The organism is Nocardia sp. NPDC004711, from assembly GCF_053601595.1.
In genome coordinates this window covers 1-57021 of the sequence record NZ_JBSGCB010000054.1, presented here as the reverse complement: position 1 = coordinate 57021, position 57021 = coordinate 1, and the positions used below count along the sequence as shown (strand labels likewise).

Below are 57021 nucleotides of genomic sequence, written 5' to 3'. Positions count from 1 at the left end.
TTGCTGACGGTGGCGTGATCGGGCAGCAGCACCCCGACCCCCAACGCCGCCAAGAACGCGGCGGGCTGTTGATTCCAGGCCGGGCGCAGATTGATCCGCGCCGCGGTGCCCATCTCCTTGGCGAGATCGCTGGCCTCTTCGAGCTCACGCAGCGAATCGGCCGTCACCGTGACCATCAACCCGTAGTCGGTCACCCCCGCGCCCATGGCCTGCTCACCGCGGGCCTGATTGGTCGCGGCCACTTTCAGCTCCGCGCCCGCGCTGGCCAGTGCCCGCGTCGTTGTCACCTCCGCGCGCGCCGACAGCAGATCGGCGTGCACGCTCTCGGCTGCCTCCGCCGGAGGCAACGGCCGGTGAATCAGCGCGATCCGTTTGCGCGGCACATCACTGCGCCCCACGAGCAGGGGCTCGAGGACGCGATCGGTGAAGAACCCTGACGGCGCGCCGCTCATCACCCAGGTCCGCGAGAACGCGCCATCGTGGACATAGGTTTGCCGGTCCGGCAGCGCGTCCGCATCCAGCGGCCCGGCATCGACCCAGTCGATGTACTGGCCGTCCGGCGGATTGCCCCGGTAGCGCATCAATTCTTCGACCCCGGTCTCTACCGACACCCGAGGGTCATAGCAGCGGCGCACTGTCGCGGCGATTTCGTAATCGCTCATCGGCTCGGCTACGACCTGACAGCCGGCCAGCAAGCCACACAGCTCCGGCAACCGGTTGGCCAGATCGCCCACCATCACCATCGGATCCTTGCGTTTGGCTTCGGTCCGCGCGTTCCAGGTCATCGCCATCCGCACATGCACCTGATAGCCGCTGCGATCAGCCGCACGCCCCGCGCCCGCTTGGGACACGAACTGTTTGGCCGCGTCCGGCGCATCGGGGTGGGTGATGCGGGCCATTTCCATCCGCAACCGTGCCCCGGTCTCGGGAATGGTCTCCACCACCGTCACCACCGCGGCCACGTCGCCCGGCTCGCCGACGCGCTTCAAGAAGTTGCCCCAGTGGGCGACCATCATGTTCACCACGTCCTGCTCCATACCCGCGACCCCACGTGGCGAGCACCGCAGAACCGCGGTGTACTGGCCTGTTTCGTGCATGCGGATCATGCCGAAACGCCTGCCGTATTTATCGGTGCCCCACCACATTTCGGTACCGGCCGCGATGCCCGGCAGCCGGGTCCGCCCGCCCGGCGCGTGTGAGAGCGGGCCCGCGCGCAGCACGTTGCGGCCCGACTTCTTCTCGCGCTGCCACGCCCATTCCAGCAACGCCAACTCATAGCCGGTCTTGCCAGCGATCCGCACACTCATCGGAATGCCCGCCAGCACCGACACCGTCGCCCACACCAGCCCGAGCACCTTGAACCCGAGCATGGTCATCACCAGACCGGCAACCACCGAAATCGCCAGCGTGACAAAGATTTTGCGCGGCAGTCCGAACGCATAGACACGCCGAACCTCATGACCGGCCCCGTATGTCCGCTGCGCATCCGGGCGCATCTGCTGCTCGACCATCAGCTACTCCTGTCTCTAGTTGCCATCCGAGCGGCCACCCGACGGCGCACCCGTCGGGCCCGCGGGCGGCGGCTCAGCCGAACCGACGCTGTTGCGCGCACCGTCGGCGACCTTCTGCGCTCCCTGGACCACCCCCGCCACCGCGAGCCCGACAGGGCCCCCGGCCGCCGCTGCCGCGCCGCTCGCACCGGCAGCCGCGCCGCCGCTTGCACCAGCGGCCGTACTGCCGCCGGTCGTGGCGCCGGACGCGCCCACCGTCGACGGCGCGCGGCCGCCTCCACTGCCTCCGCCGCTCGGCTGCGCGCCCGACGGTGTCGGCACTGCACCCGAGGGCTTGTCTCCATCCGAGCGGCCACCACTCGACGACGGGCGATCTCCCCCGCCGCCGGATCCGCTGATTGCCTGCCGCGCCAAGGGAATTGCGCCCGTAGCCAGCACCGCGCCGCCGAGGGCGGCCGCGCCGCTGCCACCGGCGACCTGCCCGGCCATCGGCACCAGCAGCCGCACCAGAGATGGCAGGGTCAACGCCGACAGCGTCAGCAGGATCATCCCGGCCAGCGCGCCTTGTGCATCGTCGGATCCGAAAGCGAGCGCGAACGCGGTCCCGTACACGATCGCCGTGGCGGGCGGGAACAGGATGAACACCACGACCCAGGCCAGCAGCTTGCGATATGCCTGCCGCCCGGCCTCAGTCCCCGAGGCCGCGGCCGCCAGCGGTAGCACTCCCAACACGAGCTTGCTCACCGCGATCTGCACCAGGATGAACATCATCTGCGAAATCACGCCGATCAGCCCGAGCAGCGCGAACACGAACAGCAGTCCCGTGCCGAGGAATCCGCCGAGGCTGTTGACCTTCATCAGCCGCTCGACGGCCTCCGAGGGGCTCGTCTGCCCGGCCAGGCCCTCGAGGATCCACGTACTCGCCGAACGCATCGCGCCGTCACCGAGTACCGCGATGCCCGCCAGGCTCGACGACACCAGCACCGATCGCTTGGCGAGGGTGACCGCCTCCACCACCTGCTGATTGCGAGCGCCGCCCTGCGCCCACGCGATGCGCACCAGCGCCAATCCCATGCTCACGATGAAGATCGCGATCTGGAAATACCGCAGATACGAGTGGACCGTGTCGACGAAGCTCGACGTTCCATCGCTGCCGATCGACGACGTGATCGGCGTGCGGTACCACCAGCTGAACATCAGGGCGATGCCCTTCTTCCAGCCGTCGGCAAGCTCACCGGCGACTTTGCCCAGGATGCCTTTGGCCGCTTCGTTCGCCGCCCCAGTCGGATCCGTCGCCGCCGTCGTGCCGTCGCACAACCATTCCGCGGCCTTGTCGAGCCCGGGAATAGGGATGTTGTCGCCGAGGTCGCGGCAATCGGAATACAGATCGGTCGGGCTGGTCGTCGTGACGGGGCTCGCCGTCGGCGAGGCCGGCGCCGTGGCGCTCGGGCCTGCCGGTGCGGTGGTGGTCGGCTGTGCCATCGCGCTGAGCGGGGCCAGGCCGATCACCGCCACGACGACCGCAGCGACCACCAGCAGACGTCTCACCACGGCGTCCACCCCACCAACGAGGCGACAGGCGTCTTGACCTGGTTCTCAGTCGGGCCCGGTGCACGCAACTTCCAGCCACCCTCAGCCCAGATGGCATCGAATTGCATGCTGAACCAGCCCCCGCCCACCTGGGGCACCGCGTACTGAATGATCGCGTGCGAGCCGTCCCAGCTCGTCATCCGAAACGCCGAGGGCCGCAGGAAGTACGCCGGTTTCTTCGACACGTCCCAGTTGTCCTTGGTCGGCTTCAGCGATTCGAGATCCTGCGCCGTCCCCGTGACCTGCGCCGGTACGACCGCGTCGTAATAGGTGCGCGACATCGCCAGACGCCAAATGATCTGCCAGGCAGCCAATGCCGCGCCCTGCGGCGTACGGGTATAGCCATCGGCAACAGGCCCGTCGATGCGCCCCGGGCCGTCCGAGGTCGAGAACGGCAACGTGAACGGCCCCACCTGCTGCCACATCATCCCCGCCGGCGCGTCGACCACAGGGCAGTTCGGAGCCGCGGGGCAACTGTAGTCACCGTGCGGTACCGGGCTCTGCGGAAGCGCCTGCCCTGCAAGGTTGTTCGGTCGAACCACGGGCCGCCCCAACTGGTCGGAGGACGGCGGAGCAAACCCGGTCGGCGCAGCGCTCGCGCTCGTCACGGGCACGGTCGACGAATTCGCGCCAGCCCGGTTCCGGTCGCTCGAATCGCCGCCGCCCAGCAGCCGCGACCCCGCAACCCCGGCGGCGGCAACGAGCACCAGGACCACAAATCCGATCGCCAGAATCAGCGCGGTGCGGTTCTGCATCCACCCGCCACCGGTGGCTTCGGACTGCGAATCCTCTTGGGTGGTGGTGTCTTTCACGGCTGTACCCCTTCTCGTCTCGATCAGCGGTGAAATGCCGTGTAGCCGTCGAGGTTGGTCAGCGCGACCGGATCGGTGGGCACCCGGCCCTGCTCGTCAGCCTTCTGCCCGGCGGGAAGCTCGAGCTTCCAGTCACCGGAGCGCCACAGCATCCGACTCGGCTGCGCCGACAGCTCGCCCGTCGGCATCCGCGTGGCCAGCCACACCGTCACCGCCTCCGCGCTCCACCCGTCGATCCGAAAACCCTGGAACTGCGCCGTCTGCGCCGGATCGGTCTCGGTGGTGATCGACGCGAACACGCGCGCGGTCGCGAATGCATCCCGGCCCGGCCCGGCCACGACCAGCGTGTTGGCCACCTTGTTCCAGGCATCATCGGGAGCCAGTGACAGCCGCGCCTGCGCCTGCATCGCCGCCACCACCGCGCCCTGCGGATTCTGCTGATACTTCACCGGCACCGGCCCACCGGTCTCCGCCGGCCCGGCCTGCGTGAACGGCACGTACACGCCCCGGTACGACTGCCATTTCGCCGTCGCGGGCGCGGCGCTGGTGTCGATATGCGCCGTGCTGTTGCTGTCCGCGTCGTGGCCGCGACTGCACCCCGCCGCGGCCGCGCTCAGCATCAGCCCGGCCAGTAATGCGGCGATCACTCGTCTACGAATGCTCATCAGTTTCTCCGCAATTCACAGGAGCAGAAACCCGCCCCACGCCGAGGCGCTGGCGGCCAGGAGGCTGCACACGCAGCCCACCAAGAAGGTGGCGCTGGCGCGGTCGAGGCCCGCGCCGGAGGTGTACAGGCGCGCGAACATCACCCCCGACCACATCGCCGAGGCGATCAGCGCGGCGAACACGAACCACAAGAACATGCCGAGCAGCGAGGTGATCGGTCCCGTCACCTCCGCAGGCGGCATCTGAATATCCGCGGCCAGCATCGGCATATCCCCTACTGGAAGAAAGTGACGTAGCTGGCTGCGGTGCCGACGATGATCGCGCCGACCCCGCACGCCAGGGGCGCGATCTTCTGCCCCGGCGACGCCGAGCCGTCAGCGAATGCGGACGCGAATTTGACGCCCGACTGCATAGTCAGGGCGATCAGGACCGCGAACGCGATCCAGGACACCACGCCCAACAGCTTCTGAATCTTGTCCGAACCCGGCGGGGTCGTTGTCGTGACCTGAATGACGTTGCCGTTCTGATCCTGTGCCAGGAACTCCAGCGCCAAGTGAGCGATCATTTCCCTCTGCCTTCCGTGTGATTGGCGGTTGAATCTGTTGTGTGTCAACGGGATCGAGTCATCCGGCGGCGGCATCGCCTGTGCCGCCGAGTCTCGGTTTCTTGCGCAGCGCCGCCGCGGCCGTGCGCGCGGTGGCGAACATCTGCTCGGCCAAGCCCTGCACCGGTGGCGGCGGGACACGGGTCGCGTCGCGCTCACCGATGCCGACCGTGGCCTGTTCGGGGTTCCACGCCGGGAGCTCGTGACGTTCGAGGCTGCGCCACGGCTCCACCCAGCCCAGCCGCCACGGCACCGCCCCCAGATCGCGGGCCAGCGACTCGACCGTGTCACGGCGCGTGGCCGCGGTCTTCGACAGCGGCCGGTCGATATCGGCCACCGTCACCACCCCGATCAGATGCACACCCGCCGGAGTCGCCCCCTGCATATGTGCCAGCAGCGCGCGATGCAGTGCGGCCAGCCCGTGCATATGGCTGCGCGCGACCAGCACCACCAGCGGGGAATCCAGACCGCGCCCGAGGCCGGTCATGCCCGGCCAGCGCTGCCCGGCGTCCCCGGCGTAAGAGATGGAGGTGGCCAGATAGCTCACCCCTGCGCCGCCGTGTGCGCCGATCAGCCACACCAGCGGCGGGCGGCCGCTCTGCCCGGGCACGGGCTGGCTCCACATCGGAACCGGCTCCAGCCCAGTCGAATCGGTCATTGTCGCCACCCCCTCACCAGCTCCGGTAGTCATCGACGCGCCAGCCAGGCGGCGCGTCAATCAGGTCCACGATCAACGTGAACGGGGCCAGGGCCTCGTTGTGCCCGTCGGGCCAGGTCACCGTTTGGGTCACCCCGACCTTGCGCGAGGCGTGCCCCGGTGCCTCGCCGGGCGGACGTTCGGCGCTGACCAGCGTCTTTGCGTCCACGCGCGCGCCGGCGGCCTTCCAGCCCGCCCACTGCGGCGGCGCGCTCTCGTGTGAGGCCACCGGCGCCGCCGGTGGGCCCAGACGATCCAGCAGAGCCGGACTCAGCCACGGGCGGATCCGGTTGAGCGCATCGCCCGCCGCTTCACTGGTGGGACGCAGCGTGTACAGCTCGCGCGTGGCCGCAGCGGCTACCGCTTCGGGGCTCTCCCCCGCCGCCGGACCGGTCGCGGTAATCGGTGTGGGTGCGGTCCACGGTGGCGGTGTCGTCGAACTCGCCGGCTGCGAGGCATTCTCATGCCCGCAGCCACCCACGGCCGCCAGCGCAACCGCCAGCAGTATCAGGCAGATTCGCCCGCCGCGACGTCGATGATGCGCGAAAAGCCCTGTCGTAGTGGTCATTTCACATCACCCGCCGTGCCTTCATGTCCGGCTGGATGTCGGCTTCGGTGACGTTCTCCCCGCTCTGGGGTGCGTGGATCATGCGACCACCGCCGATCGCGATACCCACATGCCCCGGCAGCCCGTCGTGCCAGGAACCGAACACCAGATCACCGGCCTGCACCTGGTCCATCGGCACTTCCACGCCCACGCTCCACTGCTGTTCGGACGTGCGCGGCAACGTCACCGCACCGTTGGAGGCCGCGTAGATCGCGGCGGTGGTCAAGCCGCTGCAATCGAAACCGCCGCCGGTCGGCCCGGAGGTATTGCCCCCGCCCCACACGTACGGCGTGCCCAGCCACTGCCGCGCCGCCGCCACCGTCTGCGAACCCAGCGCGGTTCCCGGTGTCGGGACGAATCGCCCGTTCGAGGTCGCCTCCCGGAATACCGGCTCGGCCGCGAGAATACGTTCCACGTAGGGACGGGTCTCGGTGAAGTGGCGCGGGATCTGATTGGGCATGCCGCCCGACTCGAGCACCGCGCCCTCACCGGCGTTGTACGCGGCCAGACTCAGCGCCACCACGTCGCCGGACACCTTGCCCTCGGACTCCCAGCCCTCGATCTTCTTGGCCAGCGCGCACATCAGTCGGCCTTGGCCCATGATTGCGTCGGCCGGGTCCATCGAGGAGGCGTAGCCCTTGCCGGTCTCATCGCGCACATACGGCAGCCCGTCGGGAGCAAGGGATTTCGCGGTGCCCGGCATGAACTGGGCTACACCTCCGGCGCCGTCGGGGGACACCGCGTCGGTGCGGAATCCCGACTCCGCTTGGCCCTGGGCCGCCAGCAGTGATGCGCTGATTTCCGGGCACAGGCTTCCCGCTCTGCGGTACCACTGCTCGAGATCCTGGGGCACCGTGCCGGTTTTCAGCTGCCCGCCCGGTGTGCCGAACCCCGAGGGGCAGGACGTCGTTGTCCCGCCGCCCCCGGAGTCCGTCCCTGTGCCGCCGCCGCTCGTGGTCGCAGCTCCGTTCAGCCACGGCATGGGGTCTACCTGCTTCCCGCCAGTCAACCGACCGCCGGGAACAAGCTCGAAATGCAAATGAGGGCCGGAAGATTCGCCGTTGCTACCGACAACGGCGATCTGCTGCCCCGCGTGGACCTGGTCGCCAACCTTCACCGGCGTGCCGTCGACGTAGACCATGCCGTTGTCGTACATGTGCCCGTACACCGTGGAAAACGCCGCGCCGGTTTCGTCGAGGGAGTCGATGACGATCCAGTCACCGAACCCCGACGCCGCTCCGGCCGCGACGATCGTCCCATCGGCGGCGGCGTAGATCGGCGTGCCCGCGTTCGCGGCGAAGTCCACGCCCTTGTGGTCCTCGCCGTCGGGCTGAATCCCGAATCCGCGCGAAATCGTGTACGTGCCCTCAGCCACCGGCATCGACCTCGCCCCGGAGCGCGACGGCGCGGCCGCCGCCGTGGTGGGATTCGGCGATGAGGACGGCGCTACCGCGGCCGCCAGCGAAGCCCCGCCGCCGGTGGGACATGCCGTCGACTGCTCGTCCTCGGCGTACCAGACCACGATCATGATCGTGGTCAGCAGCATCATCAGCACGGCCCCACCGGCGACCGCCGGTGCCGCACTCGAGCTCATCGGGTCCCGTCCTCACCGTCTCCCACCTCCCCGTTCATTGCCCCGGCACAGCCGTGGTCGGCACCGGCGTGCTCGTCGACGGCCGCACCGTCGTAGTCGTCGCCGGGGCGGAAGTCGTTGTGGCGGTAGTGGTTGTGGTGCGGGTCGTGGTGCTTGGCTTGGTAGTCGAGGACGCCTTGGCCTTGGCGTCGAGCGCGGTCGCCAGCGCTGCGAACCACGCCACCGTGAACTGCGGCGGGGTCTGCCCATCCACCCCGACCTGCCAGGAGTCGTAGGAGGCGTGCTGTGCACCGGCCTGCCAATACCGCAGATCCAGCGCCATTTGCACGAGGCCGACATTGTCGGACAACAGCGAGGTGACCTGGTTGAAGATGTACTGCACGCCGCTGAGCACGGTGGCCGGCGGAACCAGCTCGAGGGCCGCCTTACCCAGTGACACACCCAGATCCGCCAGCACCGCAGCCGGATTCGTCAACCCTGTCGTGACCAGGCTGGTGATGGTGGAGCTCGACAGCACTTTTTGACCGAAGGTGACCGCAGCGTTGAAACCCATCACGCCCACTTTGATGATGGAGCGGATGATGTCGGCCGTAGAAGACGCGGAGCTGGTCACCGGGTTGGTATTGGTCGCCAACCGGCCCAGAATGCTCGTGTTGGAGGTATTCACCGAGAACTTGCCGCCGGAGAACGACACATCGTCCTGCACAGTCTGCACCGCGGTCTTGAGGATCGAGCTCCCCAGCGCGGTCGCGATATCGGAGACAGTGCGCAGCGGATCCTGACCCGAGAAATGCGTCTGCCCAGCGATATTCGCCACGATCTTGGCCAGCTGCGAATCCGCCGGAGTCGAGCACGCGATATCGCCGGTCGCGCACCACGACGCCACCCGACCCGTCAGCGCCCCGTACCCAGTCGCCTTCGCCACCGCCGCCGTGGAAATCCCGCCCCCCGCAGTCGCATTCGCCGCCGACAGCATCAACTCCGACAGCACCGTCTGCGAGACCCCCGGCGCGGTCGCCGGAGACATCCGCTGCCCGGCACCCGGGAACGGGGTCGCCTCATTGGTGCGGATCGGCGACGAGAACAGACTCACCCCCGCCACCCGGTTCGCCGGAATCGGTGAGTTGATTTCGCTCGAGCCGATGATGTGGGCGATCTCATCGGCGATCTGCGCGCCTTGCGAATACCCGATGATCGCGATCATCGCCTTCGGACACCGGTTGGCGTACGCCGATATCGCCTTGATACCGGCAGCGATACCGCCGGTGACGCTCTCAACGTAGGTCTTGCTCTGGCCGAAGTCCGCCGCGTAGGCCACCAGCTGCCGCGAGACCGCCGAACCGTTGTCGCCGTTGACCTGCCGCAACAGCGGCCCCGTCACCGACGCGCCCAAGAACCCGGAATCCGCGGTCGGGTTGGCGTTGTCGCCGCTGTCGCCGGTCCCCTGAAAGCCCACCACATGCAAAGCGGTGCACGGGATATCGCTACTCGGATCGGCGGCCGTCGTCGTGGTGGTCGCCGGGTCTGCCGTCGCGGGCGATGTCCCGCCGGCCACCATGACCACCGCGACCGCCGCCGTGGCCAGCATTCCGCGCCCGGTGCGGGCGATCGTCGTTTTCCTCATCGCAGTTCTCCCAACAGACGCGCATAAGCGGCTCTGGTCTCGCCGGTCAGCCGATGCCACGACACCGGCCCGCCTTCGGCGAGATGTAGATCGAACGGAATCTCGGTTACTGCGCGCACCCACTTGCCCAGGTGCGCGCGCACATGCTCGGTAGCCGCGGCCACCGGCATCGAATGCTGTTGCGTCACAACCAACACCGCATCCGCCAGATGAAAATGCCCATAGTTGTCATCGAGCCACTTCAGCGCGGGCCGCAACCGGTTGACCGCGTCCGCGCGGGCCGCGACCGTGATCACCAGAGCCACCGTCGGATCCGCCAGCAGCGGCGCCAGGCCCTTGTTGCTCACCGGTGCGCCACCGTCGTAAACCGGCAGCCAGCCCGCGCCGACCAGATCGCGATGCACACTCACGAATGACTGACGACCCGGCAGCGGATCCCCGGTGCGCGGCAGCACCGCCGCACCCGAGGACGATCGGCCCGCACAGCCCGCCGCCGAGGTCCCGCGCTCGCGATACGGCGCCGGGAATTCCAGCCAGACTTGCAGCGAACTCGCCGGGGCCGCCGCGTCTGCGCCGCGCACCGCGAGGTCTCCCCCGCACGCGGTCGCGTCCACCGCGATCGGCCACACCTGCTTCTCGCTGTCCCCACCGCGGACCGCCGCAGCCAGCCCCAACGCCGTCGTCGAGGCTCCCGACCCGCCAGCCGAGCCCAACACCAGCACCGGCGGCTGCGCCACTCGCAACAGCCGACCCTTCCCGCCGTGCAGCGGCGGGGCTTCCGTTGGTGAGCCCGGCGCGGCCGGATCGTTCAACGCGATGAAATCCGGAACGGTCGCGCTGCCGGCCAGCGCCTCCATATCGATGCGCAGGTCCATGATCAACTCCCCGACTTGATGGAGGTGATCACCACTCGCCCATCACGCACGGCCGTGGTGACGACCTGATCCCACGGCACTTCCGCGCCGTCGGGATGGCGCTCGACCACACTCACCGTGAACCGGTCCGCGCCCAGGGCCGTCACCGTCACACAGTGCGCGGTCCCCGCGGGTGTGGAGGCGATAGCCTGCGCTGTCGCTTCCGGCGAGGCCGCCGCCGCATCCGGAGCCAGATGCGAGCGCACCGCGTTCGCATCCCGCATCACATACCAGGCATATTGCTGCGCGACGATCACCCCGATAGGGGTCGTTTCGTCACCAGGACCCGACGACACCACGCGCGTCGCAGTGTCGACTTCCTTGCACCACACCGGCTTTGCCGACGCGGTCGCCGCGACCGGCGTCGCCGGAACCAGCGACGGACCAGCCGCCGGAGCGTCCTTGCCGTTGTCGCCCAACGCGATTACCGCGCCGACGACCACCGCCGCGACAGCGACCAGCGCGCCGCCGCCGACACCCAGCCGGATCAGCGCCGCCTTGCGGCGCGCCTGCGATTGGGCGCGCTCGCGCATCGTGGCCACCACTGGGGCCATCGGATCCTCGGGCAACTCGCCCGGATCCAGACCGAATCCAGTGGCCGTGTCGTCGACAGGCGCCGCAGTTGCGGGGGTGTCCTCGGCAGCATCGACCCAGCCCAGCCATTCCGCATCGTCATCCTCCGCCGACGCCGACGAACCGGCCGTGACCGGCGACAGCGTCGGCCACCTCCACATCTCGCCGTCATCGTCGGGCATGCCCTGCCCATGGGTCTGATCGCTCACCGAAAACACCCCTCTTTCCGCGAATTACTGCGCCGCAGCGGCCTGAACAGCCCCGATCAGTCCGTTGATCGGGGCCGCGGCCTCGCCGAAGGTCGCCGGATCCACTAGCGGCATATCGGTGATCGCCTGCCGCAACGAGGTCACCGCCGCGTCCGCTACCGGAGAAGACTGCGCGACCTGATCGGCCACCGACTTCACTTGTGGGGCAAACGCATCGATACCCTGGGTCAGCGTGTCGGCCACCTGTGAACCCTGCTGGCCGACCTCGGCTACCGGAGTCGGCCCGGGCGCGGAGATCTCCACCAGCGGCTGCGGCGCGGCGGGCTGGGACAGATTCGTGCCACCGCCCACCGCGGCAGCAATCGCGCCACCGGCCAGACCACCCACGACCGCACCACCGACGAGCGCGGGCACCGCTGCGACCAGCACACCAGCCGTAAAGCCCACCGCGACACCGGCGGCCACACCCAGCGGAATGCCGACACCGACCGTCGGCACCGCCGCAATGGCACCACCAGCCAGACCACCGATCGCCGCGCCGACCCCACCGCCCACCAACGCCGCAGGCACAGAGAGGATCTCAGCGCCGATCGCGCCACCGGTCAGAGCACCGACCACCGTCGACGCCGCGCGCCGGTCGGACTCCTCACGGGAGAAACCCAGCTGGTCGTACCCGGCCGCGATCTGCCACTCGAACATGTCGATGTAGCCCTGGGCCTTCTCGAGCAGCTTGGAATCGGTACCCGCGGGCAGGTCGTAGACCTGATCACCGACCTGGACCTTGCCTTGCTCGGCAAGGGTTTTCACCACCGGCGCGGGAGTCGCGGGCGCGTCAGCGCCGATGCCGTCACCTGAGTCGGGCGTGGTGGCGGGCGTAACAACGGTCTGCTGTGGCTGCCGATATTGCGGTTTCGGGCGCGCCGGGGCCGGAATCACCTGCTCGGCATCCGGCACCCACGACGCCGGGCTCGACTGCTGCGGTGCAGCCGGAGGCGTGTTCGGCGCGGTCAATCCGGGATTCGAGCCGTTGGGCTCGGCCAACCCCGGCTGTCCCGGGGCCGCTTGAGCAGCCCCGGCACCGACCGCCAGCACTGTCGGCAAAGCCGCCAGCACGGTGAGCGTTCGTTTCGTGCTCATCTCACTTCCTTTCGGAAAGGGGTTACAACCCCGAACTGGACTGGAATCTAACCTACAAATTTAACCTAGAAACGATGGCCTGTGACGATCTGAGCGATCGATCGCATACCGTGAACCCAGCCATGACGACCCGAGCCCGACCGTGACCCGCCGCCCACTGCGCGGCTTTGCGCCCTCACGATTGGCCGCCGCCATCGAGGCCTCGGGCATGAGCGTCGACGAGGTCGCGCGCCTGGCCGACACCACGCCCCAGACACTGCGCAACTGGCTCAGCTCCGCCAGCTCACCCACCGTCGATGTGCTGTACCGGGTGGTCGCACAGCTCGGGATCACCATGCGCGAGGTCCTCGACATCGACCCCGACCGCTCGAACCTCACCGACCTACGGGTGCTGGCCGGGCTCACCCAACGCCAGCTCGCCGCGGCCGCCGGGCTCGGAGAAGAAACCGTCGGCCAACTCGAACGCGGCACTGCCCGCCTGCGCAACCGCCACGCCGCCGCCCTGGCCGCCGCCCTGGCCGTCCCGGCACCTGTCGTCGTCGCCGCACACGCCGCCACCCGCCAACGCGACGCGGGCGCCGCACCCTGAGCCAGCGAGGCCGCAGTCCTCGCCATGGCGATACCCTGCGGCCTCGCCGCGAAAATATTGCAGCCCCGGCCGACGTGGCCGGGGCGGTGGTGGGCTGTGGTGGACAGCCGTTTGTCGTCCTTTCGCACCGGCGATGCGTGGGAATCTCTGTCCAGGATGTCGGTCACTGAACCCTCCAGTTCGCCTATATTCGTTGGTCGCAACGGAATTCAAGAATCGCCGCGACGCTTCAAAGTCCCGCCGGGTACGCGTGGCTGTCCGTAGACCACCTCGCCGACCAGGTTCGTCCACTCGATCGCGTGCAGACTCAGCGCTCGCCAGGCCGCATGAACGACTTCTTCATCGCGCTCGGATCCCAGCACGGCAATCGCGTTCATATGGGCCAGCGCCATCCGGTCGACGGCCTCACCGAGTGACTCGTCGCAGTCCGCGACGAAAGGGGCATTCCGCAACACCCACACGTCGATCCAGCCGACGAGCGCCAGGCGCGTACCTGCAAAGCCCGGCAACGCGGGCTGGTTCCGGTGTGCCCGTTGCAGTTCGGCCAGCGCCCGCGCGCACCGCGTCACCGGGTGCGCGTCCGGCGTATCTCCGATGTGGCCGCAGACTGCCGCGAAAAGCTCATGCCAGTCCGGCAGAACCGGCCACAGAAGCGAATCGTCGCCGGATATGGTGTGCAGGTCGTTAAGGGACGCCACGAGATTCGTAAGTCCATGTGCCGCGACCATCACTCACTCCACCGGATCTCATTGCAGGAGCACCGGCAGGCGGTTGTGCCCTTGGGCAATGAAGCCATTCGCGATGCCGAGTTCGTCGGGTGACACAGCGAGTTTCATTTTCGGAAACCGCTCGAAGAGTGCGGGAAGGGCGACACGTGCTTCCATCCGGGCCAAGGGCGCGCCCACACAGCGGTGGGCGCCCCATCCGAACGCAAGATGGTCCTTGCTGGACGAGCGCGTGGGGTCGAACCGATTTGCGCTCTCGCCATGGACTTTCGGGTCCCGGCCAGCACCGGCATAGCTGACCAGGATCAGCTCGCCCTGCTTGATCGCCACACCACCGAGAACGAAATCGTGCACCGCGTAGCGCAGCGGGACGTGCACGGCCGGGGACTTGTATCGCAGGGTTTCCTCGATCACCGCATCCCAGCTCAGACTGCCGTCGAGCACATCGTTCCGATGGTCGGGATTGGTGAGCAGCAGGAATGCCGCCTGGTCGATCAGGTTCACCGACGTCTCGTGCCCGGCATTGATCGTCAGATACAGCGTCCCGACCAGTTCCTCTCTGGTGAAATCCTCTGACGGGTTGTCGGCAAAGTTGGTGATGAGGGCGCTGGTCATGTCGTCCCTGCGATCGTCCCAGCGGTACTCGACGAGGTCCTGCAGAAGTCCGATCATCTGCAGATAGTTGGCGTTCGCTGGCTGTTCGCCTGCAGTGATGTCGAAAATGCCGTCCACACATCTGCGCAGCGGAGTAGCCAGCCGCTCGGGTACTCCCATCAGCTCGTTGATCACACGCAGCGGCAGCGGGTAGGCGAAATGATCGCGGATGTCTACAGGAGTGCCCGCTGGCATCAAGTCCAGATTCGTCACCAGCTCGTGGGCGATCGCCTGGATGCGAGGCTCCAGCGCCGCAGTGCGTTTGGCAGTAAACGCCGCCGCCATGGGCTTGCGGAGCCGATGATGGTCGGGCCCGTAGGTGGTGAACATGCTGGGCGTGTCCACCCAATGCAGAAGCGGAAAGTTATTGCCGATTTCCCCGTCCCGGAACGCCGGCCAGTGCTGGCGCGGGTCCTTGGAAACTTCAGAGCCGGACAGGATTTCCTTCAGCATGGCCGCGTCGGTCACGTACCACGCCGGCAATCCTCCCGGCAGCACGACCCGAGTGACCGGGCCTTGTGCCCGGGCGCGGGCGATCGTCGCCTGAATATCCCAGCTTTCGGGATCGAGGACGATGGGGGCGGTATCCTGCATGGAAACTCCAATACTTAGCTGCGCCACTGGATTTCGGATGAACTACCGATGTCCGGTCGTGGCGCTGGGATGGAAGGTGACCGGCAGCGCGGCCAGCGCCCGGTGGAACGGACCTGGCCGCCAGACCAGCTCGGCCGCGGGTGCCGCCAAAGACATTTCCGGAATCCTGTCGAGCAGCTGGTCGATCGCGTCCTGCGCGACCAGATACCCCAATGCCCGTGCGGGGCAAGCGTGCGGGCCGGTACTGAACGCCAGATGCGACCGGTTGCCGGTGAGGTCGCCGGTCCGAATATCCGGGTCGTGGTTGCAGGCGGCCATGCTGATCACGACCGGCTGATGCGCTGGCAACCAGACATCGCCGATGAGGACCGGCAACCGTGGATAGGTGATGCAGTAGTTCGCCATCGGCGGATCGTTGAACAGCACCTCATCGAGCGCGTCCTGGGTCGAGAGCGCACCGCTGACCAGCCCGCTGCCGAATCGGCGATCGGTCAGCATCATCAACAGCGCGGTGGCAATCAGATTTTGCGGCGGACTGCTCCCGGCCGCATATAGCAACACCAGCTGGTGCAGCACCTCCTCGTCGGACAGTCCGACCGGATGCGCGATGAGCGAACTCGTGACGTCGGTGCCGGGAGAGGCGCGTTTGATCCCGATCAGTTCTTGCAGCGCCGCCACCAGAATCCCCGGTGCCATCTGCGGCGTCGGCACCGCTGTCCAACATCCGCGCTACCCCGGTCGCCGCGCGCTCGCTGATCTCGGGACCACAGCCGAGCAACGAATTGAGCACGTCGATGGTGACCGGCAGCGCGTACTGGCTCACCACATCGCAGTGCCCGTCGATGCAGAACGCATCGATCAGCGGCCCAGCGCGACCCTCGACGATCTCGTGCATCCGGTGCAGATCAACGGCATTGAGAGCAGCGGTGATCGGCAGCCGGTACCGCTGGTGGTCGGCACCGGCGCTGCGAATCGCGTTCGGCCGCGACTCCATCATCGGCCGGACCGGACACGTGGCGGGCACGCCGAGCTCCCAGATGCTCGGATCAGCCGGGAAACGGTCCTCATCGTGCAGGATCCGCACCGCCAGCCGATATCCGAGCACCAGAGTCGCCGGGACGCCCGGTGCCAGCTCCACCGGTGCCAGCACGCCATATCGCTCGCGCATGGCCCGGTAGTGGCCGTGCGGGTCGGCCGCGAACGCCTCCGTGTAGAGCGCGACGCGGGAGGCACCGTTGCTCCCCTGCGCCGCCGTCGATACTGCTGTGCTGTCGCTCAATGCTGGTTCCTTCGAGGGCCTCTCACAAACTGCATCGGCCGCCGCCACCGGTCCCCGCGGAGATGAGCGCACAACCCCCTTCGTCGTGCGCACATCTCGCCGGGTCGACGTACTGCTCCAGCCGCTGCAGCACCTCCTCGTCGGACAACCCGACCGGATGCCGATGCCGCTTCCTTGGGGCATGAACGACGCTAACCGCGAAATCCAGGACATTCCTGGCAAGTTCGCGGCGCATTTTGGCAAGGCGGATCTGCCGGTGTTGTTCTGATCCGATCAGCCGAACCCAGCCCCGAACCCTCTGATACGCACAGCGCGGTCGACGCTCCCGCGCGGCCCGAGCGAAAGCCGGTCGCGCTGCGCTGCCTCGGCGCGCACGCCGCCGCATGCGAACGTTGTGAGTCGCCAACGGTCATGATGCCGATCGGGGTCCCCGGTCACCTTGCGTCGCGGACACGAAATGGGGGAATGCTGTTGCCCAGCAACAGCATTCCCCCATCTGCGCGGTGCGGCTATCCGAGCAGCCGCTCGCGCATCTGCTGCGGGGTCAGCTCGAACTGACGCTGAAAGGCCGAGCTGAACCGGCGAACCGACGAATAGCCCGCCGCCTCGGCAATCTGGCCCATCTCGATGGCCCCAGGGTGAGACAGTCGCTCACACGCACGCCTGAGGCGGATCTCTCGCAACAGTACCGCGGGCGTGACACCGTCAGTTGTCGTCAGAGCGGTGTACAGCGTCCTCCTGGAGACGCCACACATGTGAGCAACTGCATCCGGCGTCAACTTGAGGTCGTCGGCGAGGCCTTCCATCGTTTCCCGGGCTCGTGCGGCCACCAACGCATACCTTTCCTCCGGGAGCGCCTCGGTGCGGTCGAGCAGCCCATCGAGCAGGGAGAGCGTGCTGCGATATGCGATACGGAAGTCGTGCGCGTTCCACGTCCTATGGTTGGCGTGGAGCTGACTGATCTGATTCACCAGCATCGGGACCAAAGGGCGGCTGGCATCCAGCGCGAGCGGGGCAGAATCGGCCAGGTCGCGATTGACCAAACGCCGTGGAACAGTCATGATCAGCGATTCCAGCGGTTCGTCCTGCCGCATGACCAAGGGCAAGTCCCAGCGGATGAACGCGACTTTTCCCGGCCCGAAAATCTCGGCTTGGTCACCCTGCCCGAGCTTGAACTCCCCGCGTAACGGCACCATCAGGCGATAGCCATCGTCGCCATCACCCTTGGCATCCCGGGCGGTTCGACGGTAATGCACAGAGCCAGAAGAGAACCGCACGATTTGCAGGTCGCCAGCTGCCTGGGCAAGCGTCTTCCAACTGAAGTCGCTGCCATTGTCTCGCGCGTTGAAAGCCAAGCCGAAACTCCCCTGCCGACGCAGCAGGTAGTCGTGCCAGTGCTCTCTACGTTGCGCCGCAGTCTCGAAATCCGCCGGCGATTCCTCTTCCCACCCGTAGTCCGAATTCACGGAGGTTATTCCTTTTCCCCGCCCCCAAAGCCTTCCATGTAGCACGCAGCTGCGCGCCCCCCGCACCGCTGCATTGCCTGGCCAACAATATTTCAGGTTCGTTAGATGGTCGATGGTGGCAGGCGCACCGATCCTGCGTTCAAGCCGGTTGTCAGCGCCGAGTACGAGCCGCCAGGTGCCAGACGCAGTACCAGCTGTACTCCGCTGTAAGGGTTTCGCTTCCCCAGAGCAGGCCCGAATCTCGGCGAATGGCAGTACAGATATGCCAATCCGCCCACCACGGCACCGAAGCCCTCGGGATACTCGACCGCGTCGTCGCGAGAAGCAGGAATCCGCACCGCCACAACGTGATCGATCTCCGCCTCTAGCTCGACGATCTGCGCGGCTGCCAGCTCCCAGGCCGCAATGACGTCGTCCGGGTCCGTGCGCACGGCGGCGCTGCGACTGTGGGCTGCGACAAGCCCGGCCGCACACCGGTGCAGCGTATCGGGAAAGTAGGTTTCGTCGTCGCAATGGCGGTACTCGGCAAATGCCAGATGCAGCGCATGCCCGGTCGGGAGCTCGCCACACCACAAGCTCTCACGTCCCAGGTACCTCGCTGTCTCGTCGAGCGCTGCCGCGAACGTCATAGTCCGTCCTCCCTGCACGACCAGGTGACCGATGCGAGCCCGGCCCGCAGCGGCGGGCACCATGGAGTCGCTCGAATGTTGGTGACGGACAAGATACTTGCTCACTGCCGTGGCCGGACAATCTCCTGGTTTGTCGGGCGGCGACGGCGTGGGTGCAGCGATGGAGGACTGATATGGCGACGGGCCGCAAAGACCTGCCGGTCATCGAGTGGACGTTCGGCATCCCTACCGGCCCGTCAGGGTGGACCCTGCCCGATCAGGTGCGCGCACAGCTGCGGCTCGCGCACGATCTGCGTGAGGATCTGGTCACTATCCAGCACGACCATCAGCGCGCCGTCGACGCGGTGTGGTCGTCGTATCCTGCTGTGGCTCACGTGGAACGGCTGCTCGCCCAGGCCGAGCGCGCCGTCGCCGAAACGCTTGATCAGATCCGCGCTGAACGCATCCGCCAGCGCACAAAACACATTACCGGTGACCAGCCCGTCCGCTTGAAACACCAACGGGCAGAGGTCAAACGGCTCCGCCTGAGCTGGCGCGACCAGATCGCCGCCGTCAGCAAGGACGCCAAACCCCGCCACGCCGAGTTGTTCACCCAGTTGCAGGCCCGGCAGCGACAGTTGTACGCACCCTATTGCCAGGACGGAGACCTGTACTCGGCAACGTTCAACATGATCGTCCGGCAGCACAGGACTGCGGTGAATCGGATTGCCGGCCAACGTCGCCAGGGGCTGCCGGCCGCACTGCGGCATCACCACTTCGACGGCACCGGCACCCTGGCGGTGCAGCTACCCCGCGTGACGGGGCAGCCGCCGAACACCCCCGCTGTCGTGGCCGACCCAGCGGGCACATGCCGCAATCGGTTACAACTCCCGTGGATCGACCCCGCGGTCTGGGCGACCATGTCCCGCGCCGAGCAACGCGAAGCGGGGCGCGTCACCGTGCGAATGCGCTGCGGGCAACTCGATGGCGACAGGCAATGGATCACCTTCCCGGTGCAAGCACACCGCATGCTGCCCGCCGATGCCGATCTCACTGGCGCCGAGCTGACCATCACACGCGCCGCTGACCAGTTCCGGGCACGTCTAACCGTCAGCGCCCGCATCCCTCACCCGACACCGGTCACCGATGGCCCGACCGTCGCCGTGCATATGGGATGGCAGCACACCGATCTCGGCACTCAGGTCGCCACCTGGCAAGCCACCGAACCGCTCGAGGTCCCCCACGAGTGGAGCGACGTGCTGCGCGCGGCCCCCGACCGGATGACCGGAACCATCATCATGCCCGAGCACATCATGGACCGTGCCGATCGCACCCATCTCCTGCGTGCGGTCCGTGACCGAGACCTCAACCGGCTGCGCACACGTTTGGCAGCCTGGCTCACCGAGCACGGACCGCTGCTGCATCCAACCCAGGACGGGCAGGAATTGAGCGCCACCGAGGTGCGGCAGTGGCGGTCCTGGGCCCAGTTCGCCGAACTCGCCCGCGCGTGTACCGCTTCCGCCGAGCCCCCGGCCGGTGACAAGGCCGCCGACATCGTCGCCGTCCTCACCGCGCGCAAGCGCACCGACAGATCGAGGTGGCAAGAGCAGGAGGGCCTAAGGGGACGCGCTCTGCGCCGACGCAACGACGTGTGGGCCAACATCGCCGCGATCTTGGCCGGCCAGTGCGGACGGCTGGTTCTCGACGACACGCCGATCGCCGACATCCCCGGCTGGGAGTCGGTGATCGCGCGGCGCCGCGCTCTTGCGTCACCGGGACGGCTCCGGACCGCGATCACGACCGCATGCGCTCGCGACGGTGTGCCGACCGTGACTGTGCCGGGGTCGGGACTGACCCGCGATCCGGACCGGCCCGCGACCGAGCTGATGCTGGCGCGAGCTGAGGCGAAACGCCGGTCCGCGTGATACCGTTCCGCATGCCGAGCGATCACGGTTCGTGCTGAACTATCGGTCAGCAGCGAAACGCGAGAGCAGTGGCTGTGCCTGCGTGGGGGCTTCAAACCCGCGACGCGATGTTCGACTGGTACGCACTGCGGACGGCGAACCATACGCCGAACATCGAGCTGAACCGCACCGCCCGCGCACGCGAGCAGACGTCAGGATCAGCGAGAATCGGCAACAACTGAAAACGCCTGCGCCGGGGCGGAACACCGGCGACATACCGATCACCGCGACATACGCCGGTACCGGTCTGAAAAGTGCTGGCGAAAACGTCGTCGAGCGACAATCAGTCAGCAGCACCGCGATCCGCGCAAGCCACACGTCGTTGCTGCCCGGATCCACCCGGTCACCGGAGCCCGAAGGTCAGGCACCGCGCCGAGTGCCAACCTGCCTCCTCATCTTCAGCCACAGTGACAAGCCGTCAACCGGAACGTAATTCGATCGCCCACTGTCGTCCGATATCCCGTCAGCGGCGCCGCACCGCTTGCGGGTCGATTCAGACCAGACGATCCGAGGCCGGCTGAACCCACGATAACGCCGGTTACACGGCGGGGCCGTCGAGCCTGTACCCGTGGAACAGTCGCCCGCCGAACTGATCTAGGACCTCGGTGGCGGCATCGACCAACGGCCAAATCACACCGGAGGCAGCCGGTGCCACCGCCTCCGCCAGAGTCCGTGCGTAGGCCGTGCCCGCGTCCCGATCGAAAGCAGTCAGTTCGCGATGCAGCCATTTGCCGCTACCCGTCCAGCGTCTATTCCCAGTTAGCAGCAAGTCTGCCGCTGCCTGCCACAGGCAGGCCGCGATCATCAGCTGCTCGGCAACGTCTTGCGACCCCCTGAGATCGTCGATCAAATCGGTGATTCGATACCGGCACGATCGCAACTCCTTGTCCGTCAAAGGATCCGGACCCGAGTCCAACTGTTGTGCGCAGGATTGCTGTAAGCGTGCACCGCTGCCGTCGGCGTCATGCAGAACCTGTCCGTGCCCGATCAGCCGCAGGGTGTTCGGTCGGCGTGCCGCACGTTCCAGGGTGCGAAAATGTTCCAGAGACGCTTCGGTCTGCACGAAAAACTCCACAGGCCATCGGCTCGCGTAGATCGATTCACGGTAGACGGCCGACTGATCTGCCACCAGCACGGTGATATCCAAATCGGAAGTAGCCGTTGCTATTCCGAGTGCGACACTGCCACCCAGCCAAGCCGCCCGCGCCTGCGGAAATACCCGTCGGACCACTTGCCGTGCAACATCCACCCCGTCGACCGTCACCGCGCTAGTCTGACATCGAATCAACCGCGGCGACACATTGGCTGGCTGCGCCGCTGTGTATGGAGACCCTTGACCAGGTACGGCACCGCTGGTGCGAGGGCGACAACATCGGAATCGCCTGCCGCGCTTCCCGAATCGTCGGTTTGGATCTGGACGTCGACGGCGACGGTGCGGGTAGTCTCGCCGCCCTGGCCTGCGAACTGGGCCGGGACTGGCCCGATGCCTTCGCCGCGCGCACGCCGAGCGGGCGGCACCTGTACTTCCGAGTCGGGCCCGGCTGCACCGTGGCCAGTGTCTCCGGCGGCCGCTCACGGCTCGGGTCCGGGATCGACGTGCGCGGACCGGGCCGCCGCAACGCAACCCCCAACGCGGCCTTACTCTTTGGCCCAACGGCCGGTTGGCGCATCACACGTGTAGGCTGTTGGGCGAGCGAAAACGGGGGTTGCCATGATTATGCGGCACTGAACGACATCCGCAGCCTTTGACCGGACTGCGTACCGAACTCCGCAGCTCGCGGGCATATGCCCGCGAGCGGGTACCGGCCCCCGCGAGTAATTGGCCGACATGACCGGCCACAGCTGGGACAGCCTCGATGGCTGGTGGGACGACAGGACGACGAGATGAACACCGAACACGCCGAATCCGACAACAGCGCAACCAGCGACGACGCAACGGTCACGCAGGTCCCCGAAATTCTCGACGATCCCGAGACCCAACAGAAAATCATCGAAGCTTCTGAACTCCTCCTGAGCGACGACATCGACGACATCTACAGGGCAGAGATGTTGATCCAGTCGATCACGCCAGAGGAAGCGGCCGCCGCCTGGCCCTCGCCGGACAAGCAGCCTGCGGGCTCAAGCGAGGGCGATAGCGGATCAGCGCCACAAAGATAGGCGGCCTCCCAACGGCAGGGCGAGCCAGTGGGTCGCCGGATGGGTTGCACTGCAATCACTCCGGTCGCCAGAGTGGGGTACTGCGCCCCGGGGATGGCAGGCCCTGGATGATCGGCTTCAGTTGGCCACGCCTCACTGCCTGTGTACCTCGCTGGCCCAACGAGACGCGCGGCCGCCACCCGGATGCCGCGACAACCGCGAAACGTCCCGCGGCCCCGAATCTCGCTCTGACCGAATAGGCCTTGCGGGGAACGGTCATGCGCGCCACCGAATCTCGCAGCGCCGCCACCCACGGTCGTGAGTATGATCTAGCGACATGCAGCCTAGTGGGGAGTCCGGCCCCGACATCCTCGACCGAATCCCGGTGCCGCTGTACGCACCCGAGTTCGCCGCCGACCCGCACACCTTCTACGCCGCAATGCGCGAGAAGTTCGGTGCCCTTGCCCCGGTGGAACTTTCGCCCGGCATCGCCGCCACCCTGGTGATCGGCTACCGCACCGCGGTCATGATCAACAATGATTCCGACCGCTTCCCGGCCGATCCCCGTGTCTGGGAGCGAGACATTCCCGCCGACTGCCCGATCCTGCCCATGCTGCAGTACCGGCCGAACGCGTTGCGCAGCGCGGGCCACGAGCACGCGCGGTATCGCAAGGCCAGTGTCGACAGCATCGACGCGATCAACATGTACCAGGTCGACGCCGTGATCGAAGAGATCGTGATCCCCCAGGTCAATACGTTCTGCGCCGACGGCGAGGCCGACCTGATCAGCCAGTACGCCTTCCCGGTCACCTTCGCCTACCTCAATTCCATGGTCGGGTGCCCGGCCGATATCGGCGGGCAGGTCGCGCAAGGCATGGCGATGATGTTCGAAGGCAACTCGGCCGAGGAGGGTAACGCGCTGTTCGTGACCGCGCTCGGCAACCTGGTGAGCCTCAAAAGGCAGGAGCCGGGCGACGACGTCACCACCCGGCTGCTGGTCCACGCAGCGGATCTGACCGATGAGGAGCTGGTGCACCAGCTGGTGACGATCTACGGCGCCGGCATCGAGCCGCTGACCAACCTGATCGCCAACACGCTGCTGCTGATGCTCACCGACGAACGGTTCTCCGGAATGGCAGCGCTGACCACGCGGGATGCGTTGAACGAGTTGCTGTTCACCGACCCGCCGCTCGCGAACTTCGGGATCACCTATCCGTCGCGGCCGATGATGGTCGAAAAGGCGTGGCTGCCCGCCAATCAGCCGGTGGTCACCAGCATGGCGGCCTGCAACAACGACCCCGACATCGTGGGCCGCTACACCGGCAACAACGCGCATCTCGCCTGGGGCACCGGGCCGCATGCCTGCCCGGCCCAGGACGTCGCGTTCTCGGTCGCGCAGAACGCAATCGATCAGCTCTTCGACCGGCTGCCCGAACTCCGGCTGGCCAGCCCGGTCGACGAACTCGTCTGGCGGCCAGGGCCTTTCCATCGATCGCTGGCGAGCCTGCCGGTGGTTTTCCCGCCCGTCCTCTACCCGTTCTGACCGAACCTCGGGATGCCGCACTGACCGGCATCCCGAGCGTCTCTCAGTCGTGCGCGGCCGGGCCCTCAGCCGAGCCGCAGCGCGTTGGCGCACTGCTCGATATAGCTGTCCGAGTCGTACACCGTGCGCAAGGACCCGGTTTCGAGCTCGAAGGCCGCGACCAACTCGGTTAGGTGCGGAGCCAGCATCTCGTGCAGCTGGACACGCATGTCCCGCAACGGCTCTCGTGTCTTGGGCAACGGGCCGTCCGGAAGCAGGTCCGCGCCGTGCGCCAGGCACTGACGCACCGCGAAGAGGGTGAGCATGTTCTCCATCACCTGCCGCGAATCGGACGGCAGCTCGGCGGCACGCTCGGCCAGCCGCACCGCGGCACGATGGGCGGTGTGCGCGTCGGCGGCAGCCAGCGCCAGGTCATAAACCCGGTCCCAGCGGGCTTGCCGGTCGCCGGTGGTGTTCGCGTAGGCCTCGAGCGTGCGGTGCTGAAGGAACAGCGCGCGGGCGCCCATCCACTTCACCCAGCTGTCGGGGGTGTCGATATCGCAGGGCTCGAGCTCGTCCCAGCCATCCTGGGTCCACTCGTCGGGCCCGAGCAACCGACGGTAACCCGCCAGCAGGGCGATCACGTAGCTGTCCCCTTCGGCGGTGGCTGCGGCATCGCGCAGGGCCCGGTATTCCACGATCTTGTTGTGGGCGAATACACCCTGGGCGCCGAGCCGGTCGCGGACCTCGTCACACACCCGCATCGCGGTGGAGGTGGCGAAGTACTTGGTCAGTGACACCAGGTCCGTCAGCGCCGGACCCTGCTCGTCGTCTTCGGCGTCGATGACGGCGGTGAAGCTGTCCACGGCGATCTCCACCGCGGAGGTGGCGAGATAGGTATCGACCACCGCCTCCACCAGCGGGGCGTAGTGTGCCGGCACCTGTAGCAGCGGGACACGCCCGCCCGCCATGCTTGCGATGTCGCGCTGCGCGGATTGTCGTACGGCGATCGACACCGCGGCCCGCGACACCGCCGCGGCCATGCCCGAAATGCATAGGCGACCCACACGCACCCGGCTGATGGCACGCCACACCTGGTTGTCGCGCGGGATCGGCGAGATCAGCTCACCGTTGGCATCGATGCGGGTTCCGGTGTGCGACAACAGGCATTCGCGCGACACCCGGACATTGTCGAAGCGGGTCATGGCGTTATCCATGCCCAGCCCCGGCTTGTCGGGCATGCGACGGATGGTGAGACCGGATCGCACGTGTCCGTTGGCATCGCACATCCACACCAGGAACGGGTACACGCCGTGCGCGGTCTCGCCGATGATCAACCGCGCGAACACGATTCCGAATCGTGCGACGCCCGCGACCGGCGGCGCGGCGGTCGTTGGCATGAACTTGATCGCCGCATCGGTCGGGGTGTTCAGGACGAAGCCACCACCGTCGGCGGGGTCGTACACTGCGGTCGTCTCGAGATTGTTCAGGTCGCTGCCGTGGCCGACCTCGGTGAGCACATAGGCACCGACCGCACGACCCGCCAGCAGCTCCGTCAGTGCCGTGTCCACTTCGCCGGTGCGCGAATGCTGTTCGAGCAGTGTGCCCAGCACCAGGTTTACCTGTACGGTCAGCAGGGCCCCCAGGTGGGGATCGACGACCGTGGACTGCTCGTGCAGGGTCAGGCACTCGCGCAGATCCGACACCGTCTCCACCGCCGAGAGGCTCGGCAGCAGTCGCAGGTACCGCTCGTAGGCACGGGCACCGGGGTCCTTGGTGGCAGCCCACCAATCTTGGTCGAAACCTTCTTCGCCGAACAGCTTGTTGTACCGCTGCGCTGCGGCGCGCCGGCCGCCGAACAACGAGTCCGCGAAACTATCCACATTGCTGTGAGAGACCATGACTCTGCCTTCTCTTCCACTCATTACCGATTCCAAGGGACTTATCGTGCGCCACTTGGCATTACGCATGGCCCGGTAGCCGGGGGTACCCAGTGACCGAAACCAGCGGAAGCTGTTGGTTGATCGGGAGTCAGCGGCCCGATGAAGTGGCCTGTCGAGAGTTCAACCCATCGCCCACCTTCGGGCGGCATCGCCTGTCGACCGGCCATCGAGGAAAGTCGTCCGCGCCATCACCCCAAGCTGCGACCCCGAAGGAGCCACAGTGTTGCGGTAGGACAACGTAGACACGAAACAGATTGTGACACAAAGTCCTTCAAATCGAGTTATGTAAGTTTGGATCACCGGTCGCCTCACCCTCGCGACCAGGTCCGATCAGGCCGCTGACCACCGGCCGCACGTCGACGCGCTCCGCGGGATGGGCCACATCTACCAGCAGCAGGGGTGGACGTTGCTTGGCAAATAGCCGGAGTTGTTCACCACCAAGCGAGGCGCTGCGAAGCTCGGACAGGCCTGACGCAGCGCATGCGCGGGGGCACCGCGGCCGCGACGACCGCCGGGGTCGTCGGTGTTTCGATGAGCGCAAGTGCTGCCCTGATGCTTGCCGCCTACCATCGCGACCAATTTGCCTGCGCGGCAGCACTGTCAGGATTCCTGAATTGGCACCTTGCCTGGTGGCTTCGACGCTGCTCGCTTCATGACTCCCGCGGCCGGCCTCGACCCGATCTGTCCAACACCACCAGAAGGCATCGCCCGGTGGCGCCGGACGGATCCGTGCGCCGTTGGCTCCGCACTGAGAGGATTGCCCATGTATATCCGCAACCATCGGGCCTGCCCGATGGTTGCGATGCCGACTGCGCGACAGGTGCATTGGGTACAGCGGCGATCGAGGCCCTAGCGTCTGATGCGACGAAGAGCTTTCAGCCCAGAGTCGAGCCTCTGTCTATCACTTCAGCCTTCCACTACCCCAGCACCAGAGCGCATTCGCGGAGGTCCTGGTCGAATGCGCTTGCGGCAGCGCGACCGACAGTCCTGGCCGCTTTGATCGAGAGCTGATGGGCGGCTATGTTTTTGGGTACAAGAACTTGCATGTAAGTCGGCGTGTCTGCTCGACCAAGCGACGGGTGCCCGGCAGGATCGCAGTTGTTGTCCCCAAGAACCATCGGGGCGAATTGGCAAGGAGGGGCAAGATGGCAGGCAGAGAGGCTCAGGGCCGCGCAACCCGAGGCAAAAATGCCGGTGGTCGAGTTGGTCGCAAGTCGCTCGGAGATCGCAGTGAGACCAAGCTCCGTTGGCCTGAGGAGATTGACCTCCAGCAGCTCGCGAGGGAGCACGGCTACACCAGTGCTAACCAGTTCCTGTCGGACTGGATTTGCCTCAAGGCAAACCGGCCAGAACTGGCGAGTCCGAAGGCATCCCAGCAGATCCTGGATCTGGGAGACCTTGCCGTCGTGTCATAACAGCTTGATAAAGCCAACTACATAGAACGCCAGAAACCGTGAAGCCCTGGCCGATGGCCAGAGCTTCACGGGTGGGTCGTAGATCCGGGATGCCGCCCGCTTCGACCTCCGTCCACTTCCGGCCGCATCTTCACCCTCACGGAGTCGCAACCAACGAGGTGTGAAGTTACAACCATACGAGAGGACCGTCCATGGACAGTTCTGAGGATATCGCATGTCCTCATCCCCAAGGACCACGCAACGCGCGAGTGTCGCAAACTGTCGACCAGCGCGACCCGACAGTGCGAGCCACGTCGATCTCCCCCTGCGGGGTAACCAATGAGTCATATCGCGCTTGTTGACAGCGCTGAGGGCAGTTTCTGTATGGCACCGTCGAGCCGCCACGAATTCTGCGCATCGGAGCATGGGCAGGTTTCAGTGCGTCAGATCGGCCGTCGCCAATTCGGCCGCCCATTGCGCTACGTAAGGCCCACGGCTGCCTGGCCATTGCCTCCATCGCCCGTGCGACGGACTTCGTTCGTCAACTAACCAAGGAGGCGTGAACCAGAGTGCTCTCTACCTCACCGATCGAATACGTGAGGAGATCACGCCAGAACTAACTACCGCTACGACATGGGCCAACTAAACGGAGGCATCACGGCAACCCGTCAGACTCCTCCCCGGGAAGGGAGGCTTGGACGGTTAGAAGACGAAGGCCAGAGTGCGGGAACACTCTGGGCCCCAAAACTTTGGCGGGGACGAGCGGGAACTCGTCAGCCGCGTTGCCACCATCTACCGCGGAGGCTGCATTGGGATGCAGGTCCGAGGGTAGCGCACGCCCTCATATCGATTCCACCCCTGTCGCGAACGACACGCCGTCCGTGTCGATTTCGCCTGGGATGACACTGCTCAGCGCATGTGCGCGCGAGAGCGCGGAGCAGCACACGCAAAACACCATCGGTACCTATGACGCCGCCACGACGGAGTTCCTGGCCTCGCTCGACGAGGCGATGTACACCGGCAAGTGGCTGCTGATCGATGCCGACAACCAGAAGATCCGATGGGTCAAGACACTGACCGACGCCCGCGACGCGGTCGCGGCGGGCCGGGCATGCACGCTGGCCGGCCACCTGAATCCGGGGATGCTGGGTGCCGACATCGACCCCGACCCGGACCAGGCGGTGCTGGGTGACGTGTGCGCCGAGGCACTGGTCGCCTGGTGTGTGGAGCATCGGCTGCAGTACGTCACGCGGCGTTCCGGGCGGCCGGGCGGATGGCACGTGTACGCGGCCACCCGGACACCGCTGCAGGCTGAGGCGTGGGGGCGGGTGTGTGCGAGTCTGAGCAAGAAGCTCGGCATCACTGTCGATGACCGCACCGGCCAGGTGATCCGGACACTGACCGCGCCGCATCGGCGGGGCCTGCCGAGTCCGGTGATCAGCTGCACCCTGACCCCGGCTGTCGTCGCGGCCGCGGTGCCCCCGCGCACTCGCGCGAAGTCCGTTGTCCGCGCGAGTGTCCGGAAGACGCGCAATCGGGGCGGGGACTCGAGCCGCTCGGCGGCCGAGTACGGGCGCTCGTGCGCGATAGCGCGCGCGGGCTACACCGGGGCGCAGGCGTGGAAACTGATCAGCGGTCCCGGCACGAAATCCCAACGCAGCGAACGATGGTGGCGACGCTACATCTGGCTGCCCGCGGTCACCATCGCCGCCGCCGAGAACGGCCTGTCCGAGGCCGAGGCCTGGCAGGCGGTACTCGAGGCCTGCCCCGCCCGGTTCGCGCGGGTCACATTTCGATGGTGGAAGCCGCTGTGGTGCAAGGCGCTGCAGGAGGCCGTGCAGGATCACCCGCGCCGACGGCGCATCGATGAGGTGCCGGTACAGCGGGATCCGGAGATCGAGGACCGGATCGCGCAGGTGCGCCGCGGCCTGGACGCCGCCGACCGTCTGCTCGTCGGCACGCGGATGCGCCGGGACCGTATGCAGGGCATCAAGACCGTGCTCTACCACCTGGCACCGATCCTGGTGACCCGCGACGGGTCGATCAGCATCCGGGATCTGGCCCGGGCCACCAGGCTGGACGACAAGACCGTGCGCCGCGCCCGCGACGCCGCCATCGAGGCGGGCCTGCTGGTCTTCGCACGGCGGTACGGGGGCGGAGCCAAGAGCTGCGACACCTTCGCGGTGACCCCGCTCGTCGAAACCGAGATCCAGCGCGCCCGTTCAGAAAACTCCCCCATTAGCTATAGCACCCCCTCCCCGACGGCTCCCCGCGGGCGCTGCAACGCCGCCAAACCGGACCGCCGGCACGGCTACGAACGCAAGGTGTGGGCGCTGCTGAACGACGCGCTGGCCCAGCTCGGTCCGGGAGAGCGCTTGGCCACCAGCAACACGCGGCCGGCGAAGCTGCTGCGCTCGATGTGGGCTCAGCGCCGCTGGTTCCGAGAGATGAACGTCGCCGAGCAGGAGGCGCGGCTTGCGGCACGCCGCAAGCTCCTGCGGGGTCTCGAACCCGCCGATCTCCGCGCCTGGCTGCTGTGGCTCGAACAGCGCGAACGCATCACCAACGCCTGCGACCGGATACTCGCCGGCTTCCCCGACCCCTACGACGGCCACCTGCTCGAGCACGCACCGATGACGATCTACCGGGGAATGCGTGACCCGGTCTGGCGCACAGGCGGAACCAAGATCGCAACCCAGCCGGTCCAGGTGTTTGAAAGGACGACTGCAGCCTAGCTTTTTTTACAGCAGCGCTTCAATACTGCTGTAAAAATTTGTCTGCCGTTTGTGTCGGCACGCCCTGCCATCCTGGTGTCACCACCTGGCAGCGAAGAGAGAGGCCCGGTCACCATGGCAAGCAGTGGTGTCATTGCCCGAGTCGTGCTGTGCGAGCGCGGACCGGCGGCCAACAATGAAGCGCTGAAGCGATTTTCACAGGACCTGGCACGTGGCTACATCGGCGACCGCTTGTTGTCGGAAGGTACGCGAGCCACCTACTACCGCCACGTTCGGGGGTTCCTGAACTGGCTGAGCGACAACGCATTCGAGATAGAGACCGGCTGCATCACCCATCCCGAGGCATTCGCCGATGACGAGGGTCGACGTCGGGCCGTTCGACAGTACCGTGACGCGGAGCTGGTCGAGCACGGGCTCGCCGAGTCGACCGTGAGCGGGATGCTCCGGGCGGTGGACCTGTTCTATTACTGGCTGGGCTTCACCACGCGACTGAACGTGCCACGGCCTAAGCCCGGCAAGCGTCCACTGGAGGTCCTCGACCGGCATCAGTACAGTGCGGTGCTGCGCAGCGCTGCCAGCCGTAGTGAACGCGATATCGCCTTGGCGGCACTGATTCTCGATGTCGGGCCGACTGTCGATCAACTGGTTGCCCTTGTTGCGGCCGACCTGCGCTTGGACCCGAGACACAACACCGGGCAGCTCTGCTGTCGACGTTCGGACGGCGAGCCCGTTTGGCGGCCTCTGCGGCCGGGAACGGTCACGGTACAACGACGCTGGCTGCAGCGCCGCCGCGCGCTGCTCGGAGGCCGACAGGTATCGGCGCTGTTCCTCAACCTCAACGAGCAACCCACCGCGCTCACCGGCCGCGGCCTGCATTTCGTCGTCCAAGAGATCGGTGCCCAGGAAGGCCTGGTCATCTCACCCCGCACCCTGCGAAACACCGCACGCGAGCGGATACCCGACACCGAGCTGGACTCCGACACACTGGCCGACCTGCTAGGCCCGCACCCGACCACTCCGCCGCCAGAACCCGAACCGACAGAACAGGTCCGGCGGCGCCACTGGCGCAACCCGCGGACCGCTCCCCCGCCGCCGCTGCAGCTGGATCTCGGTCGCGACCCTGGGTAGCCCGAGCCCGGGTGGCGCGGATGCAGCGACTGACCGGCCTGTATCCCCCCACGACACGGATCGACCGAGGTCCTCGGTGCGACCGCGGAACAATGAACGGGGTTCTGGACTGGTAGCGAGCTGGTTTCGTGCTCAGGGTGCGGATTTGGGCCGGTAGTGCTTGGCTTGGCGCTGATGGGGTTGGTCGGCGTGGTGGAGGTCGGGTTTCGGGGCGAACGCGGGTGTTCGCGGACGAAAGTTGACGCGGCTGCGGGAGTTCCCGGAGATCAGCCGCGAAGAGCTGTACCGGTTCTTCGGGCTCACCCGGCCGATATCGCGTTCCTCACGCCAGGTCGGGGGGCGTGGGCCGACGGAGCGGCTGGGTTTGGCAGTGGCGTTGTGCACGCTTCCGTGGTTGGGGTTCGTGCCGAACAAGGAGTCGACGGCGCCGCCGGTGGCGGTAGCCCGGTTGGCTGCTGAGCCGAATGTCGATGCGGGCGTGATCGGTTCCCACGGACATCGAGCACAGACACGGACCGATCACCTGCGTCTGGTGGCCCAGTATCTGGGCTGGCGGGGCCCAGGGACGATGGAGCTGAAGGAGCTGGACGAGTTCCTGCTGGCACGGGCGATGGAACACGATTCTCCGACGCTGCTGTTCCGGCTGGCGTGTGAGTATCTGATCTCGGCGAAGGTGATCCGGGCGGGCCCGGTGGTACTTGTTGAGCACGACGCTCACGCCCGTGAGCAGGCCCAGCGGGAAACCTATGACCGGCTGGCGCACGAGCTCACCCCGAAGTGGTGCGCGGAGCCGGACGGGTTGCTGGTCACCGATGTCTCGCTGACAATGTCGCGGTTGCGGTGGCTTGCGGCCGGGCCGGTGGAGGCGTCCGCTGCGGCGGTGAAGGCCGAGGCCGACAAGCTCCGGTTCCTGCGCACCCTGGGTGCGGACCGTTTGGACATGTCGGTGCTGCCTGCCGAGCGCGGCGCCGGTTTTTGGCCACGATGGGCCGGCGGATGACCAGCCAGGCGCAGGAGCGGCGGGATCCGCAGCGGCGGCATCCGATCCTGCTCACGGTGCTGGCGCAGTCGGCCGCCGATGTGCTCGATGAGGTGGTCGCGTTGTTCGATCAGGCGATCTCGGCGAAATTCGGCGCCGCCGAACGCCGATGAAAGACGAGCTGGCCGAACGCGGCCGTTCCGGTGAGGACCGGCAAGCCCTGCTGGACGAGTTGCTGGCGATAGTCACCGACGTACAGAGTGCCGATGAACAGATCGGCGGCCTGATCCGTGGCGACCGGATCGGGTGGGAACGGTTACGGGCGATAGCACAGGCCAAGCCCCGGCTGCCGCGTGATCACGGGCATCTGGCCGCCTTGAGTACTTCGTACTCCTATCTGCGGCAGTTCACCCCGGCTGTGCTGTCGAGCGTCGGGTTCGCCGGTGGTACTGCGGCGACCGAGCTGCTGATCGCGGTGGCGATGCTGGAGCTGAACGCCACCGGCCACCGCAAGGTGTTCGACGAAGCTCCGACCGGGTTCGTGCCGGCCAAGTGGCGTGGCTACCTCAAGCAGGCCCGCGGCTCCGGCGATCCCACCGCCTACCGGCACTATTGGGAGCCGTGTGTTGCTCGACTTGCGTGACGGGCTGTGCACCGGGGACGTGGTATGTGCGGAAGAAGACGCTGCACGCGGCCAACCTGGCGATCATCGACTACCACCAAAGGCTGCCGCTCACCGCGACTTTCGGCGGCGGCACCCTGTCCTCCAGCGACGGACAGTGGTTCCCGACCCGCGGCATCTCGACCACTGCCCGCACGGTCCCGCATTTCTTCGCCGATCAGGGCCTGTCGACCTACACCCACGTCACTGATCGGCACACCACGGCCCGTGAGGTCCATCGGCGCGAAATCCGGCGCTAGCCAACGAGGCAACGCTCTGACCAGGTGCTTTTCCAGCGGCCAGCCCAAATCTGAGAAATCCGGCGCTAGCGAGTTACGACCGCGCATAGCCGCACACTATGTGCGACAACTCGGACACCGACCTGGGCGGATGCACCGCATAGACAGTGCTGACTCGCGAAACTATCTGCGGTAGCGGGCTTACCGCCGGATCCGGCGGACTTGGCCCTCACCACCCGGTGAGATGATCTCAGCCCCTTGCGCTTCAGAGCGCTCGCGCTGGCCGGTTCGGTCAGCGCGGTATGCGCTATGAGAGCTCACTTGTGTCAACTGATGCCAGCATCTGGTTTGCATAGCCGACGTCCGAGCCCAGTCGAGTGGCCAAACTGGGGTGACCGAAGATTTGCACGTCGAGGGAAGTAGCATCCGACCATGCAAGCCGATCTCGACGGGCCGTCCGGCGCCGGTTGGATGACCAGTAGCAGTGACAGCGTCGGGGTAAGTCTTCTGTGAGCAGTTCTTCACTTCATCGATCGATGCCATCGGTCATTTCTTCGGTGGTCATCGACGAACTCGTCCGCAACGGCGTGAAATGGTTCGTCTATTGTCCCGGTTCACGTAACGGGCCGCTGGGATTCGAACTCGCGCGGCGGGCGCGGGCCGGTGAGATCGAGCTGCAGGTCCGGCTGGACGAGCGGTCGGCGGCCTTCGTGGCGTTGGGGATCACCAAGGCGACCGGCATTCCAGCGGTCGTGGTGACGACATCGGGCACCGCGGTGTCCAACCTGCTGCCGGCGGTCACCGAGGCGAACTATTCGGACCTGCCGCTGGTGCTGGTCACCGCGAATCGGCCGCCGGAGGCGCTGGGCACCGGGGTGTCGCAGACGGTGCAACAGACCGGTCTGCTTGCCTCGCAGGTTCGGCACGTGCAACAGCTCTGGTCCGGCGCGTCGATGGACACCGAGCAGAACGCCGTCCTGCGTTCACAGGTGTGCCGCGCGCTGGGAATCGGCACCGGGCGGCTGGTCGGGCGTCCCGGTCCGGTACAGATCGACGTCCCATTGTCCTCCGGACAACCGCCGACAGCCGAAAACGACTGCCCCGGCGGACGACCCGGCGGCGCACCATGGATTCGCATGCCCGAACTCGCGAGCCCGGTTCCCGCGCCCTCACACGAGGTCGAGCTGAGCCGCTCGACAGTGGTCATCGCCGGTGACGGCGCCGATCCGACCTGCCTGCCACCGCATCTGCCCTGCATGGCAGAGCCGACCGTCGCCGTGGACGACCGGAAACGCCTGCACCCCTGGGTACTCGACTACGTGCAGCCCGAGCAGGTGCTGATCTACGGCCGCCCGACCCTGCACCGCAACGTCGGACAGCTACTCGCCCGTCCCGAGGTCCGCACCGTGCTGGTCGGCGGAGGCGGCGACTGGGTGTATGCCGCGCCCGATATCGAAGTCCTGTCCCGGAATCCGGTGTTCCGCAGCGAGGCCGCACCCGCGTGGATCGCCGAACTCGAACTGGCCGACGCAGCCGTGCGCCGCCAATGGACCCACGCCCTCGACGAATCCACCTGTCGCCGTACCGGTCTCGGCGTCGCATGCACGGTACTCGGTGCGCTGCGGGCCGGGGACCTGCTGTGGCTCGGGGCATCCAACCCGATCCGCGATGTCTCACTGGCCAGTGTCGTGCCCGCCGGTGTCGAGGTGCTGTCCAATCGCGGCGTCGCGGGCATCGACGGAAACGTCAGTGCCGCAGTGGGAGCCGCGCTGGCCGCACCCGATCGCACCGTCATCGCACTGCTCGGCGACCTGACCTTCGCCTACGACGCGTCGGGGCTGCAGGCCGGGCAGCTGGAGCAGGCGCCCGACAATCTGATCATCGTGGTGTCCAACGACGCCGGCAGCGGCATCTTCGAGCTCCTCGAACAGGGACACCCCCGATACCGCGACGAGCCCTACGGCGACACCTTCGAACGGATCTACGGGACACCGCAGCATCTCGACATCGCCCACCTGTGCCGCGGCTACGGCGTCGCGCACCGGAACGTCGACATCGATGACCTCGACGTCGCGCTGCGACAGGCCCGGTTCACGCGCCGCCGCTCGGTGCTCGAAATCCCGGTCGCCCGAACCGGTTTGCGCGACGTGCACGCCGGTATCCGGCAGGCGATCGACACCTCCTTCGCTACCACCGCCGTCCTCGTGCCCACGGCTTCCGAACCGTCCGGAGATCTCGAGTACTCCCGATGCAACACACATTGACCGCCATTCCCCTGACACCCTTCGTCGTACCCACGGATCCGGACACTGCGATCTACCGCTGCAAGTCACAGTTCTTGTGTCGTTTTGGGGTACACCTACCTCCACACCGCACCGGCGCTACCCGACGACCAGCGGCCCATGCCCGATATCGCGGTCTACGACGAACTTCTGCATCAGCAGCGCGACACCGCTCCGTCCGCTGCGAGCGAGATCTCCACGCCCGCACCAGAACCCGCGCCGCCGCACAGGCGGCGGTCGGGTTCGCGTGCCGCGCAGGCGGAGTCGCGGCGGAAGCGGTGGCTGCGCCCGGAAGTGCCGGTGCGGGAGCTGGTCACCCTCACCCGCGACCCGGACACCGGCGACCACCGCGTCACCGACGGCGAGGAGTACCTCGGCCAGATCGCCCGCGAGGTCACCGCGACCGGGCGCCGCGGGCGATGGCGAGCCCTTGACCCGCACAACACGGTCCTGCGCGGCGGGCCGTGGGACACCATCGACGAAGCCCTGACCGCGCTCCTGGCCCACCACCTCCAGCAGTAGGAGTCGTGACGGCCTCGGGAGTCTTTGTCTCCCGGGGCTGTCCGTCAGAGCAGCCAGGACGCCAGGTGCGAGATCAGGATCGCGGAGAAGAACAGCCCGGCGAACCCGAGTGGCAGCATCCACCACCGCAGGCGGCTCTCCTCGCGCAGGGGCTTCGGCAGAGCACCGGAAGCGCGCAGGGCGCGGATCTCATCCAGGGTAGTCGACCAGTCACAAGATCGACGTTTACCGAGAGGAAGCGCCGCCGACCAACTATGGGCCCCCATCCGGCAGACAGACGTCCGCTGATCGATCTGCTCACAGAACAGTCGCGTCGTCGGGTGACAAAAAGCGTTACTCAGCCCGAGCGTGGGCAGACGACTTCGGACATCCGTACGATCGCTTTCAAGATCCGTTGTGCGGCAGCCCGACTTCGCTGGATGGGTTGGTCTTGGAACCCCGTCTCCGAATCAACGTCTTCTCTGTTCCGGGAGCCCATCGCATTCTTGACCTCCGGAACCCGTTGTTCGGCTCCTCGGTGAACATCGAGGAGCCGAACAACGCTGTCCTGGGCAGCAGGCTCGGACCGGGTCATGAGACGACGATGACGATCCCGTACAGGATTGCCAGGACGGTGAGCGCGGTTGTGAACGCCTTGCCGCCGTGACGGATTGCTACCGCCCAGGAGTCGCCCTCGTGGCGTGACAGGGCAACGGAGCTGGCTCCGGCCAGCAAGCTGATCAGCACGATGATCACAGCCGCCAGGATTCGGAACACAACGATGGTGGAGATGGTCATGAGCTGTCCGTTCGATAGTGGGGTTGTCCCCGAACGGAGCCAGGCACGGCGGGAAATGTGCTCGTGCGCCGGTCGGGGCTGGTGCCCCCACAGGAAGCGCTACCGGTTCGACGCTGTACAACGCGGCGGTTTGGCTACGGTGAGTGAAAACCCATGTCGGCGGCGGTTTCTCACTGATCCGAGTCGGATCGAGTCGGTGCCGAGTCGGGTAGGAGGAGAGCGTCCGGTGCACGAGGATGAGACAGGGCAGGGGTCGGCGCGAGCGCGCTTCGCCGCCGAGCTGAGCGCCTTGCGGAGACGGTCGAACATATCCGCGCAGGATGTCTCGCGTTGGGTCAGTTCGAACAAACGCACCTCGGTCTCCACATCGACCATCAGCGATTGGTTCAAGCCGGAGCCCACCGTCCCTCGCGACAACGTGAAGTTCCTGATGGTCGTGGAATGCCTGTACCGGGCAGCATCGGAAAACTGGACGCCGGCGGCACAGAACCACTGGAAACAGTTGCGCGCGAACGCCTACGCCGAACCACAGCCCGTCGCCCGCGAACAATTCGACAGCGCCGGCGCCGCCGAGAGTGACCAGGATTCCGGCCGCCTGCAGGACACCCTGGGACTCGCCCCGGACCGTTCCTCGCCTGGAGTATCAGAACCGAAGCCTGACTCGAAGCGCGGGAAGTCCTGGGCCGCAGCCGGAATCGTTGGCGGGCTCGTGCTCGTGGTGGGCACCGGAATCGGTCTGTGGGAGTTCACCGGCCCGAGCTCGGCCACGAAGCAGGGCACACCTGCCAGCGGCGAGCAGCAATCAGCGCTGACCGTCTCGACCGAAACCATTGTCAGAGGGGGCTGTTCCACCGTCGTGTTCCCCGGATCCGCAGCTGAACTGGGCACTCCGCCCGTGGACCCGCACGACTACGCCACGTGGGTGCGCGACCACGACGGCGCGGAGGCGATCCCCTGGGCCGGCTTCCGCCTCGGACAGGTCCAGCTCGATCTGAAGGGGACGAGTTCGGCACCGGTGACCATCACCAGCCTGACCGCCGAGGTCGTCGACCGCCGGCCGGGCCCTCGCACCGGCACCACCGTGAGCGGCCAATGTGGTGGCGAAACCATAGGGCGGCTGGCCGAGATCGATCTGGACGCCGATCCGCCCAAGATCACCGGCTCCAACGCCGATCCGAAAAAGATCTGGGGCGAGGACATCCGGACGACACCACTGAAGTTCCCCTACACCATCACCGACACGGACACGGAGCTGCTGCTGATCTGCGCCGAAGTGCCCTCCAACGACACGGTGTCCTACAGGTTGCACATCGGCTGGACCGACGGACAGTACTCCGGCAACAAGACCGTAGACAACGCAGGCAAACCCTTCCAGGTCGCGACCGCCAACCCGGCCAACCCCATGTACAAGCCGAGCGGAACCCAGCTGATCAGACTGAAGTAGCCCACTCCGCGAAGATGTCTCCCAGTGACCGCGGCGGTGTTCGGAAAACGATCCACTGCGGCTGCACAGCCAGCTCCGTACCATTCCAGCCATGGGACTACGGTGCCGATCAGGCCGTACCCAGCTGCGACGTGACCTAGGACGGAACGACATTGGGCGATCCTCATGAGGAATTCAAGCGGTACCGGGCAGAGAAGAAGGCCGCCACCGGCGCAGCGGCATCCGAGCTGGAGCGAGTGCGCGAGCAGTATCGCGCGGCCGAAGCCAAGTACCGGTCCGACCTCATCGCGATCTTGGAGGCCGAAGGCGTCGAGTCCTGGCCGTTCTACCGGATGAAGGCCACACGGTGGAGCCGAATCCGGCAGCGGAACACAGTCTTCTACGAGCGTGTAGCCATAGGCTGGCCGACCGAGTACGTCGAGGAAATGGACGGGCATTCGTACTTCACGCTGCTGTCCACCTCCGCGGAGAGGTTCTCCAGCCGATCACTGATTCGCGTCAATGGTCCCTCCCGCGAATCACGCAGAGGGCTCGACCACGGGGATGGCTGGAGCATCTTCGGTGATCGGGGGGTGAGTGGTTGGGAGACGGCCACAAGCATCGAAGGTCTCAAGTACTACCTGCCCGGGCTCTCGAACACAGCGCTCAATGCCGAGGCTCTACGAACTGTCGAGCTCGCTGAGAAGCTGCGCAAATAGCTCTCGACATCGCTGGTGACGGTGCCACGAACGCGATACCCGCCGGGGGTGAGCGTGAAGAACCGGGACAGCTCCTCGCGGCTGATCTCCAGGAACTCCCGCAGACGTGCCAACTCCTACGTCGGGCAGTGTTCGGAAAACGATGGTGGGTTCAAGGGATCGCTGCATCACCGCGTGGATGATCATGTCTGCGTGGAGGCCGATGTTCGGAATCCCGTTCCTCAACGGGCCCGGCAAGGACCCGTGTCTCGAGTGGCGAGGAGTCCGAACCGGCATCTGTGGCCGGACTGGGCATGTGCGGGTGTCCCGTTCTCGGAGTCTTCCCGTGGATGGCCGATCAGGTGATAGACGTGAGGGCAGTGGTGCGTGAGCTTTGCCGCACGCGCGACGACTGTGCCGGTTAGTATTTGGACTGCTGGCCGGGACGGGCCGGGTTTCTGGACCGGGGGTATGACGTGGCCGAGAGTTGGGACCTGCTGGTACAAGTCGACCCGATCGAGGGCGACGAGGTCGGGGACACAGCGGCAGCGGCACGGCTTCTACGGGCACAGTTGCTCGGCATCGATATCGACGCCGCAGAACCGGTGTCCGATTCGGAGCTGCCCGAAGGAGCGAAGAGCCTCTCCGCACTGTCAGTCACGGTAGGGGTGCGCCTTGGTGTCGCGGCGTTGGGCAAAGTTGTTGCAAAGATCCGAGAGTGGGTCGCTCATAGCGGGCGCACGGTCGAGGTAACGCTCGACGGCGAAACCATCAAGATCACCGGCGGGTTCCCCGAACAACAAGACCTCGTGATCAACGCCTGGCTCGCACGCCACGCCCCCACTGCCTGAGCACTGCGTCCTCGAAACCGGCCATGTCTCAACCACGTTCGGCACTGATCATCGCCAACGCCACCTATACCGATCAGGATCTGATCAAGCTTCGTGCGCCAGTCCGCGACGCCGACGCGATGGCCGATGTGCTGGCTGATCCGCAGATCGGGGCGTTCGCTGTCACTCGGGTGGTGGACAAGCCCCAGCGTGAGATCCAGCGGGCCATAGCCACCTTTCTTGCTAACCGCGGGGTGCAGGAAGTCGTTTTGGTGTACCTGTCGTGTCACGGAGTTCTCGATCAGTGGGGTCGACTGCACTTCGCCACCATCGACACGGTCAAAGACGAGCTTTCCTCGACTGCTGTCGAGGCCCGGTGGTTGCGTGAACGTATGGAGGAATGTCGCGCCCGACGCCAAATCCTGATCCTGGATTGCTGCCACAGCGGCGCCTTCGCCAACACCAAGGGCGGCACGCAGGTTGATCTCGGGCACCGTTTCGCGACCTCGGGCCGGGGTCGGATCGTGCTGACCGCCTCTCGTGACGGGGAGTACTCGTTCGAAGGGCGTGCGCTGAATCGCAGGGCCGCAGTGGGATCGGTGTTCACCACTGGCCTGGTGGAGGGCCTACGTACCGGCGGCGCCGACCATGACCATGACGGGCTGATCACTGTCGAGGACGCCTACGCCTACGCCGCCACCCACGTACTCACCCACGGCGCCACCCAGAACCCCCAGAAGTGGACCTACGGCGGTGAAGATCCCATCATCCTGGCCCGCAATCACCGAGCCCGGAGAACCGAAACATCCACCGGAAGAACCACTTCCACAACCACGACGCAAACCGCAGCACCCCGAACAACGCAGTCGCTGCCACCAAAGCAAGCACGAGTGCCGCGGATAGTGGCGCTGATCGCCAGCGTCATCGTCCTTCTGGGAGGCGCGGTGGTCCTGTACTTCTCGCTCCAGACCGACGCCTCGAAGTCACCACCCGCCAAACCCGCCACCACGACAACAACGACCGAACTTGAACCTTCTGTAACTGTGTCCCTGTCATGTTTCCCCCTTCAGCCGTGTCGGTGAAACCGGGCTTTGGGCTTGGAAGCAGTCTTGCCAGGTGTTGTAAACCGTCGATTTACAACACCCTCGACACCTCGGTTCGGAGTTGTCGATGTTCGGAATCATGTTCAGTGCTGATGTCGATGTTCGAAGTGCGTTGCACAGATGTTCGAAGTCGCGTGCACACCGGTGGGCGGGTTCCGGGTGCCGATGCTCGAATTCGACTACACAAATGTCCGGGTTATTGAGCACGCAGCCCGGCACCAACGGCAGCCAGTTCTTCCTCGGCTAAGGGGCGCTCTGCAGGAGATGGCAGACACGACCGGAATAAGTCGAAACGCAGGATCAGGTGGTCGGGACCGAGCCGGGAATTCGGCCACTGACCAGGCAGTACTGGGCATGTCAGACCTTGGCTGGGGATCCACCCCGTGTCGTTGGTCGGAGCCTGGATTCGCAGAAGTAATTCGACGGCGGGTGGGCCGTTGGGTGCCTTGGCCAGTGCCGAATCGCCGGGGGCACGCCGATAGCGCCGTCCAGTGCAGGGCCGAGCGACTAATGCCCGTGGTGCAATTGCGAGCGAACGAGTACTGCCCCCGCCTGTTCCAGCAGGCGAGGGCAGCGTTCAGCCCGACTGTCCAGCCACTAAGAAGAACATCGAGGCCACATGAGCATAGCCAAATCGCAAGGCCGCAAGCAGCCGTCCACTCGCAAGCCTCTGCGGGGAGTTCGTGCAGATCTCGTGGGACTGCTCGCAATCCTCGGCACCGTCATCACCCTGGTGGCCCTTCTCGGTCCGGCCGCTGGCACGGTATTGGCCGCCGCCGGCGGATTCGTCGGGGTGACGTTGAGGTTGTGGCTGCGGCGCCGGTAGTGCCCCACTCACCCCCTTGGATCGCTGTCGTGGGGCGCACGAAAGCGCTACAGCGAGTTCGTGGACCTCACGATGGTGTCGGTTTGGGGCACACCCCAACTCCACGAATCATGATGGTCTCGCATCGTTTCCGATCGATTCCGCGCGTTCTTCATCAGAGCCGATCAGGCCGCTGAACTGCGGATTCTACTGTGCTGGAGTGGATTTCGATCCACTTGGAGCGAGTACGGGACGGAGACCGGTGATGTGGAGCGAACTCGGTAAGACGGTGCGCAAGGCCATGGAGGGGTGGCCGGCGTTGTGGCGGTTCGTGGTGTGCGTGGTGGTGCTCACCGCGGCGCTGTTGTTGTGGATGGGGGCGTGGTGAACTTCCCCGTAGTGGTCGGTCGGTGACGCAGGATGACGGTGATGACTTTCCGTGATCCCGACTCCCGCGCCCGCCTGGCGACCGAGCTGTCGCAGGTGCGTGCCCGGGTGGGGGCTCCGAGCTACCGGAGGATGGCGAAGGTCCTGACCGGGCAACGGAAGACGGACGCGGTCGGTGAGACCACGCTGCGCAACGCCGCGACCGCCGAGGAGCCGACACCGAAGTGGACGACGGTGGTTCAGTTCGTGACGGCGTGCCGACTGATCGCTGAGCAGGATCGGCCCGGGATCGATGATCGATTCTTCGATCCCGAACTGTGGTACACGCGGTGGAAAGCACTGGGAGAACCCAACCCGTTACCTTCTTCGTGGCTCCTGAACGGGGCTACGGTCGCCAGGCCCGGTATGACTTCTGGCCCCTGTCTCACGCATGATCCGGGGGGTGTCGCCGGGTCTGGTGGCGTCGACGGACCGCTGATGGGGACAGGGCCGCTGGTAGGTCTGTTCGTAACGTGGGTGCCGGGCGTCGACGCTTGATCGGCGGCCGTCCGGAGTGTGCCGACGTGACGAGGAAATGGCAAGTGACACAGGCGTACGCCGTGTTCTGCGGCATTGATGTGGGAAAAGGCGAGCACCACGCGGTCGGTCTCGACCTGAGCGGCACACGGTTGTTCGACAAGGCGCTAACCAACGACGAGTCCCGCCTGCGGGCGGTGTTCGACCAGCTCGCCGGGCGCGGACCGCTGTTGATCGTGGTCGATCAGCCCGACACCATCGGTGCGCTACCGGTCACCGTCGCTCGCGCCTGCGGCCACAACGTGGCCTACCTGCCCGGCCTGTCGATGCGCCGCATCGACAGGCCTTTATCCGGGCCAGGCCAAGACCGATGCCCGCGATGCGCACATCATCGCCGACGCGGCCCGCACCATGCCACACACCCTGCGCCGGGTCGATATCGGCGACGAAACCCTCACCGAGCTCGGCGTTCTCGTCGGTTTCGATGACAATCTCGCCGAAGAGGCGACGCGCACCAGCAACCGCATCCGCGGCCTGCTGACCAGTGTCCATCCCGCTCTCGAGCGGGTCCTGGGTCCTCGCGTCGCGCACCCGGCGGTGCTGGAAATCCTCTCGCGCTGCGGCGGACCCGAAGCAATCCGCGCGGCGGGCAGACGCAAGCTCACCTCGATCGCCACCAAGCACGCGCCCCGCATGGGCGCCCGTCTGGTCGAGGAGATCCTGGCTGCGCTGCCTGCGCAAACCGTGACCGTTCCCGGGACCAAAGCCGCTGAAACCGTGCTGCCGAGACTCGCCGACTCGCTGAAAGCGGTTCTGCTGCAACGCAAACAGATCGCCGAGGACATCGAGAGGATGTTCGATGATCACCCTCTTGCCAAGGTCCTGACCTCGATGCCCGGCATCGGAGTCAGGACCGGAGCCCGCATCCTGCTCGAAGTCGGCGACGGCACCGCCTTCGCCACCGCCGGCCACCTGGCCTCCTACGCGGGTATCGCCCCGATCACCCACCGCTCCGGCAGCTCGATCCGCGGCGAACACCCCGCCCGCTCAGGCAACCACAAACTCAAACGCGCCCTGTTCCCCTCGGCCTTCGCAGCCCTACACGACCCGGCCAGCCGCCGCTACTACGACAGGAAAAGAGCCGAGGGCAAGAAACACAACGCGGCCCTCATCTGCCTGGCCCGACACCGCTGCGACGTCCTCTACGCCATGCTCCACAGCAAGCAGCCCTACCGGGCTGCCACTTGACAAAAGACACAGGGACACCCCCCGACGAACAGGGCCTGCTCGCGGCATGGAAAACCGGCTCGGGTGCCGGGCCGGGCGCGGTCGATGCGGGCTGGGCGGGGCTGATTGTGGTGCTCGGCGATGCGGGAGAGCTGCCGCGGGTGGCCGAGGTGGATCCGTATCGGTTGGGGGCCACCGAATCCCGCTACGGTGACCGTGACCGGTACGACCCCACAGACCGGGGCACCGCCGCGGACCGGTATGTGCCGCGGGGGGTCGATGCCGACGTGGCGGCGGCGGTCAGCGGGCGGCGGTTGACGGTGCTGATCGGGCCGTCGGAGGCGGGCAAGACCCGCACCCTGTTCGAAGCCCTCACGCGCACCTGCCCCGGCGCGCGGGTGCTGGTGCCGGCGCGGGAGAAACTCGACGCATTACCTGAGCATCCGGCCTACACCGCTGGCCCGGACCCGATCGTGGTGTGGTTCGACGACCTGGGCCGGTTTCTCACCGGCCCACGGCCTTGACCCCTTGGTCGGCTGGCGCATCTGCTGGCCCGCCCGGCGCCCACCATCGTGGTGGCGACGCTGCGCCGCGAAGAACACGACAGATTCCACGACGCGAAAATGGGCGAGCTCACCGGTGACGTCGGTGAACTGCTGCGCCAGGCCACCATCATCGAGCTGGAATCCACCATCGCCGACCCGGCCGAACGGGCCGCCGCCGAAGCCGTCTACCCCGACGCCGACCTCGACCACTACCGGAAGCTTGGATACGGGCTGGGGGAAGTCCTCGCCGGTGCGCCCGCCGTGCTCGACCGCTACGACCGGGCCGCACGCAATGATCCGCCGCTGCGGGCGGTGCTCGAAACCGCGATCGACTGGGCCCGGATCGGCCGGTTCGACCCGATCCCCGAACCGACCCTGACCGACCTGGCCACCACTGCCCTGCGCCGCAACCGGCCCGAGTACGACCCCGACCCCGCCACGATAATCGCCGCGATCCGCGACGCCCGGACCCGGGTCGAAGCCCACGCCCACATTGCGGCCCTGACCACCCGATGGCTCGACGACAACAGCGTCCGCGGCTATCGCGCCTTTGACTACCTCATCGCCGCCGACGACGGCCAGCACAACCGCACCCCACGCTCCATCCCCGAACCGTTCTGGCACACCACCACACTCCACGCCGACAAAGACACCCTCACCGCAGTCGGTGTCAGCGCTGGCCAGCGCGGACACTCCGACATCGCCTTCGATCTCACCCGCCGCGCCGCCGACAACGGCCACACCCGCGCAATGTTCAATCTCGGGATCCTGCTCAAGCAGCGTGGCGACCTCACCGACGCCGAAACCTGGTGGCGCAAAGCCGCCGACGCTAACTTTCCGCCAGCGATGTTCCCATTGGCGAATCTTCTGCACGGTGGCGGTGATGTCGAGGAGGCGTGGGTGTGGTGGCGGCGGGCGACACTCTGGGATGAGGGAGGGTTCATGGCGGCCCACAAGGGAATGCGCGTCGGCTATATCCGGGTCAGCGGGGTGGATCAGAACACCGGCCGCCAGCTCGACGGCGTCGAGATCGACAAGACCTTCACCGACAAGGCCTCGGGCAAGGACACCGACCGCGGCCAGCTCACCGCGCTGCTCAACTTCGTTCGCGAGGGCGACACGGTCGTCGTGCACTCGATGGACCGGTTCGCCCGCAATCTGGCCGATCTTCTGACGCTGGTGCGAGATCTCACCGGCCGTGGGGTGCGGGTGCAGTTCGTGACCGAGAACCTCACCTTCACCGGGGAGGACTCACCGATCGCGCATCTGATGCTGCAGATCATGGGCGCGGTCGCCCAGTTCGAGCGCGCCATGATCGGCGAGCGTCAGCGCGAAGGCATCGCCAAGGCCAAGGCCCGAGGCGTCTACACCGGCCGCAAGCCCGCCCTCACCACCGAACAGGCCCGCGAACTCCGTGCCCGCGCCGCGGCGGGCGAGGCGAAAACCGCACTGGCCAAGGCGTTCCGGACCAGCCGCGACACCGTGTACACCTACCTCCACGCCGCGCCGCCACTGCCCGCCGACCGCCAGCCCACGCTCGATGTCGCGGTCCACGACGAACTGTTGCACCAGCCCAGCGGCGACACACAACCCACCAGCGCACCAGCCGCCGCGCCCGCACCGGTCCCACCCACCGCGAGCGACATCTCACACCCGTACCGGCGCCGACGCAGGCTCGGCGGTCGGGTTCGCGTGCCGCGCAACCGAAGTCACGGCGAACGATGGCTCCGCCCGCAGGTGCCGGTGCGGGAGCTGGTCACCCTCACCCGTGACCTGGACTCCGGCGACTACCGCGTCACCGACGGCGGTGACTACCTCGGCCGCATCGCCCGCCAGTTCACCGCGACCGGCCGCCGCGGACGCTGGCAGGGCCCTCGACCCACACAACACTGTCCTGCGCGGCGGACCCTGGAACACCGTCGACGAAGCCCTGACCGGACTACTGACCCACCACCTCGACCCGCAGGAGTCGTAACGCCCCACCAGTCCGGCGCGAACCTGACCGGCGCGCAGATCCGGGGCAGCGTGCCTGCCGACCTGCGGCGATGCCGCTCCAGCCATGCGCGAAGTGGCCCCGTTATCTGAGGCCCGCCCAAATGTGTTGGTTTTCGCGCCGGTCCGGAACCCCATCTGGGCCAGTAGCGTGCGATGACGGAATACCCCTGATTCGTCGGCATATAGAGAGCGTCTCAACACCCGATCGTGTTCGACTACGAGCGGCCTGGCAATCCGTGTTTCATGGCCTGCCAGACTGGCAGGCTCCGCTGATCAGCCTCCCGCTCACACCCCAGCAGGGGCCAGGGCATCACCGCCGAAGCCCTCTCTCATTCGTCGTATAACTCCTCGTAGGCCGCCAGGGCAGTCGGCTTGGGAAGGCCCCGCAACCCCTTCGACGACCACAGGCTGTTCAGCGTCTCGATGATCCTGTCCCTCCGCTGGTCGATCTCTGCAGCGACCTCGTGCGCCATCTTCGCTCCCTTGAGCTGTGCCCGCGCCAGCGCCCGAATATGTTGCAGGTTGTCGACGACAACGTCCATCTCCTCACGTAATCGGGGATCGTGAAGCTGGGCTTTGCCGATGCCCCGCAACTCGGTCATCTCCACACCCTTGCGAGTGAAGACATGCCCGCTGTTGACGGCCTTGATAACGAGGTCTATCGCTTCCTCGAACTTCGAAGGATTGGACTTCCAGTCGTAAGGTCCCCTGAAGGCCGGACGGTCGAAGACAGTCAGCCACTTGCGAAGCTGCTCCTTGTCTGAGCTACGGCGCCGTCTCAACCAATCGTTCAAGATCGCAGCACTGAGGGTCGCCAGTGCTCCGATGACCGCGCCGGCGACGGCGACAACAAGAGGCCACACAGTCGACATGTCGTCAATCTTCACACCTTCCGCCCGGGGCCCGGGCTGTCGGGCGGGCGGGGTTGCGTTCGAGTTGGGAGTAGTCACCAGGACCGTGACACCTCGGCCGCGGCGGCAACGGTCTGAAACGTCACGGCCGCTCCAGCGGCGTCGAGATCAGCGTCTCCACCAGATTGGGAGCCGACTGGGCCAGTTCACCCACAGGTTGTTGCCGCCGACGGAGAAGCATTCGACCGGATCGGCGTTCCTGAAGGAGCCCGATACTCTGGCGAATGTTGCCTCTACCCCTGGATTACCGTGGTCCGCCCATTGCCAGGTGGCACCATCGCGGTGAATCATCCAGACATGACCGTCGTCGCCCGCGATGAAGTAGTAGGGGGTACCGGTCATGTCGCGCGGTGTGACCACCTCCGCCCCAAGTGGATGGAGGCCACTTCCCACCGGTCTGCCGAGGTCGGTCCATTCCGACGTGGCACCGTCCCATTCGTTCACCCATAGGTGGTCTGGGTTATCGGGGGCCGGTGTGTTCCTGGTGGCCACGCCGAAAAAGAGGGTCCGTTGCCGTTGCGCGCTGGAGGAACCCGTAACGCCGACCCCGAAACCACCTACAAACCATGCTATGGGCGGTCTGCCGAGGTCGGTCCACTGCCATATGGTGCCGTCCCAGTGAATCGCCCATAGCTCACCCTTCCAGCAATCCGGACCGGACGACGCGATCACGAAGCAAACGGGCCGTTCTGCTCCGCCGGCATCGAGCACGGTGGTCGCGTTCGCAACCCCCATGGACACGGTTCCTGGTGGCGCGCCGTGGTTATGCCAGTGCGGTCCATTGACGTCGGCATACTGCATCCACAGTGAATCCCCGAACTGGACGAAGCAGAGGGCACGTTGCCCGAAGGTCGGATGAAAGTCGGTGGTCACGGTGAGGCCATTCGGCTCCCCCTGGGTGCCGAGATCGATCCAGTGCCAGCCCGCGCGATCTCGATGGGCCAGCTGCACGTGGCTGTCCGTCACGGCAAAAACGAGGGGTTCCTGGGGGTCAGGCGCCTTGCCGACGATGCAGGCGTCGAGCCCCAAAAACCCGTATCCACTGCCCGGATAACCCACATCCGACCAGCGCCACGCCCTTCCGTCCCACTCGTTCAGCCACAGATGAGGGTCAGGCAACGCACCGACAAAACCGGCATTACCGACATCGGTCCCCATGAAGCACATCGGCCGTTGTTCCGACGGCCTCCCACCGCGGGCCATTGCCACCACACCCATGTAATCTGCAAGATTTGTCCCGCCCGGATTGCCGAGATTGGTCCAGTGCCAGTACACGTTCCACCTCGCTACCGTCGATGATCGGTACAGACGATTGAGCTCCCGAAACCCGATCCCCGCACGAGCCATGCCGGCCACTTTCAAGTGACCGGTGAGCTCTGCGGATGCTCCAACACAGCGTTAGTCATAACCTCATTGTGTGCCCGCAGTGGCCTCGTCGTCACGAGCTGCGCCGTAGCCGGGTGTCCATGCACAGGCGGAACCGTCCATAGGCTAGAGGCGCATCGACCAGAAATCCGGCGGTAGCGGGTTACCGCAGACAAGTTCCTCATTATCTGCGGTAGCCCCTTATTAGAGTGACTTTTCTCGAAGGTGGGCAGGTCCATCGCGAAATCCGTTTCAGCGCAAAGCATTTGGAGTGCCCTTCGCGCCTAGAGTGACTTTCCAGTCAGTTGGACCCCACGGGCCTACCAGCCGGGTCGTGCACTCGATGAACAGCCTCGGCGGTCTGCGCCAGCTCGTGCACGATCCGACCGACCAGGGATTCGGGGTCGGCTCTGTGCTTCAGCAGGGGTAATTGCCGTCGCGATTCGGCGTCATGCTGCCGATCCCGATGAGCATCTCTTTGATATGCGAGCCGTCGTAGGCGCTGTCCGATCCGACGTCGCTCGACGACTTTCCGCTGTAGAGGGTGAACTCAGCTTTATCGGCGTCCTTCCAGGTGGGATTGATGCTGGAGACGGTCTTGGCGAGGGTGTCCGAGTGGTATTCGATGCTTTTGCAGGTGCCGGTCGAAACCTTCGACCAGTCCGGGTTGTGCCCTTGCACCTGGCGGAGTTCGTCGGTGTCGTCGGGTAGGAGTTGGCGCGCCGCTTTGGTTGCGGTGGTCGCGTCACTCGGGGTCAGGAAGTGGAGGTGGCCGCTGATGATGTGCCCCTGCCAGGTGGTGAAGAGGGTGGGGTCCTGCGCGCAGAACAACACGCCGGGAGCAATCCACCACCCAACACCCGAACCCAGATTGTCTTCGCCCTGGTCGAGGCAGTCGACCTTGGTTGCTTTGGTGAAGTTGTCGTCCCAATACGCCGGCATGGACGTGATGCCGTGTGTGCCATCACCGGCCGTGGGCACCGGCGATGGGGCAGGCGCGGGGGTCAACGATGACACCGCCGGAGTGGTGGGCGGAACCGCCGAGGTCGGCGGAGCCGTCGTTGCCGTTGCGGCGGGAGCTGTTTTCGCTTCGGTCTTCGGAGCGGGAAGCGACGCCGCGAACACCGCGAACGCGACGGCGAACACGGCCGCGATCGCTCCGGTAACTGCCCCGCTAGTGGCTGTACCAGTAGGAACGCCCGTTGCCTTTGCCAGTGAACGGCCTTTGAGACCCACGATGATGGCGGCGACACCAAAAATGATGCCGCCCAACACAGTCCAGAACGTCAGCAAGGCTCCCACACCAAGAACGAGCGCGATAGACGGTGCCTTGCTCTTCGTTGGAATCTGAGAAGGCGGCGGGTAGTACGGCGGCGGCGTCATCATCGCGCAATCGTATGGCTGACATCAGTCCGAACGGTGTCCATCACAACTCTGGGGCAGGAGATCCGTCAAGCGTGTCTCGACTACCTTTCCGCCTATGGCACGCTGCGGGATCGCCTCCTGGTGCTACGTCAAGAGTGGCTGGCTACCGACCCGGACCAGCGTCAGCCTGGACATCCTCTCCTGGAGACCTTCGCCCCGACAGAAGCGAATGAGTTCAAGCGCGCTGGACACATCCTGCAGATCACTGCCGGCGGCGCGACGAGTGAAGCAGCCCGCCTCACAACGCTTTACATCTGGAATCTGGCGAAGGCCGCAAGGGAGCCCGACGATGCGCCGTTCGATGAGTTGGTAGCGGCAGCATTGTCGGTCCGGCTGGAGCTTTACGCCGCAATGCGTGCCGAGTTGGAGGGGAGCTTGTAAATACACGGGTGGTCCACGATCTCGGTCGCCGTCCCGGCCCGATAGACGCCGTCGCACACCGCGACGACACCGCCGAGCATCGGCAAGGCGAGCAGCGCGAGCACCTCGTCAACGGCGCCGCTGCGGGGACTCATAGTCCCTCCTCGCGACAGAGGCGTTGGATCTTTTTGTGGTTGATCGTCCAGCCTTCGCCGCGGGCGTCGTGGTAGGCGCGGCGGAAACCCTGCTGACCTGACCCCATGGTTTCGGTCCGGGTGATGTGGCCCCCTGCTGATAGACCGTCGTTATGACAATTGAGGGCTGGGTTGGATGTCGTGCCAGAGCATCTCCTACTCGGCGGGGCTGACGTGGCCGAGATAACTGTGACGCCGCTGCACGTTGTAGAAGTTGTCGATGTAGTCGGCCATCGCGATGGTCAACTCCAGTGTGGTGAACCACTTCCGGGTGTCGAGCAACTCGGTCTGCATACGCCCCCAGAACGACTCCATGACTGCGATATCGAAGCAATCACCCACAGTCCCGAACGATTCCAGCAGATTCCACCGACGCAGGTTCTCACCGAACGTGACATGAACTGGGTGCCGTGATCGGCGTACAGAATGGTCGCCCCATAGCCTGCGCGTTCCCGCACCGCCATGTCCACTGCGCTGTTGACCAAGGCTGTATCGGCGATCGTCGAAAATGTCCGAGCGACAATCATTGTGCTGAACGCGTCCAGGATCGCGCAGCAGTACGACTTTGCCGTCGCGAGCCGCATGTTCGGTGATGCCGGTGAACCACAACTGGTTCGGACGATCCGCGGTAAACCGCCGTTGCACCAGGTCTGACGGCGTGTCGAGGCCCAGCAGGCTGGGCTTGCGGCGCCTCTTCCGCGGCAGGCCCGACAGACCACGTTCCCGCATGATCACCTCCACCAGTTTCAGATTCACGATCATGTCGTGTTCGACCAGCACAGCCGAACGGACTCGGCGCTTCCCATAGATCCCGCGAGAGCGTCGGTGGATCTCCTCGATCGCATCGGCCACGACGAAGCGCCGCACCTGGCGGGTCGACATCGGGCGGCTGCGATGACATTGAAAGGTCGATCGGTTCAAACCTGTTATCCGGCACGCCAACCGACTCGAGTGCCCGAGTGCGATCAATCCTTCGACGATCGCGATCTTCCTTTTGGGGAGATCACCACCCCTTCGTCGAACAGCGCGCACGCGTCGCGGGTCAGCGCCAGCTCGGACTCCAGCTGGGAGATGCACTTGTGGGCGGCGGACAGCTCGTCTGCGTCCGTGCTGGGCACCCCGTCGCGGACTCCCGCATCGATCAGCGCCTGGGCCTTCCACCGAAACAATGTGGCCAGCGAAATGCCTGTCTCCGAGGCGATCTCGGCGACGGGTTCCCCGCTACGCAGCCGCGCAGACACCTGACGACGAAAGGACGGCGAATATGACTTCGGCACAGTGACCTCCCACGGATCACCTTGCCTCAGCTCTCACAAGTGTGGACCGGTTCCAGGGGGCCACATCAGCTTCCGATCGCCCGGTCGCTTCGGCAGCCTTCTTGAGACGGGCAGCCGCCTCGGGATCCACGTACACGCTCGTTTGACCTTCATGAACGTAGGGCACCTGTCGGGGTCGCGCCGGTCCTCGAACCGGATTCTCACGGGCGCCGCAGCGGTTGCGCCCTATGGCCGTTGGTGGAAGGCTTGGCCGTCGGCACCAGACCGCCGGGAAGCCTGGTGGGTTGCGCGGTCCGAGCGTCGGTTGGCCGCCGCGAAGTCACCGAAAGATCCTTGACCCGTTCTCCGGTTCCGGACTGCCACAGGTCGATGAGTCGGTTCATCGTCTTCGCGATCACCGGATTCGAGACTCCCCGGCTCCGATACAGCAGCTCGCCTTGAGTATTGGCATTGAACAGACCGAGCTCGATCGACCACATCAGGGTCGACACCAGGTCGGCCAGCTCGAAAAGCTCACGCGACTGCCGCGACGGTGCGATGCCCACCCGGGCACCGATGGTGGCCAGCCGGTCGGCCGGGTTACCGGTGGCACCGGTATCGGCGTGCAGGTCCCGGACCACAGCAGTGTCCTGGTCGATAGTGAGGTGGAACCAGCTCAGCATCGTCACGTAGGCGAATTCCTCGCGTGACAGCATGCCCCCGCGCCGGCGAAGTTGCAGCATTTCCGACAGCGTTTGGCAGAGATATCCGATATAGGACGAGTCGGTCGGGTTGGGGCCGGAGGTGTTGCGGTCGTTCTCGATTCCCATCCAAACCTGCCGCAGGAGCTCATTCCAGAACTCCAGGAACCGCGCATTGCCGGTCGGCCCGACATCCCGCTTCCACGGCTGGCCCTGAACACCGCGGCCGATGGGATGCGGCAGATCCATATTGAACATCCGCCAGTAGGCGTTGCGCCGGTTGGTCCTCGCGTCCGGGCGCAACTGGCTGGTGAGCAGCCCGCCCACATTGAATACCGGAGGATCGCTGTAGAACAGCTGCTCGGTATTGCGCACCCACACCATGGCGTCGATCGATGGCGTGGACAGTGTCTCACCGACCAGGTAGCGTCGCGCGACCTCACCGAGAATCTCGAAAACCCCGGTCGCCTCCACGAGATACGCATACATGAGGTGCTCCCACACCGGCGGCGGCGTGGCACCGATGCCGAGCCCGGGTCTGCCCGTGTAGGGCTGCAGCGGCGTTCCGGACTGCCCGGGTGCCGGCACGGTCGGCTTCACTCCGGACAACATCGTCGCCAAAAGGTCTGCGGGGGTGGCTGTTTTGGCCACCGCCTGCGGGTCGCCGAGCGGCACCGGTGGCGTGCCGGACGCGCCCAGAATCGCCGCCCAGCTGGGGGCTGCGATACCGCCTTGCGCCCATACCTCTTCCAGCCAGCGGCTCAACTGCAGCGGATGTACCGCCAGCACGGCATTCGCCCTGTCCCGGTACGGCGCCGTGTGGGGAACAAGTTCGGCAAGGGTCCGGAACATGGCGTCACTCTCCGTCTTTCAGGCGCCGGGACGTGGACTTGGGGATTGTCGACCGACGCCGTGCCGGCGCACGGGTGGAAGGCTGCCGGGTGAGATCGGTGGGGACGCAAATGTATTGGACGACATGATGGAAGTCGGCCAGCTCAACGGTCGACACGTCGCGCCGGTCGATCCACAGGTACTTGTGCTCACGTACACGATCGGCCGGGTATTTCGAGATACTGGGCGCGTGGTGTGCCGTTTGCGGATGGTTCAGCAGCACCCAGGCCGTTCCCTGCGGAATCGGGTCGATGAATTCCAGAATGTAAGGGCCTTCGTCGGTAGGTTGATGGTCGTTGCGCTCGAGTAAGGGCGACGGCAACAACACGTGATCGAGTGTCTCGCCGTGCCGTCCGTAATTGCCGAGACCGTTACGCAAGGCCCGGAACTGCACGATCAGCTGCTGTTGCCCCTCCGACAGCGGATCCTCCGGGTTGATGCTCGCGGCCGCCTTGCGGAACGCGGCGATGAGGGTGTGCTCCAACTCGTGCTCGCCGCGTTCGCCGGAAGCACGCTGCTCGAAGTCCATCCTTCTTCCTTTCCGAACTGGCACGAACTCATGCGGCCACGGTTCGACTGCCACCGATACGGCGCAGCCACGGCTCCATCTCCGCCGACGCCGTGGATGATTCGAGTCCCCGGATCACCGTGAGCGCGAGAATCCGCATGGGCTCCACTCGTTGCAGGTAGGTGGAGGTGTAGAGCGAGGTGCCGCTGCGCTTGGCCAAACGCGCCAGCTCGACCGGCGCGACCCTGCGCGGATCGGCCAGTGTGGCGAGCGGGACGCCGTGGAAGGCGGCCATGGGCCTGCGGGTGCACACGTCGACGATCGCGGGCAGCAGCGGGAGACTCGCCCTGATGACCGCCGCCACCTCCGGCGGCGCATCGGCGATCGGATGCCGGTCCGCCCAGCGTGCCCCCAGCGCGTCCCAGGGCCCGGCCCCGAACCAGGATCGGCACAGCACGACGTTGAACTGAACCCGCAGTGCGGCAACGGGATGCGGGTCGCCGAGCGGCATCCGGAACACCGCACGCGTCGGGCCGTCCACGACGGTGGCCAGAGCGGGCAACGGCGCGTAACCCAGCAGGCTGAGGGCATAGACGTCGGCGGCGACTTCACTGGCCCAATCACGCCACGTCTCCGCGGCGAGCGGGCTGTGCGGGAGGAGCATCTCGTAGAGGGCGACCGCCAATTCCGGGTGCCACCCGGTGAGATGCGCCACCTGGTGGCCGGTCTCGTGAATCAGGGAGGTGGGCTGCCAGAGATTGTGCCGGGTGATCTTGATGGCCGCCGCCGGTGACAGCGATGCGTCCCATAATCGCGCCCCGGCCCGGAGAATGGATGCGCCCAGCCCTTTGTCCAGATACGTGAGGACCGGCGGCGTCTCGATTCCCAAGGGCCGCTGAACCTGTTCCATGCTGTGCACCGCGATCGTGTCCAGCCCGCGCAGGACTTCGGCGATGCGCGGATTGGTCCGCGTGTTGACGGCCTCGCCGTAGAAGCTGATCACCGCTTCGGCGCGGGTATAGCGCCACCGCAGCGAAAGCAGTTCGGTTCGAACGGCCTTCAGGTCGGCAAGGGTTCGTCCGGTGCGCAGCGCGAACAGTGTCCGGTCGGCCAGGGCGACCAGGTGCTGGGCCTGTCGGACGAGGACCGACCGCACGCTCTGGTCCAAATAGGACTCCAGTTCCCGCCACGCGGCGGGTGCGGCCGCGATGTCCAGGTCTCCGAGCGCCGCCGCCGCGCGCCGCCAGTGCCGAATCTCGGAGCCGAGGGCGGCTGCCTCCGTGGCGAATTCGTCAGACACCCTGCCAGCCCCCGGTCACGGTAACCACCGGCATCAGCGGTTGCATTGGATTTCCGGCCACGCCGGTGAACGTCACCGCGATGGTCACGCCCTCCGCGGAATCCGCCATCGCACCGGCGAGCCGGTTGCTGCGTTGGGTCAGGAAGGTCGACAGCCCGACGGTGGTCGCGGCGGCGATGGCCGCGGCCAGTCGCTCCGCCGACCGTTGATCGCGTACCACCGACGAGCGAAGCAGCCTGTGCACCAAGCGCTGTCGCAGCCGCGCGGGCATGACCACGGCGCGCAGCGCCGAGAGGACCGCGGGTAGATCCCGCTTGGCCCCCGGCCCGGTGCCGGTCAATTTGGTGTGCAGGGTACGGGCGAGGTGATCGGAGAGCCGTATGGCCACACGCAGCCGCTTGGTGTGCGGGTCCCAATGGATCGTGGTGCGCCGCCGGGGACGTCGAGGGCGTCGGCCCGGCAGCTTGCCGACCCGGATCCGGAAGTACCGGCGACCCGGCACCAGCCGGTGCGATCCAGCCGTCCCTATATCGACCCTCAAGGTCGCATGGCCACGCGCGAGCGCGGGCTCTCGCAGCAGCAGCCCGGCCGCCTCCGGCGTCAGCGGCTGGAATTCCTCGGCTACCACATCCTCTGCGGCAGGCAGGGTCTCGTCCCGTGTGAAATGCCCTGGGAAGGTACCGGGCATGGTCTCGTACAAGTCGACCTCGGTCTGCACCGGCCACCGGGTGACGCCGCGGTCGAGCAAGTAGGTCTCGAGGGTACCGCCGTCCGACCAGGGGATCGCCCTGGCGACCTGCCGTGGGATCACCACCGGGAAGACCCGGGTGTATTTGCGGAAGCGATAGCGGGGGCCGGTGATTCGCGGCATCATGACCCAGAACCCGCCCTCCTGGGCGGTCTCGCGCTCGGGCAGCTCCGGCCGCAGCAGCCGATCCGGCAGGTAGGCCGCCGCGGCTTCGGCGAAGGCGCGTTGCACCGCCGCGGCGACCTGCAGCGGATCGCTCGCCTCCGCCTCAGTCAGCTCATCGGCGACGCGGTGCACGGTGGCTTCGACCGCCGATGCCAAAGCCTCACCCGCGAGCGTCTCACCGCTGTCCTCGGCCGCCTCAAGCCCGAGCGCCCTGAAGCCGACGTTGACGACCGCGCGCGCGATCAATGGCGAAGGATCCTGCCCGATGATCCGAGATATATTTCGAATAGCCTTGCGCCCCACCATACTTCGGATGAGGTTCGCCAGCGGGGCGGCAATGAGGTTGATCAGCGGCCCGCGCGTCCGCGTCACCTGGAGACCGATCTTGAGCAGTGGCCGGATCGCCAGCACGGCCGGGACGAATCGCTCGATTTCGGCCACCGGGGCGCCCTCGCCGGTGTACTGGCTGAGTTCGGTCGCTAAGCGGGCGCGGGCATCATCCAGTTCGGCGAGCAGGTCACGCTCGGACTGCGCGCCGGATTCGGACACATACTCCGAGGCGTACTCGGTAGCGAATTCCGTGGCGAGTTCGCCTTCTCCGGCGAAACTCTCGCCGAGGTAGTTCTCGGTGGCCAACTCTTCCTGGGCGAAGTCCTCGGTCTCAGGGCTGAACAGCAACGTCGCCAAGTGGGCGTCGAACGCCTCGGCCAATGCGGCGGCCGCGCCCGATTCGGTCGCGGTCTCACCGAATGTCTCCTCCGGCGATTCGCCGATCATCTCCCCGAACGCTGAGGTCACTTCCCCCGGCGGGGTGGTCTCCCACGGACTGTCTTCGCCGTAAGAACTCCTAACAGAATGGGGCTGGTGGGGGGAATGATGCTGTGCTGGTTGGTGTTCCTTCTGTGTTGGTTGTGACTGGAGGTACGCGACGGC

The 57021-nt window shown here is 66.3% G+C and carries 56 protein-coding genes and 6 pseudogenes (1 of these 62 only partly in view); 27 read left to right on the top strand and 35 right to left on the bottom strand.

The window, feature by feature from the left end:
- The 13 genes from ACWEKS_RS38540 to ACWEKS_RS38480 form a co-directional block, all read right to left on the bottom strand.
- Positions 1–1511, bottom strand: partial view of an SCO6880 family protein gene (locus tag ACWEKS_RS38540; protein WP_452344663.1) — the 5' portion only. It extends 19 nt beyond the left edge of the window; only the first 1511 of its 1530 coding nucleotides appear in the window; the start codon lies at positions 1509–1511; its stop codon lies beyond the left edge, outside the window.
- Positions 1512–1526: 15 nt separating this feature from the next.
- Positions 1527–3062 carry a hypothetical protein gene (locus ACWEKS_RS38535; protein ID WP_452344662.1) on the bottom strand — a complete coding sequence of 512 codons (1536 nt, stop codon included), beginning with the start codon at positions 3060–3062 and terminating at the stop codon, positions 1527–1529.
- Positions 3056–3913, bottom strand: coding sequence for a hypothetical protein (locus tag ACWEKS_RS38530; RefSeq protein WP_452344661.1), 858 nt, complete (start codon positions 3911–3913; stop codon positions 3056–3058). Before ACWEKS_RS38530 ends, ACWEKS_RS38535 begins: the two co-directional genes overlap by 7 nt.
- Before the next feature lie 23 nt (positions 3914–3936).
- Complete coding sequence (locus ACWEKS_RS38525; RefSeq protein WP_452344660.1) at positions 3937–4578, bottom strand: hypothetical protein; 642 nt, start codon at positions 4576–4578, stop codon at positions 3937–3939.
- 15 nt (positions 4579–4593) lie between these two features.
- Positions 4594–4848 (bottom strand): hypothetical protein, encoded by a 255-nt coding sequence (locus tag ACWEKS_RS38520; protein ID WP_452344659.1) that lies wholly within the window; start codon positions 4846–4848, stop codon positions 4594–4596.
- Between the two features lie 5 nt (positions 4849–4853).
- On the bottom strand, positions 4854–5132 hold the full coding sequence (locus ACWEKS_RS38515; protein ID WP_452344658.1) for a hypothetical protein: 279 nt from the start codon (positions 5130–5132) through the stop codon (positions 4854–4856).
- 70 nt (positions 5133–5202) lie between these two features.
- On the bottom strand, positions 5203–5841 hold the full coding sequence (locus ACWEKS_RS38510; RefSeq protein ID WP_452344657.1) for a hypothetical protein: 639 nt from the start codon (positions 5839–5841) through the stop codon (positions 5203–5205).
- Positions 5842–5854: 13 nt separating this feature from the next.
- Complete coding sequence (locus ACWEKS_RS38505) at positions 5855–6448, bottom strand: hypothetical protein (protein ID WP_452344656.1); 594 nt, start codon at positions 6446–6448, stop codon at positions 5855–5857.
- Position 6449: 1 nt separating this feature from the next.
- Complete coding sequence (locus ACWEKS_RS38500; RefSeq protein WP_452344655.1) at positions 6450–8081, bottom strand: peptidoglycan DD-metalloendopeptidase family protein; 1632 nt, start codon at positions 8079–8081, stop codon at positions 6450–6452.
- Between the two features lie 34 nt (positions 8082–8115).
- Positions 8116–9705: a cutinase family protein gene (locus ACWEKS_RS38495; RefSeq protein WP_452344654.1), complete on the bottom strand. Its 1590-nt coding sequence runs from the start codon at positions 9703–9705 to the stop codon at positions 8116–8118.
- Positions 9702–10580 carry a MinD/ParA family ATP-binding protein gene (locus ACWEKS_RS38490; RefSeq protein WP_452344653.1) on the bottom strand — a complete coding sequence of 293 codons (879 nt, stop codon included), beginning with the start codon at positions 10578–10580 and terminating at the stop codon, positions 9702–9704. The genes ACWEKS_RS38495 and ACWEKS_RS38490 overlap by 4 nt, the downstream gene beginning before the upstream one ends.
- A 2-nt stretch (positions 10581–10582) precedes the next feature.
- The gene (locus ACWEKS_RS38485; RefSeq protein WP_452344652.1) at positions 10583–11401 is read right to left on the bottom strand and encodes a hypothetical protein; all 819 of its coding nucleotides are present in this window, start codon (positions 11399–11401) and stop codon (positions 10583–10585) included.
- Between the two features lie 24 nt (positions 11402–11425).
- The gene (locus ACWEKS_RS38480; RefSeq protein ID WP_452344651.1) at positions 11426–12538 is read right to left on the bottom strand and encodes a hypothetical protein; all 1113 of its coding nucleotides are present in this window, start codon (positions 12536–12538) and stop codon (positions 11426–11428) included.
- 142 nt (positions 12539–12680) lie between these two features.
- On the opposite strand from ACWEKS_RS38480, the gene ACWEKS_RS38475 reads away from it, so the two are divergent.
- Positions 12681–13127 carry a helix-turn-helix domain-containing protein gene (locus ACWEKS_RS38475; RefSeq protein ID WP_452344650.1) on the top strand — a complete coding sequence of 149 codons (447 nt, stop codon included), beginning with the start codon at positions 12681–12683 and terminating at the stop codon, positions 13125–13127.
- A 209-nt stretch (positions 13128–13336) separates the two neighbouring features.
- Here ACWEKS_RS38475 and ACWEKS_RS38470 read toward each other — a convergent pair whose 3' ends face one another.
- The 4 genes from ACWEKS_RS38470 to ACWEKS_RS38455 are packed head-to-tail and all read right to left on the bottom strand — an operon-like array spanning position 13337 to position 16379.
- A complete protein-coding gene (locus ACWEKS_RS38470; RefSeq protein ID WP_452344649.1) occupies positions 13337–13855 on the bottom strand; it encodes a hypothetical protein in 519 nt (172 codons plus the stop codon).
- Between the two features lie 18 nt (positions 13856–13873).
- Positions 13874–15100: a cytochrome P450 family protein gene (locus ACWEKS_RS38465; RefSeq protein WP_452344648.1), complete on the bottom strand. Its 1227-nt coding sequence runs from the start codon at positions 15098–15100 to the stop codon at positions 13874–13876.
- A gap of 42 nt (positions 15101–15142) precedes the next feature.
- Positions 15143–15601 carry a hypothetical protein gene (locus ACWEKS_RS38460; RefSeq protein ID WP_452344647.1) on the bottom strand — a complete coding sequence of 153 codons (459 nt, stop codon included), beginning with the start codon at positions 15599–15601 and terminating at the stop codon, positions 15143–15145.
- Entirely contained in the window at positions 15528–16379 is an 852-nt protein-coding gene (locus tag ACWEKS_RS38455; RefSeq protein WP_452344646.1) for a hypothetical protein, read from the bottom strand. The genes ACWEKS_RS38460 and ACWEKS_RS38455 overlap by 74 nt, the downstream gene beginning before the upstream one ends.
- Here ACWEKS_RS38455 and ACWEKS_RS38450 point away from each other — a divergent pair.
- Complete coding sequence (locus tag ACWEKS_RS38450; protein WP_452344645.1) at positions 16366–16647, top strand: hypothetical protein; 282 nt, start codon at positions 16366–16368, stop codon at positions 16645–16647. The two genes, ACWEKS_RS38455 and ACWEKS_RS38450, sit on opposite strands and share 14 nt — an antisense overlap.
- A 241-nt stretch (positions 16648–16888) precedes the next feature.
- Here the strand turns inward: ACWEKS_RS38450 and ACWEKS_RS38445 are convergent, their stop codons facing one another.
- Both ACWEKS_RS38445 and ACWEKS_RS38440 read right to left on the bottom strand, forming a co-directional pair.
- Positions 16889–17845, bottom strand: a complete 957-nt coding sequence (locus ACWEKS_RS38445; protein WP_452344644.1) for an AraC family transcriptional regulator — start codon at positions 17843–17845, stop codon at positions 16889–16891.
- Between the two features lie 101 nt (positions 17846–17946).
- Positions 17947–18474 (bottom strand): hypothetical protein, encoded by a 528-nt coding sequence (locus tag ACWEKS_RS38440; RefSeq protein WP_452344643.1) that lies wholly within the window; start codon positions 18472–18474, stop codon positions 17947–17949.
- Between the two features lie 173 nt (positions 18475–18647).
- On the opposite strand from ACWEKS_RS38440, the gene ACWEKS_RS38435 reads away from it, so the two are divergent.
- Complete coding sequence (locus ACWEKS_RS38435; protein ID WP_452344642.1) at positions 18648–20378, top strand: hypothetical protein; 1731 nt, start codon at positions 18648–18650, stop codon at positions 20376–20378.
- 577 nt (positions 20379–20955) lie between these two features.
- Here ACWEKS_RS38435 and ACWEKS_RS38430 read toward each other — a convergent pair.
- Entirely contained in the window at positions 20956–21681 is a 726-nt protein-coding gene (locus ACWEKS_RS38430) for a hypothetical protein (RefSeq protein ID WP_452344641.1), read from the bottom strand.
- A 59-nt stretch (positions 21682–21740) separates the two neighbouring features.
- Between ACWEKS_RS38430 and ACWEKS_RS38425 the strand changes: the two genes are divergently transcribed.
- The 3 genes from ACWEKS_RS38425 to ACWEKS_RS38415 all read left to right on the top strand — a co-directional run bounded on the left by ACWEKS_RS38425 (position 21741) and on the right by ACWEKS_RS38415 (position 24096).
- Positions 21741–22166, top strand: a complete 426-nt coding sequence (locus tag ACWEKS_RS38425) for a bifunctional DNA primase/polymerase (RefSeq protein ID WP_452344640.1) — start codon at positions 21741–21743, stop codon at positions 22164–22166.
- Between the two features lie 135 nt (positions 22167–22301).
- Positions 22302–22574: a hypothetical protein gene (locus tag ACWEKS_RS38420; RefSeq protein ID WP_452344639.1), complete on the top strand. Its 273-nt coding sequence runs from the start codon at positions 22302–22304 to the stop codon at positions 22572–22574.
- Between the two features lie 316 nt (positions 22575–22890).
- Positions 22891–24096 (top strand): cytochrome P450, encoded by a 1206-nt coding sequence (locus tag ACWEKS_RS38415; protein ID WP_452344638.1) that lies wholly within the window; start codon positions 22891–22893, stop codon positions 24094–24096.
- A 65-nt stretch (positions 24097–24161) separates the two neighbouring features.
- Here ACWEKS_RS38415 and ACWEKS_RS38410 read toward each other — a convergent pair whose 3' ends face one another.
- Positions 24162–25976 (bottom strand): acyl-CoA dehydrogenase family protein, encoded by a 1815-nt coding sequence (locus ACWEKS_RS38410; RefSeq protein WP_452344637.1) that lies wholly within the window; start codon positions 25974–25976, stop codon positions 24162–24164.
- Positions 25977–26498: 522 nt separating this feature from the next.
- Between ACWEKS_RS38410 and ACWEKS_RS38405 the strand changes: the two genes are divergently transcribed.
- The 10 genes from ACWEKS_RS38405 (at position 26499) to ACWEKS_RS38360 (ending at position 35958) form a co-directional block, all read left to right on the top strand.
- Entirely contained in the window at positions 26499–27029 is a 531-nt protein-coding gene (locus ACWEKS_RS38405) for an alpha/beta hydrolase-fold protein (protein ID WP_452344636.1), read from the top strand.
- 134 nt (positions 27030–27163) lie between these two features.
- On the top strand, positions 27164–27433 hold the full coding sequence (locus ACWEKS_RS38400; RefSeq protein ID WP_452344635.1) for a hypothetical protein: 270 nt from the start codon (positions 27164–27166) through the stop codon (positions 27431–27433).
- Between the two features lie 878 nt (positions 27434–28311).
- Positions 28312–30147 (top strand): hypothetical protein, encoded by a 1836-nt coding sequence (locus ACWEKS_RS38395; RefSeq protein ID WP_452344634.1) that lies wholly within the window; start codon positions 28312–28314, stop codon positions 30145–30147.
- A gap of 144 nt (positions 30148–30291) precedes the next feature.
- Positions 30292–31275, top strand: coding sequence for a hypothetical protein (locus tag ACWEKS_RS38390; RefSeq protein WP_452344633.1), 984 nt, complete (start codon positions 30292–30294; stop codon positions 31273–31275).
- A gap of 238 nt (positions 31276–31513) precedes the next feature.
- Complete coding sequence (locus ACWEKS_RS38385; protein ID WP_452344632.1) at positions 31514–32275, top strand: DUF4158 domain-containing protein; 762 nt, start codon at positions 31514–31516, stop codon at positions 32273–32275.
- Positions 32272–32427 (top strand): hypothetical protein, encoded by a 156-nt coding sequence (locus tag ACWEKS_RS38380; protein WP_452344631.1) that lies wholly within the window; start codon positions 32272–32274, stop codon positions 32425–32427. The genes ACWEKS_RS38385 and ACWEKS_RS38380 overlap by 4 nt, the downstream gene beginning before the upstream one ends.
- On the top strand, positions 32424–32897 hold the full coding sequence (locus ACWEKS_RS38375; RefSeq protein ID WP_452344630.1) for a hypothetical protein: 474 nt from the start codon (positions 32424–32426) through the stop codon (positions 32895–32897). Before ACWEKS_RS38380 ends, ACWEKS_RS38375 begins: the two co-directional genes overlap by 4 nt.
- A gap of 26 nt (positions 32898–32923) precedes the next feature.
- The gene (locus tag ACWEKS_RS38370) at positions 32924–33175 is read left to right on the top strand and encodes a Tn3 family transposase (protein WP_452344629.1); all 252 of its coding nucleotides are present in this window, start codon (positions 32924–32926) and stop codon (positions 33173–33175) included.
- A 515-nt stretch (positions 33176–33690) separates the two neighbouring features.
- Positions 33691–35418, top strand: a complete 1728-nt coding sequence (gene menD, locus ACWEKS_RS38365; RefSeq protein WP_452344628.1) for a 2-succinyl-5-enolpyruvyl-6-hydroxy-3-cyclohexene-1-carboxylic-acid synthase — start codon at positions 33691–33693, stop codon at positions 35416–35418.
- Positions 35419–35502: 84 nt separating this feature from the next.
- Entirely contained in the window at positions 35503–35958 is a 456-nt protein-coding gene (locus tag ACWEKS_RS38360; RefSeq protein WP_452344627.1) for a hypothetical protein, read from the top strand.
- A 44-nt stretch (positions 35959–36002) separates the two neighbouring features.
- Here the strand turns inward: ACWEKS_RS38360 and ACWEKS_RS38355 are convergent, their stop codons facing one another.
- Both ACWEKS_RS38355 and ACWEKS_RS38350 read right to left on the bottom strand, forming a co-directional pair.
- A complete protein-coding gene (locus ACWEKS_RS38355; RefSeq protein WP_452344626.1) occupies positions 36003–36224 on the bottom strand; it encodes a hypothetical protein in 222 nt (73 codons plus the stop codon).
- Between the two features lie 304 nt (positions 36225–36528).
- Positions 36529–36735 (bottom strand): hypothetical protein, encoded by a 207-nt coding sequence (locus ACWEKS_RS38350; RefSeq protein ID WP_452344625.1) that lies wholly within the window; start codon positions 36733–36735, stop codon positions 36529–36531.
- Between ACWEKS_RS38350 and ACWEKS_RS38345 the strand changes: the two genes are divergently transcribed.
- The 10 genes and pseudogenes from ACWEKS_RS38345 to ACWEKS_RS38300 all read left to right on the top strand — a co-directional run.
- Positions 36719–38179 (top strand): hypothetical protein, encoded by a 1461-nt coding sequence (locus ACWEKS_RS38345; protein WP_452344624.1) that lies wholly within the window; start codon positions 36719–36721, stop codon positions 38177–38179. The genes ACWEKS_RS38350 and ACWEKS_RS38345 overlap by 17 nt on opposite strands.
- Positions 38180–38331: 152 nt before the next feature.
- Positions 38332–38877, top strand: a complete 546-nt coding sequence (locus tag ACWEKS_RS38340; RefSeq protein ID WP_452344623.1) for a hypothetical protein — start codon at positions 38332–38334, stop codon at positions 38875–38877.
- 455 nt (positions 38878–39332) lie between these two features.
- The gene (locus tag ACWEKS_RS38335) at positions 39333–39707 is read left to right on the top strand and encodes a hypothetical protein (RefSeq protein WP_452344622.1); all 375 of its coding nucleotides are present in this window, start codon (positions 39333–39335) and stop codon (positions 39705–39707) included.
- Between the two features lie 23 nt (positions 39708–39730).
- Positions 39731–40768: a caspase family protein gene (locus ACWEKS_RS38330; RefSeq protein ID WP_452344621.1), complete on the top strand. Its 1038-nt coding sequence runs from the start codon at positions 39731–39733 to the stop codon at positions 40766–40768.
- A gap of 715 nt (positions 40769–41483) precedes the next feature.
- The gene (locus ACWEKS_RS38325; protein WP_452344620.1) at positions 41484–41615 is read left to right on the top strand and encodes a hypothetical protein; all 132 of its coding nucleotides are present in this window, start codon (positions 41484–41486) and stop codon (positions 41613–41615) included.
- A gap of 244 nt (positions 41616–41859) precedes the next feature.
- Positions 41860–41982: a hypothetical protein gene (locus tag ACWEKS_RS38320; RefSeq protein WP_452344619.1), complete on the top strand. Its 123-nt coding sequence runs from the start codon at positions 41860–41862 to the stop codon at positions 41980–41982.
- Between the two features lie 41 nt (positions 41983–42023).
- Positions 42024–42518 carry a hypothetical protein gene (locus ACWEKS_RS38315; RefSeq protein ID WP_452344618.1) on the top strand — a complete coding sequence of 165 codons (495 nt, stop codon included), beginning with the start codon at positions 42024–42026 and terminating at the stop codon, positions 42516–42518.
- 44 nt (positions 42519–42562) lie between these two features.
- Positions 42563–43745, top strand: a pseudogene (locus tag ACWEKS_RS38310) (IS110 family transposase).
- Positions 43742–44248 carry a hypothetical protein gene (locus ACWEKS_RS38305; RefSeq protein ID WP_452344617.1) on the top strand — a complete coding sequence of 169 codons (507 nt, stop codon included), beginning with the start codon at positions 43742–43744 and terminating at the stop codon, positions 44246–44248. Before ACWEKS_RS38310 ends, ACWEKS_RS38305 begins: the two are co-directional and overlap by 4 nt.
- A gap of 981 nt (positions 44249–45229) precedes the next feature.
- Positions 45230–45763 (top strand): annotated as a pseudogene (locus ACWEKS_RS38300) (recombinase family protein); the annotation flags it as partial.
- A gap of 830 nt (positions 45764–46593) precedes the next feature.
- Here ACWEKS_RS38300 and ACWEKS_RS38295 read toward each other — a convergent pair.
- The 3 genes from ACWEKS_RS38295 to ACWEKS_RS38285 all read right to left on the bottom strand — a co-directional run bounded on the left by ACWEKS_RS38295 (position 46594) and on the right by ACWEKS_RS38285 (position 49926).
- A complete protein-coding gene (locus ACWEKS_RS38295) occupies positions 46594–47151 on the bottom strand; it encodes a hypothetical protein (RefSeq protein WP_452344616.1) in 558 nt (185 codons plus the stop codon).
- 132 nt (positions 47152–47283) lie between these two features.
- Positions 47284–48450, bottom strand: a complete 1167-nt coding sequence (locus ACWEKS_RS38290; protein WP_452344615.1) for a hypothetical protein — start codon at positions 48448–48450, stop codon at positions 47284–47286.
- Positions 48451–48957: 507 nt separating this feature from the next.
- Positions 48958–49926 (bottom strand): hypothetical protein, encoded by a 969-nt coding sequence (locus ACWEKS_RS38285; protein WP_452344614.1) that lies wholly within the window; start codon positions 49924–49926, stop codon positions 48958–48960.
- Positions 49927–49959: 33 nt separating this feature from the next.
- Between ACWEKS_RS38285 and ACWEKS_RS38280 the strand changes: the two genes are divergently transcribed.
- On the top strand, positions 49960–50346 hold the full coding sequence (locus ACWEKS_RS38280; RefSeq protein WP_452344613.1) for a hypothetical protein: 387 nt from the start codon (positions 49960–49962) through the stop codon (positions 50344–50346).
- 111 nt (positions 50347–50457) lie between these two features.
- Here the strand turns inward: ACWEKS_RS38280 and ACWEKS_RS38275 are convergent.
- The 9 genes and pseudogenes from ACWEKS_RS38275 to ACWEKS_RS38235 form a co-directional block, all read right to left on the bottom strand.
- Positions 50458–50569: pseudogene (locus ACWEKS_RS38275) on the bottom strand (IS3 family transposase); the annotation flags it as partial.
- A 106-nt stretch (positions 50570–50675) separates the two neighbouring features.
- Positions 50676–50861 (bottom strand): IS3 family transposase, encoded by a 186-nt coding sequence (locus ACWEKS_RS38270; RefSeq protein WP_452344671.1) that lies wholly within the window; start codon positions 50859–50861, stop codon positions 50676–50678.
- A gap of 98 nt (positions 50862–50959) precedes the next feature.
- Positions 50960–51046, bottom strand: a pseudogene (locus tag ACWEKS_RS38265) (hypothetical protein); the annotation flags it as partial.
- A gap of 172 nt (positions 51047–51218) precedes the next feature.
- A pseudogene (locus tag ACWEKS_RS38260) lies at positions 51219–51401 on the bottom strand (transposase); the annotation flags it as partial.
- An 83-nt stretch (positions 51402–51484) separates the two neighbouring features.
- Positions 51485–51796, bottom strand: a complete 312-nt coding sequence (locus ACWEKS_RS38255) for a transposase (protein WP_452344612.1) — start codon at positions 51794–51796, stop codon at positions 51485–51487.
- Between the two features lie 200 nt (positions 51797–51996).
- Positions 51997–53328, bottom strand: a complete 1332-nt coding sequence (locus tag ACWEKS_RS38250) for a hypothetical protein (RefSeq protein WP_452344611.1) — start codon at positions 53326–53328, stop codon at positions 51997–51999.
- Between the two features lie 4 nt (positions 53329–53332).
- Positions 53333–53896, bottom strand: a complete 564-nt coding sequence (locus ACWEKS_RS38245) for a hypothetical protein (protein ID WP_452344610.1) — start codon at positions 53894–53896, stop codon at positions 53333–53335.
- A 28-nt stretch (positions 53897–53924) separates the two neighbouring features.
- On the bottom strand, positions 53925–55175 hold the full coding sequence (locus tag ACWEKS_RS38240; protein ID WP_452344609.1) for a hypothetical protein: 1251 nt from the start codon (positions 55173–55175) through the stop codon (positions 53925–53927).
- Positions 55168–57021 (bottom strand): annotated as a pseudogene (locus tag ACWEKS_RS38235) (hypothetical protein); the annotation flags it as partial. The gene ACWEKS_RS38240 and the pseudogene ACWEKS_RS38235, both read right to left, overlap by 8 nt.

Bases quoted from the DNA above. Each gene is read 5' to 3' on its own strand.
- ACWEKS_RS38525 (WP_452344660.1), bottom strand. From the start codon at position 4,578: ATGAGCATTCGTAGACGAGTGATCGCCGCATTACTGGCCGGGCTGATG.
- ACWEKS_RS38520 (WP_452344659.1), bottom strand. From the start codon at position 4,848: ATGCCGATGCTGGCCGCGGATATTCAGATGCCGCCTGCGGAGGTGACG.
- ACWEKS_RS38510 (WP_452344657.1), bottom strand. From the start codon at position 5,841: ATGACCGATTCGACTGGGCTGGAGCCGGTTCCGATGTGGAGCCAGCCC.
- ACWEKS_RS38505 (WP_452344656.1), bottom strand. From the start codon at position 6,448: ATGACCACTACGACAGGGCTTTTCGCGCATCATCGACGTCGCGGCGGG.
- ACWEKS_RS38500 (WP_452344655.1), bottom strand. From the start codon at position 8,081: ATGAGCTCGAGTGCGGCACCGGCGGTCGCCGGTGGGGCCGTGCTGATG.
- ACWEKS_RS38495 (WP_452344654.1), bottom strand. From the start codon at position 9,705: ATGAGGAAAACGACGATCGCCCGCACCGGGCGCGGAATGCTGGCCACG.
- ACWEKS_RS38490 (WP_452344653.1), bottom strand. From the start codon at position 10,580: ATGGACCTGCGCATCGATATGGAGGCGCTGGCCGGCAGCGCGACCGTT.
- ACWEKS_RS38480 (WP_452344651.1), bottom strand. From the start codon at position 12,538: ATGAGCACGAAACGAACGCTCACCGTGCTGGCGGCTTTGCCGACAGTG.
- ACWEKS_RS38470 (WP_452344649.1), bottom strand. From the start codon at position 13,855: ATGGTCGCGGCACATGGACTTACGAATCTCGTGGCGTCCCTTAACGAC.
- ACWEKS_RS38465 (WP_452344648.1), bottom strand. From the start codon at position 15,100: ATGCAGGATACCGCCCCCATCGTCCTCGATCCCGAAAGCTGGGATATT.
- ACWEKS_RS38460 (WP_452344647.1), bottom strand. From the start codon at position 15,601: ATGATGCTGACCGATCGCCGATTCGGCAGCGGGCTGGTCAGCGGTGCG.
- ACWEKS_RS38440 (WP_452344643.1), bottom strand. From the start codon at position 18,474: ATGACGTTCGCGGCAGCGCTCGACGAGACAGCGAGGTACCTGGGACGT.
- ACWEKS_RS38435 (WP_452344642.1), top strand. From the start codon at position 18,648: ATGGCGACGGGCCGCAAAGACCTGCCGGTCATCGAGTGGACGTTCGGC.
- ACWEKS_RS38425 (WP_452344640.1), top strand. From the start codon at position 21,741: ATGGAGACCCTTGACCAGGTACGGCACCGCTGGTGCGAGGGCGACAAC.
- ACWEKS_RS38420 (WP_452344639.1), top strand. From the start codon at position 22,302: ATGAACACCGAACACGCCGAATCCGACAACAGCGCAACCAGCGACGAC.
- ACWEKS_RS38415 (WP_452344638.1), top strand. From the start codon at position 22,891: ATGCAGCCTAGTGGGGAGTCCGGCCCCGACATCCTCGACCGAATCCCG.
- ACWEKS_RS38410 (WP_452344637.1), bottom strand. From the start codon at position 25,976: ATGGTCTCTCACAGCAATGTGGATAGTTTCGCGGACTCGTTGTTCGGC.
- ACWEKS_RS38405 (WP_452344636.1), top strand. From the start codon at position 26,499: ATGCGCGGGGGCACCGCGGCCGCGACGACCGCCGGGGTCGTCGGTGTT.
- ACWEKS_RS38400 (WP_452344635.1), top strand. From the start codon at position 27,164: ATGGCAGGCAGAGAGGCTCAGGGCCGCGCAACCCGAGGCAAAAATGCC.
- ACWEKS_RS38395 (WP_452344634.1), top strand. From the start codon at position 28,312: ATGACACTGCTCAGCGCATGTGCGCGCGAGAGCGCGGAGCAGCACACG.
- ACWEKS_RS38380 (WP_452344631.1), top strand. From the start codon at position 32,272: ATGACCAGCCAGGCGCAGGAGCGGCGGGATCCGCAGCGGCGGCATCCG.
- ACWEKS_RS38375 (WP_452344630.1), top strand. From the start codon at position 32,424: ATGAAAGACGAGCTGGCCGAACGCGGCCGTTCCGGTGAGGACCGGCAA.
- menD (WP_452344628.1), top strand. From the start codon at position 33,691: ATGCCATCGGTCATTTCTTCGGTGGTCATCGACGAACTCGTCCGCAAC.
- ACWEKS_RS38355 (WP_452344626.1), bottom strand. From the start codon at position 36,224: ATGGGGGCCCATAGTTGGTCGGCGGCGCTTCCTCTCGGTAAACGTCGA.
- ACWEKS_RS38345 (WP_452344624.1), top strand. From the start codon at position 36,719: ATGGTGGAGATGGTCATGAGCTGTCCGTTCGATAGTGGGGTTGTCCCC.
- ACWEKS_RS38350 (WP_452344625.1), bottom strand. From the start codon at position 36,735: ATGACCATCTCCACCATCGTTGTGTTCCGAATCCTGGCGGCTGTGATC.
- ACWEKS_RS38330 (WP_452344621.1), top strand. From the start codon at position 39,731: ATGTCTCAACCACGTTCGGCACTGATCATCGCCAACGCCACCTATACC.
- ACWEKS_RS38320 (WP_452344619.1), top strand. From the start codon at position 41,860: ATGTGGAGCGAACTCGGTAAGACGGTGCGCAAGGCCATGGAGGGGTGG.
- ACWEKS_RS38315 (WP_452344618.1), top strand. From the start codon at position 42,024: ATGACTTTCCGTGATCCCGACTCCCGCGCCCGCCTGGCGACCGAGCTG.
- ACWEKS_RS38285 (WP_452344614.1), bottom strand. From the start codon at position 49,926: ATGATGACGCCGCCGCCGTACTACCCGCCGCCTTCTCAGATTCCAACG.
- ACWEKS_RS38250 (WP_452344611.1), bottom strand. From the start codon at position 53,328: ATGTTCCGGACCCTTGCCGAACTTGTTCCCCACACGGCGCCGTACCGG.
- ACWEKS_RS38245 (WP_452344610.1), bottom strand. From the start codon at position 53,896: ATGGACTTCGAGCAGCGTGCTTCCGGCGAACGCGGCGAGCACGAGTTG.